This window comes from Streptomyces lancefieldiae, from assembly GCF_031845825.1.
Lineage (GTDB): Bacteria > Actinomycetota > Actinomycetes > Streptomycetales > Streptomycetaceae > Streptomyces > Streptomyces lancefieldiae.
In genome coordinates this window covers 1-56,692 of the sequence record NZ_JAVRFH010000014.1, presented here as the reverse complement: position 1 = coordinate 56,692, position 56,692 = coordinate 1, and the positions used below count along the sequence as shown (strand labels likewise).

Below are 56,692 nucleotides of genomic sequence, written 5' to 3'. Positions count from 1 at the left end.
AGAAGCTGCTGGCGAGCGCCGAGGGCATACTGACCGGCGACCCTCGGTTGCGGGAGACCGCGCTGGGGATGAGCCGGGAGGTGCTGCTGGCACGGCGGCCCGGCTGTGACCCGACGTGCCATCAGCTCGAACACGCGCTGCGGTACATCACGGCGGAACTGCCGTTCTTCCTGGGCTCGGCGGAAATCTTCGGGGTGCCGTCGTCCCTCTGCTTCTACCACCAGCGCATCCCACTGGCGAACGACCTGTTCGCGGGCCGGTCCGGGCTGCGCGCCCCGGAGCGGCAGGGATACGCGGTGATCCGCCCGCGACACCATGCCGAAAACCGGCAGAAGGGGAGCACGACGTGACCGCCAAGGAGATCCGGGCCGCGGGCCTGACCGACCCTCACCTGTCCGTGGTCTATGCGGCGTGCGACGCCTTTCTGCGGAAGCGCAATTCGGCGGCGTATCCGGCGGCCCGGCTGCTGCTGGCTCCGGACAAGCGCCCTTACTGGGACGCGATTCTGGCCTTCTCCACGTACGTGGACGACCTCATCGACGACCCGGAGTGGCCGGTCGCCGAGCGAACGGCACGGGCAGAGGCGTACGAACGGAACGTGTTCTCCCTGATGGCCGGTGACGATCCCTGGGCCGACGGGACGGCGAGCGGACAGAGCCGGACGGGACGGCACCTGGCACACGCCTTCAGCCACTTCGTGCGTACCTGGAACATCCCCGCGGACTCGGTCCGGACCTTCATGACGACCATCCGCACGGACCTCGAGGTCGCGCAGTATCCGTCGTTCACTGATCTGGAGCGGTACATCCACGGCGTGTGCGTGCAGGGCGTCTTGTGGGGCAACGCGCTGCTCATGCCCGGGGGGCGAAGGGAGCCGGAGGCGGAGCGGAAGGCGGCGGCCGCGAGTTTCGGGCTGCAGCTCACCGACTACCTGCGGGATCTGGCCGAGGACCTCGGTGACGGGCGGCTCTACCTGCCGCTGGAGGACCTGACCGCGTTCGGTCTGTCCCGGGACGAGGTGGACTGGGCGGCACAGCGGGCGCGGATGACCCCGAAGTTGCGCGAGCTGGTGCGCTTCGAGGTGGAGCGGGCCGACCGGTACTTCACCGAGGCCGCCGACTGGTGGCGGCTGGTGGACCCTCCCGCCCGGGAGCTGCCCCGGCAGTACGTACGGCTGGGCCGGTTCTCCCTGGAACGCATCATCCGGTCCGACTACGACCTCTTCCGCACCCCGCCCCGGGCACACGTGGTGTGCGGAGCGTCCTCGGGCGCCAGCTTCTCCCTGGGGCTGACCCTGGTGACCGCCCAACGCCTGGCCACCGCACTGCGGCCCCGTGACGCCTGCCGCCCTCTGCCCGACGCCCAGCCCTGACACTCCGCCCGTGATCGGAGACCGCCCATGCGCCTCACCGTCGTCATGCCCGGCAGCGCCGAGCACCTCCCGCTGGTACGCAAGGAATGCGAGCAATGGACCGCCACCGACACCGAAGTGGAGGTCGTGGCGCTCGGCGACGACGTGGGGTCGGTCGCCTCCCGCTACGAGATCGCCCTGGCCGCACCCGCGATCCTGGCCGAGGTGGTCAAGGCCGCGACATCCGGCAGCGACGGAGTGTTCATCGACTGCGCCGGCGACCCGGCCGTGCACGCCGCCCGCGAGGTGGTGGACATCCCGGTCGTCGGCGGCTTCCAGCCCGCCCTGCTCACCGCGCTGGCACTGGGTCACCGCGTGGGGGTCATCAGCGTGCTGCCCGGCGTGGTGCCGATCTTCCGTGAGCTGATCCGGCACGACGCGCTGAGCGAACGCTGCGGCTCCGTGCGGGTCATCAACACTCCCACACTGTCCGTGCATGATCAGGCCACCCTGGTCGACCACCTCCACACCCAGGCGTCGCAGGCCGTGGCCGCCGGCGAGGCCGATGTCATCGTGCTCGGCTGCACCGGTTTCATCGGCGTCGCCTCGGCGCTCCAGGACCTGCTGGCGGCTGACGGGCAGTACGTCCCGGTCGTCGACCCCACCGGCGCCGCACTCACCTGGCTGGAGAGCGCTGTCCGCATGAAGGTACGGCCCAGCCGGACCACCTACACCCCGCCACCGGAGATGACATGGCTGTCCTGAAGGACCACGAGCAGGAAGACGGGCCGACGCGCGACGAGCCGTCCGGGGGCAAGCCGGTTGTCGGGGACTTCTACGACCTGGTCACGGACTTCTGCAGGTCGGCGTCGGGCACGGAGGCCCTGCACAAGGGGTACTTCGACGGCCCGGCGGATCCGGCGCCGCTGGCTCAGGCCGCCGACCGGCTGACCAGACTGATCGGCGAACGGCTCAGGCTGGGGCCCGGGACCGCACTGCTCGACATCGGCTGCGGCAGCGGGCAGCCCGCCCGGCTGCTCGCCGAGGAGACCGGCTGCGCGGTCACCGGTACCGACATCGCCGTCCGGCAACTTGCCACCGCCCAGCGCCGCGCGGCGACAACGCAGCACGATGGCCGCCTCGTCTTCCACCACGCCGAGGCCACCGCGCTCCCCTTCCCCGCAAAGACGTTCGATCGAGCCTTGATGATGGAGGTCCTCACCCACCTGCCGGATACGCCGGGCCCGCGCGGCAAGGGAGCGGCGCTGGCGCAGGCCGCCCGTTGCCTGCGGGCCGACGGCCTGCTGGTGCTGGCCGACCTGATGCACCTCCCCGCACGACTGGGGAGCGGACCGGAACCGGCGGAGGTGCCGTCCATGCATGTCTCCACGCCGGAACGGCTGCTGACTCTGCTCGACGCCGCGGGATTCGACCCGGTCGGTGTGGAGGACCTGAGCGAGCAGGTCCGGCCCACCAGTCCGCGGGCTTGCCGGGCGATCGACGAGCAGCGGCAACCCCTGACGAACACCTACGGGGAAGCGGCCGTCGCATCGATGACCGCGCTCATGGAGGAACTGGCCCGGGCCGAGTACGAACTCGGCTACATGGTGATCACCGCCGCCGTACGGACCACCAGAGGCGGCCGGCCCGCATCCATCGAGCGGGAGCAAGCATCGGCCGGCCCGGTCACGATGTCCTCGTCCTGAGCCCGCCGAACCCGCCGCCCGCCACTTCGGCCCGAAGCGTCCTGGCCGCGTTTTCAGCGCACCAGGAGATCGATGGCGACCTCCAGTCGTTCGAGGTAGAACTCGCGTGATGCGGCCTGATGCTTGAGGCCGATCGATGCGCTGATCATCGTCTGTGCGACAGGGGCCGCCGCCTCTCGTCCCGAATCGACGGCGATCGCGTCCGTGATCAGTTCCTCGAAACGTCGCGGCGCGGTGTCGACGATCTCTCCGAGGAGGTCGGGGTTGCCTTCGATGACCGCCGCGACGTCGCGGGTCAGCGGGCCGATGTAGCGGCCCGCCCACTGGTCGAACGCCTCGACGAGGCGTTCTGGAAGGGGGCGGCCGGTGTCCGCCAGGACGTGTTCGACCGCGGTGATGTCCCGCTCCAATGCCTGGGTGACCGCAGCACGGAAGAGAGCCTCTTTCGAGGAGAAGAGGAAGTAGAGCCCGGGCCGGGAGATGCGCGCCGCCCGCGCCACCTCCTCCATCGAGGTCTTCCGGTAACCGAATCGCGCGAACGTGACCATGGCGGAGTCCAGAACCACGGTTCGACGGTCGGTATCGGCGACTGTCGGCGGTGCGTGGCCTGCATCGGGACTGCTCATGAAGCGAGCATACGAGCGAGAGCCGCACTATACAAATATGGTCCAGTGCGTATAGTCACCGCCGTGAATACTCGCAGACCCATCTCCACGCCCTTCACCGCCTCCAGCACCGCGGAGGAGGTGCTGCGGGGCGCTGACCTCACCGGCGTCCGCGCGATCGTGACGGGAGGTTCCTCGGGAATCGGCAACGAGACGGCTCGCGTGTTGACCGCTGCCGGAGCGGAGGTGACGCTCGCTGTCCGGAACACGGCTGCGGGTGACACCGTCGCCGAGACGATCGCGAAGTCGACCGGAGGGATCCGGCCCCGAGTCGCCCGGCTCGACCTCGCCGACAGGACCTCCGTCACGCGCTTCGTCGACGCGTGGGGCGGCCCGCTTCACCTGCTGATCAACAACGCGGGCGTCGTCACCGGCGGCCTCGAACGCACGCGTGAGGGATGGGAGTTGCAATTCGCGACGAACCATGTCGGCCACTTCGCCCTGGCCACCGGTCTTCACGACGCCCTGGCCCTGGGAGCGTCCGACCGCGACGGAGCACGGATCGTCTCGGTCAGTTCGACGGCGCACATGCGTTCCGGAATCGACTTCGACGACCTCCACTTCGAGCGTCGCAGCTACGACCCGCAGATCGCCTACGCCCAGTCGAAGACGGCGAACTCCCTCTTCGCCGTCGAGGCGACCCGCCTATGGGCGTCCGACGGCATCATCGCCCAGGCGGTGAACCCGGGCGGTGTCGCCACGAGGCTGCAGCGGAACTTCACGCCGGCCCAGAAGGAGTCGCTCGACGCGGCCGAGGCCGCCGGAGTCTTCACGTACAAAACGGTCGAGCAGGGTGCCGCCACCAGCATCGTCGCGGCCGTCGCCCCCGAGTTCGCTCACTCCGGAGGCCACTACCTCGACGATTCACGAGAGGCCTACACCGTGCCGAACGACGCCGACCTCGCGCAGCACCCGCACGGTGTCAAGGAATGGGCGCTCGATCCCGCCACCGCCGAGCGCCTCTGGGCTGTCTCGACCGACCTGCTCCGTGTCTGACCCACGGGTCCGGTGGCACGCGGCCCGCGGAGACGACCACGCCCGCTCAGGCCGGACAGGTCGGCTCGACCTCGGGGGTGCTGGGGTCGGCGGTGGGTGGGGCGCCGGTGTCCGGGGAGGGGCTCGCCGAGCCGGAGGGACAGTCCTGCGGCGTGCCGGGGTGGGAGGTCGGTGTCGAGGGACCGGTGGGGGACGACGTGGGCGAGGGGTCCGCGGTCGGGGTGTCCGACGGGGAGGGGCCGGGGGACTGACCCGGCGATTGGGACGGACCGGGCCCCGTCACGGACGGGGACGGCTCGATCGTGGGCGAGGGCGCGGAGGACGGGGCGGAAGGGCTCGGGTCCGGGCCGATGATGATCCCGCCCTCGCCTCCTGCGCCCTCCTTGCCTCCTGACCCCTCGCCGTCGGCGCCGTCGACCGGCTCCGTCGCCGGGGTGTCGCTTCCGGCCCCCGGCGAATGCGGTACGACCCCCCTGCCGTCGGGCACGGTGTGCACGCCTCGGCGGTAGAAGTCCAGCCAGTGGCGGACCAGGGCGAGGTAGGAACGCGAGTGGTTGTAACTGAGGATCGCCTGGTCCAGGTCCCCGGCGCGGCTCAGGTTCCGCTCCCCGGCGCACAGGTAGTGTCCGGCCGCCAGAGCCGCGTCGAAGATGTTGTTGGGGTCGGACCGGCCGTCGCCGTTGCCGTCCGCGCCCCACCGCGCCCACGTCGACGGCAGGAACTGCATGGGCCCCACCGCCCGGTCGTACACGGTGTCGCCGTCGTGGACACCTCCGTCGGTGTCGCGGATCAGGGCGAAACCGCGGCCGTCGAGCGCCGGGCCCGTGATGCGGCCCAGGGTGGTGCCGAACCGGTCGACCGCGCCGCCGCGTGCCTGCCCGGACTCCACCTTGCCGATCGCCGCGAGCAGCTCCCAGGGCAGGCGACACCCCGGATCCGTCCGGCCCACCGACTTCTCCGCGGCGCGGTAGGCGCGCAGCACGGTGCCGGGGATGCCGGACTCGGCCCGGACCCTGGCAGCCTGCCCGGCACGAGGCGCGATGTCCGTGATGGCCAGGGGCGGGAGTTCCGTGTGGTAGGAGCCGTCGTCCGGCGGGGCCTGCTCGGTGTACGGAACGTCCGGGAACGGAGCACGCCGGTCGTCGGCGACCGGGCGGCCTTCCCCCTTCTGCGGGAGGCCGGGCGCCTGGGAGGCGGTGAGCGCGGCCACCGCGGCGACGGCGATGGCGGTGGCCCGCAGGCCTTGCCGGGTCCGGGCGGGCAGACGTCGGGCGCGGTGTGCGGGCATGGCGGTCACTCCCTGGTCGGTCGAGGGTCGCTGCGGTGGTGGCGGGGGCTGCACGGGGGTGGGCGCCCGGGACGATGCTCAGCGGTCGAAGGTGTCGATGCCCGAGACGAGCCAACGGCCGTCGCGCAGCACGACGTCGACGGCGAACATCGCCCCGGCGTACGTGCCTTGGTCCCGCGCCTGCTCCTCCCCCGCCTGCCCCGCCTTGTGCTCGTCCCCTGGCGTCGCGCCCTTCGTGTCGCCGGCGGTGCTGACGCTGCTCTGGTCGGCGTAGACCAGGACCCGGGCCCGGTCGCCCTGGATGCGCTCGACCGCGCTGTCGGTGACCGTGGTGGTGATCACGGCCTTCTGCTGGTCGGCACGCGTGCGGAGGTCACCGAGCAGGACCCGGTGCTGTTCGACGGCCCTACCCGTCAACCAGCCCTTCACGGCCTTGTCGAAGGCGCTGGGGTCGGCGTGGTCGTACGAGAAGAGCGCGGCGACCGCCTTGGCCGTGTGTCCCTTGACCTCGCTGGTGCGGGCGATGTCGGTCAGGGCGGTGTTGCGTGCCGCGGGGTCGTCACGGAGTCCTTCGGCGCGGGCGTGTGCCCAACCGGCGAAGCCGCCGAGGGCGACGGTCAGCAGGCACAGCAGCACGAGCGCCCACGGACGGGGGCGTCGCGCGGTCCGCGTCGGCCGAGGGGTCGCGTCCGGTCGTTCCTTCTCGTCCGGCCGTTCCGACAGGTCCGACCGTTCCGACAGGTCCGACGGGTCCGACGGGTCCGACGGGTCCGACCGGACCGCTCCGGCCGCGGGGGTAGGTGCGGTGTCGCGCTCGGACAGCACGGCCAGGCCGGTACCGGCCGCGCCCACCGTGCGCCGAGCGTCCGGGGCCTGCGTCCGCTGGGCCTCGCGGGCCTGGCGGCGGCGCCGCCCGTTGATGTGGTGCCGGGTCGTCGGCATCGTGTGTCGTCCTCTCCTCCGGCCGGGTCAGCCGGCCGGCGTGCCGCCGACGGGAGCCTGGCCCAGGGCGCTGAGCTTCCAGTGACCGCCGGTGCGGGTCAGTTCGCCGAGCATGCGGCTGTCCTTGTCGGTGCTCGCGTCACCGGGCGCCTTCACCGTCACCCGCAGGGCGACGAGCACCCGGGCGCGGCCGGCCCGGTCGTCGAGTTCGGTGAGGGCGCCGGACAGCACCCGTGCGGTGGTGACCGTCTTGGCGGCCTTCACCTGGGTGGCGAACTCAGCTCGCCCGGCGGCCAGTTGCTCGTGCAGGTCTCCGGTCGTCGAGGACTCCCACAGGTCGAGGCCCCGATCGAGGCTTCGGTGGTCGAGGGTGTTGAGGTTCTGCACGGCCTGCTCACCGGCCGCGAGGGCCTCGTCGCGCTGCACGGCGTACGCCGCCGTGTCGTCGTGCGCCGCGTCGTACCAGTCCCAGCCCGTCCACACCGCGAAGCCCCCCGCCACAAGGGTGAGGGCGAGGGCGAGGGCCGTGACCGGCAGCGCCCGGAGTCCGGTCGGCGGGACGACCACGCGTCTCATGAGTGCTCTCCTCCCCCGCGCCGGCTTCAGTGGGTCCTGATGTCGACGATCCGCCACTGGTCCTCCTCCCATCGCGCGGTGACCGTGAGCTGGGCCGCCGCGGAGGTGGTGCCGTCCTTGCCGCGGTGGGACGTCTGGTCGAGGAAGACCAGCAGTCGCGCGTGGTCGCCGTCGAGTTCGATCACTCCGGTGCGTACGGCCTGGGTGCTCAGGGTGACGCGCTGCTGTGCGAGGTCCGCCCGTATGCGGCCCATCAGCTCGGTGTACTGACGGGCCGCGCGCCCTCCGAGGACGGAGCGCGCGGACCGCTCGGTGGCCTCGACTCCGTCCGGCGTGTAGGAGAAGACGCGAGCGAGGGCGTTGCCGACGTCACCGGCGACGCGGGTGCTCGCTCCGGCGTCGGTCAACGCCTGGTTCTCGGCCGACGGGGTGTCCCGCAACTGGTGGGCTTCGTGGAAGAATCCGCAGCCGGCCAGGACGAGCGCGGCGGCACACGCCGCCAGGACGGCCTGCCGGAGCCGGCCGCGCGAAGGGCGACGGAGGTCCGGGCTCGGCACCGCGGCGCCGTCGTCCTGCTCGGCCGTCCTGTCGTCCCCGGCCTCGGCACGGCTCCCGGCCTCCGCCTCCGCGCCGGCGTCGTGACCGGCTTCCACGCCGTTGTCGGCCTCCGCGCCGTTCCCGGCCTCGGCGCCGTTGTCGGCCTCCGCGCCGTTCCCGGCTTCCGCCCAGGTGTCGGCCTCCGCACCGGTTTCGGTCCCCTCGCCGTGCTCGGCGGCCGTGCCGGACACCGCCTCCGTACCGGGGCCGGCAGCGATGCCGGACGCGCTCTGCGGGCCGGCCCCGTCCTCCTGCGGCGCCCGGCCGCCTTCGGGACGCGTGTCCTCGTCGCGGTCGGCGCCGGGCGACGGGCCCTCTCCGCCCGGGGCGGCGGAGTCCCGTGATCGCCTGATGTGCAGCAGCCGTGTCATCGGCCGTCGTCCTCCTCAGCCGTCCGCGCGAGCGGTACCGCGCTCACTGCCCTGACCTTCCATTCGCCCTCACCCGTGCGGGCCAGGACCGCTTCCAGACGCTTGCGGTCCGTGGTCGTCCGCTTCGCTCCGGCGGGCGTGACCTCGATGCGCACGGTCGCGATGAGCTTGGCGGTGCCCGCCCGCGTGTCGAGGGCGGTGAGGGCGGCCTCCGTGACCGTGCCCCGCGCCGAGGCCCCCTTCTCGGGCCGGGTACGCCCGAGTTCCTCCCGCAGCGGGCCCGTCGAGGCGGCACGCCAGGCCTGGAGGCTCACCTGTGCGCGCTCCCGTGAGGAGGCGTCGAGGGTGTGGAGCGCGGAGAGGCGGTCGCGCCCGTCGACGAGCGCTTCGTCGCGCTCACGGCCGTAGGCGAGCGAATCGTCACCGCGTGCCTGCGCGTAGGTCCACGCGCCGGTGCCGCAGAAGGCCAGTGCCAGCGCCAGGCCCGCCCCGGCGAGGAGCCGGGCCCGCCTCATCGGCCGTCCTCCGTGTCCGCGCCGAGAAGCCCCGCGAGGCCCTGCGCCCCGGCCCCGCCCACGTTCGGCAGCGCGAGGGCGCCCGGAAGCGGCGTGGCGGACGTACTCGTGGACGTGGGCGGCTTCCCGCTGCCGGAGGGGAGGGAACCGGGCCTGGCCGGATCGGGCACCGCGCCGCCCCGGGGCGCGTTGGCGGAGCCTCTCACGTTGACTCCGCTCGCGGCCGGGGCGGTGCAGGAGGCGCCGGTGTTGAGAGCGGGGGCGGTGCCGAGGTCCAGTCCGTTGCGGTAGCGGGTGCCGCCGTATCCGGTGGTGCAGGGCAGAGGGCTGAAGAAGGTGACGGCCAGGCCCAGCTTCATCGTTCCTCCGTCGACGGCGGTGGCGCCGGCGGAGACGGCCGCCGGGTACTTCACGAGCAGTTCCTCGATGCCGCGCTGCCTGGTGACGGCGACCTCGGACGTGGTCAGCAGGTTGGCGAGGACGACGCCCAGGCTGGGGTCGAGGTCCCTGAGAAGGCCGCTGACCTGGGAGGCGGCCTCTGGCGTGACGGTGAGCAGCCGGCGCAGGTCCGCGTCGGAGCCCTTGAGGGTGCGGGCGAGTTCCTCGGCGCCGTCGGCGAAACCGCGGATGGCCTCCGCCTCCTCGGCCTGGGTGCGCAGCACCGTCTCCCCGTCGGTGAGCAGACGAGTGGTGGACGGCAGGGCCCGGTCGGCGGCCTCGACGAAGGCGCTGCCGTTGTCCAGCAGTGCCTGGAGGTCGTCGCCGTGCCCTTCGAACGCCTTGCCCAACTCGTCGACGACCGTGCGGAGGTCCTCCAGCGGCACCGAGCGGGTGAGGTCGTTCAGGCTGGTGAGGACGTCGGTGACGGGAGCCGGCACCTCCGTGTCGGGCTGTTCGATGCGAGTGCCCTGGGCGAGGTAGGGCCCCGTGTCGCTCTCGGGCCGCAGGTCGATGTACTGCTCGCCGACCGCGGAGAGCCCGGCCACGACGGCTCGTGTGTCGGCGGGGATGCGGGGGGCGGACTTCTTGATGCGCAGGTGCGCGACCACGCCGTCGGCGGTGAGGTCGATCGGGCCGACCCGGCCCACCGACACGCCCCGGTAGGTGACGTCCGAGTGAGTGAACAGGCCACCGGTACGCGGCAGTTCGACGTCGACGGTGTAGTAGTCGGCGACGCCGACGTACCGGCCGAGGTCCGCGTAGCGGATGCCGACGAAGCCGAGGACGAGGACGGCGATGACCAGGAAGGCGAGGTTCTTGAGGCGTACGGCGAGGGTGATCATCCCTGTGCGCCTCCGTTCCCGGACGGCGTCGGCACGGAGGGCAGGGGCAGGGGGGCCGAGGGAGCGGAACCGGTCCCGGCGCCGGACCTCTTCCCGGTCGCGGCACCCCGCCCGCTCTGCGGGGAGGCGGAGGGGGAGGGGGAGGGGGTGCTCCGGGGCACCAGCGGCGGGATGACCTGTGTGCCGGGGGCTGCCGTCATGTTCAGGTACACGTTGAGGTAGTCGCCCTTCACCCCGTTCAGCACCTCGTCCGTGAAGGGGTAGGTGAGCAGCACCTGAAGGGAGTCGGGGAGGTCGGTGCCGGCGTCGGCGAGCGCCTTCAGGGTGGGTGCGATGGCTTTGAGGTCGGCGACCATGTCGTCCTTGCTCGCTTCGACGGTGGAGACGGCGACCCCGGACAGCGTGTCCAGGGAGCGCAGCATGGTGAGCAGGGAGCCGCGCTGTTCGTGCAGGGTCTTCAGCCCGGGTGAGAGGTCGGTCAGGACGGTGCGTACGTCGTCCTTGCGGCCGGCGAGCGTCGAGGCCAGCCGGTTGACGCCGTCGAGGGCGTCGGTGATGTCGCCGCGGTGGTCGTCGAGGTTGGCCACCAGTTCCTCGACGCGCTTGAGCATCGAGCGGACCTCGGGCTCGCGACCGCCGAGGGCCTTGTTGAGCTCCTGGGTGATGGTCTTGAGCTGGTTGACGCCACCGCCGTTGAGCAGCAGGGACAGGGCGCCGAACACTTCCTCGACCTCGGTGTTGCGGCCCGTGCGCGACAGCGGGATGACGGCGCCGTCGCCGAGCCTCCCCGGGGCGGCCGACGTGGCGGGCGCGACCAGCTGGATGTACTTCTCGCCGAGCAGGCTGGACTGTTCGAGGCGGGCGGCGGCGTCGGCGGGCAGCCGTACGTCGCCGTTGATCTCCATGGTGACGCGGGCCGACCAGTCGTCACCGTCGAGGCGGATGGCGGTGACCCGGCCGACGGCGACGTCGTTGACCTTGACCGCGGCCTGGGGCACGAGGCTGAGGACGTCGTCGAGTTCGGCGCTGACGGTGTAGGGGTGGGAGCCGAGGTCGGCGCCACCGGGCAGGGACAGGTCCTCGATGCCGCCGAAGCGCGGGGCGGTGGCGGAGAACGCGCCGAGGGCCAGGGCGAAGCCGAGTCCGAGGGCGAGGAGTCCGCCCAGCCCGGCGCCGACGGCCGTACCGGTGGTGAGCGCTCCCCGCCTCACCGTACCGTGGCCCTCCACCCGGTCGGCCCGCGCGGTCTCCACCCGGTCCTCGCCCGGGGCCTGAACCGGGTCGGTCCCCGTTCCCCGGCGCCGTATGACGCGCTTCACTTCTTCCCACCCCCCGAGGTGGTGGTGGAGCCTCCGGTCGCCGGCAGGGGCAGCAACGGGCCGCCCATGCTGATCTCGTTGAGGTTGGCGCGACCGTCGAGCATGCCGGTGTCGGTGTCGTAGGCGCCGACGATGTTGCCCGCGGCCAGCGGTGCGACGTCCAGGGTTTCGGCCAGCGAGGTGCGCTGCCGGACCAGGGTCTCGGTGATCGGCACCAGCTTGTCGACGTTCTTCTTCAGCTCGCCCCGGTTGTCCTTGATGAAGGTCTTCACCTGGCTCAGGGCGGTGCCCAGTTCCTCCAGGGCGCCGGCCAGGTCGTCCTTGTTGTCGGCGAAGAAACCGACGACCGTGTCCAGGCGTTCCTGGGCGGTGCGTACGTCTGTGTCCTTCTCCTCGAGCATGGTGGTGAAGGTCTGCAGGCGGCTGAGGGTGGTGAACAGGTCGTCACTGGAGCCGTCGAGGGTCTTGGCGGCCTTGCCGAACTCCTCGATGGCGTCACCGATGGCCTCGCCGTTGCCGTCGAGGTTGGCGGCGCCGGTCTTCAGCAGGTCGGACAGGGCACCGGCTGAGTTGGCCCCGTCGGGGCCCAGTGCCTTGCTGAGGTCGGTGATCGACGCGTAGAGCTGGTCGATCTCGACCGGGGTGCGGTTGCGGGAGGCGGGCAGTACGGCGCCGTCGGCGAGCGTCCGTCCGGAGCGGTAGGCCGGGGTGAGCTGCACATAGCGGTCGGCGACGACGCTGGGTGCGACCACCAGGGCGCGGGCCGAGGCGGGGACGCGTACGCCGGCGTCGAGCGCGAGCTCGACCCGCACCCGGGTGCCCTGGGGCCGTACCGACTCCACCTCGCCGACCCGGACGCCGAGGATGCGCAGGTCGGAGCCGGCGTAGATACCGACGGCGCGGTCGAAGTAGGCGGTCAGTCGGGTGCCGGTGGAGTCGAGGGCCCGTACCGTGGCCAGTCCCGCGGCGACCACGGCGAGGGCGATCGCGGCCGAGAGGAGTCTTCTGCGTCTGCTCATCGCTCACCGCTCCCCCGGGCCGCCGCCTGCTGCTTCGGCGGCATGCACCCGGTCGTGGGCTGGGACTGTGCGGGCAGGTAGTCGCGGGGCACGACCCCGCAGAGGTAGCTGTCGAACCAGCGGCCGTTGCCGAGGGTGTTGCCGACGAGGCGGTAGTAGGGGCCGACCAGGGCCAGCGTCCGGTCCAGCTGGGTGCTGTTCTCCTCCAGGACGGTGGTGACACGGCCGAGTGCCTTGAGGGTGGGCCCCAGTTGCTTGTCGTTGTCCTCGACCAGGCCGCCCAGTTCGGTACCGAGGTCGCGACTGCCCTCCAGGAGGGCGCTGATGGCGTCACGGCGGTCCCGCAGTTCACCGAGCAGGGGACCCGCGTCCTCGATGAGCGTCTCGAAGCTGGACTTCTTGTTCTCCAGCGTCTTGGTGAACTCGGCGCTGCCCTTCAGGAGTTCGGACAGCTCGCGATCGCGCTTCGACACGGACTTCGACAGGTCGGACAGGCCGGTGGCGGCTTTGCGGACGTGCGGCGGCGAGTCCTCGAAGGTCTCCGAGATGGTCTCGAAGCTCTTGGCGAGCTGCTGGGTGTCGATGGCGTCGACGGTGCCGCTGAGGTCCTGGAAGGCCTGGGTGACGTCGTACGGGGAGGTGGTGCGGGCCTGCGGGATGCGGGTGCCGGGGTCCTGCCGGCCCGAGCCGAGCGGGTCGAGGGCCAGGTACTTGTCGCCGAGCAGCGTCTTGATGGCGATGGCTGCGGTGGTCCGGTCGCCGATCCAGGCGTCCTCCACCGCGAAGCTGACCTTCACCCGGTCGCCGTCGAGCGTGACGCCGGTGACCTCGCCGACCTTGACGCCGGCGATGCGCACCTCGTCGCCCTCGTCGAGGCCGGCCGCCTCGGTGAAGTCGGCGCTGTAGGTGGTACCGCCGCCGGTCAGGGGCAGCCGATCGGCGTTGTAGGCGAAGACGGTGAGCAGGGCCAGCAGGAGCAGACCGACGACCGCCACGACGACCGGGTCGCGGTCCTTGACCGGCTTCAGGCGCGGCCGGCGCGAGCGGCGTGGCCCGGGGACGGCGGCGGGTTCGCTGCGGCGTTCGCGCCGCGGCAGCAGGCTCATGCGCCGCACCTCGCTTCGGTGACCGCGATGCCGGTCGGCGGGTCGGAGCCGTCGGAGGTGGTCACTCCGCCCACGCGTGCCTCGCAGAGGTAGAGGTTGAACCAGGATCCGTACGAGGACAGGCGGCCCAGGGCGGTCATCTTGGCGGGCGTCCTGGCCAGGAAGTCCTCGATCTGCGGGGTGGCGTCGCCGAGATTGCCGGAGAGGCGGCCCAGTTCGCGGATGTCCCGCTTGAGCGGTTCGCGTCCCTCGTCGAGGAGGTCGGCGGTCACGGTGGTGAGGTCGCCCATGGCCGCGACGGCCTTGCCCAGGGGCTTGCGGTCGTCGTTGAAGCCGGTGACGAGCTTCTGGAGGGTGTCGACGAGGTCGTCGAAGTCGGCCTCGCGGTCGTTGAGGGTGGTCACGACCGTGTTGAGGTTCTTCACCACCTCGCCGATGACCTTGTCCTTCGCGGCGACCGTCGTGCTGAGCGAGCCGATGTGCCGCACGAGGCTGTCGACGGTGCCGCCCTCGCCCTGGAGGACCTGCACGATGGAGCCGGCGAGTTCGTTGACGTCCTTGGGAGAGAGTCCCTCGAACAGGGGCTTGAAGCCGTTGAAGAGCAGGGTCAGGTCGAGCGCGGGGGCGGTGCGGTCGAGCGGGATGGTGTCGCCGCCGTCGAGGGTGCCGGTGAGGTCTCCGCTGCCCCGGTCCAGGGCGACGTAGCGCTGGCCGACCATGTTGAGGTACTTCACGGCGGCGGTCGTCGAGCGGGGCAGGGCCCGGTCGTCACCGACGGTGAAGGTGACCTGCGCGATCCTGCGGTCGACGACGCGGACGTCGGTGACCTCGCCGACCTCGACGCCGGAGATGCGCACGCTGTCGCCGTCGACGAGCCCGGTGGCGTCGGTGAACAGCGCCTTGTAGGAGAGGCTGTCGTCGCCGACGTCGGTGTCCGCGACGCTCAGGCCGAGGACGGTCGTGGCCAGCGCGGTCACCAGCAGGAAGGCCAGGGACTTCAGCAGCGGCCCGGTCAGCGGCCGGCGCCGGGTGTGGGCGGTGCGGCGGGGCGTCATCGCAGGGTCACCTCCGTGCCGCGCAGGACGGGACCCGCGAGCAGGCTGCTCCATTCGGGGAGGTCGGCGGGAGCCTTGCCCGTGGCCGGTGCGAGCAGTTCGTTGACGAGGTCGTTCTCCTGCGGGGAGTTGGCCGGGCCCAGGCCCTGGTCCGCCTCGGCGGGCAGTTGCACGGCCGGCCGCGCGGACACGCCGAGGTAGGGCACCGGGTAGCAGCGAGGGCCTCCCCCGGCTTCGTAGGCGGGGGTGTCGGCGCCGGGGCGGTAGGCGCCGCGGGAGGGCACCGTGGTGACGTCGACGCGCAGGCCGGGCCGGTCGGTGCCCTTGCCGAGGGCCTTGTCCATGGCCGGGACGAAGTCGGCGAGGGTGCGCAGGGTGCAGGGGAACGAGGAGGAGTACTCGGCGAGCAGTTCCAGGGTGGGCCGGGAGGCGGCGCTGAGCCGGATGATGTTGTCCTTGTTCTGCCGCAGGAAGGCGGTCACGTCCTCCGCCGTCCTCGTGGTGGCGCCGAGGGTGCCGGCCAGCTCGCTGTCCTTCTCGGCCAGGGTGCCGCTGGTGGTGGTGAAGTCGGTGAGGGCCGTGATGACGTCGGGTGCGACGTCCGCGTAGATGTGGCTGACCTTCACGAGTTCTTTCAGGTCGCGGTTGAGGGTGGGCAGTTGGGGGTTGAACTTCCGCAGGTGGGAGTCGAGGAGGGTGAGGGTGTCACCGAGCCGGTCGCCGCGTCCCTGGAGTGCCCGGGAGACGGCGGAGAGGGTGGCGGAGAGCTTCTGCGGCTGGACGGCGGTGAGCATCGGCAGCACGTTGTCGAGCACCTGTTGCAGTTCGACGGCGTTGGCGGAGCGGTCCTGCGGGATGACGGCGCCGGCGGCCAGCGGCCGTGCGGTCGACCCCGCGGGCGGGACCAGGGCGACGAACCGTTCGCCGAACAGGGTGGTCGGCAGCATCTGTGCGCGCACGTCGGCCGGTATGCCGGCGAGGGCGCCGGGCCGCAGGGCGAGGGTGAGCCGGGCGCCGTCGTCGGTGGCGTCGATGGCGCGCACCTCGCCGACGACCACACCGCGCAGCTTCACCTCGGCACCCCGGTGCATCTCGTTGCCGACGCTGCCGGTCTCCACGACCACCGGATCGGAGTCGGTGAACTTCTTGTCGTAGACGGCGACGGCCAGCCACGCCAGCAGCACGGGGACCACCAGGAACACCACTCCGGCGAGTCGGCGGCGCAGTGTCGCGCCTCGTGCACCGCTCATCTCAACCCGCCACCTTCACGGTCGTGGTGGCGCCCCACAGGGCCAGCGACAGGAAGAAGTCGGTGACGCTGATCAGCACGATGGCGTTGCGCACCGACCGGCCGACGGCGACGCCGACCCCGGCCGGGCCGCCGGAGGCGCGATAGCCGTAGTAGCAGTGGGCGATGATGACCATGACGCTGAAGAGGAGCACCTTCAGGACGGAGAGCAGCACGTCCGTCGGTGACAGGAACAGGTTGAAGTAGTGGTCGTAGGTGCCTCGTGACTGGCCGTTGAAGAGCACCGTGACGTAGCGGGACGCCAGGTAGGAGGAGAGCAGTCCGATGGCGTAGAGCGGCACGATGGCGACGACGCCGGCGATGATGCGCGTGGTGACCAGGTAGGGCAGGGAGCGGATGCCCATGCCCTCCAGGGCGTCGACCTCCTCGTTGATGCGCATGGCACCGAGTTGCGCGGTGAACCCGGCGCCGACGGTCGCCGACAGGGCGAGTCCGGCGACGAGCGGGGCGATCTCGCGGGTGTTGAAGTACGCGGAGACGAATCCGGTGAACGCGGCGGTGCCGATCTGGTCCAGGGCCGCGTACCCCTGGAGTCCGACGACGGTCCCGGTGAACAGGGTCATCGCGATCATCACGCCGATGGTGCCGCCGATGACCCCGAGGCCGCCGGTGCCGAAGGCGACCTCGGCCAGCAGCCTCTGCACCTCCTTGAGGTAGCGGCGCAGGGTGCGCGGGATCCAGAGCAGGGAGCGGGCGTAGAAGAGGAGTTGGTCGCCGGAGCGGTCGAGCCAGACGAGCGGGGAGGCCACCGGACCTCAGCCTCCCTTCGGCGGGACGAGTTGGAGGTAGACGGCCGTCATCACCATGTTGACGAAGAACAGCAGCAGGAAGGTGATGACGACGGACTGGTTGACGGCGTCACCGACGCCCTTGGGGCCGCCGCGCGGGTTCAGGCCGCGGTAGGCGGCGACGATGCCGGCGATGAACCCGAAGACCAGGGCCTTCAGTTCGCTGATGTAGAGGTCGGGCAGCTGGGCGAGGGCGGAGAAGCTGGACAGGTAGGCGCCGGGGGTGCCGTCCTGGAGGAAGACGTTGAAGACGTAGCCGCCGAGGATGCCGACCGCGGAGACCAGGCCGTTGAGCAGGACCGCCACCCCCATGGTGGCCAGGACCCGGGGCACCACCAGGCGCTGCACGGGCGAGACGCCCATGACCTCCATGGCGTCCAGTTCCTCGCGGATGGTGCGGGAGCCGAGATCGGCGCAGATGGCGGAGCCGGCGGCACCGGCGATCAGCAGGGCGACGATCAGCGGGCCGGCCTGCTGCACGACGGCCAGCACGCTGGCGCCGCCGGTGAAGGACTGGGCGCCCAACTGCTGGGTGAGCGAGCCGACCTGGAGGGCGATCACGGCGCCGAACGGTATCGAGACCAGTGCGGCGGGCAGAATGGTGACGCTGGCGATGAACCAGAACTGTTCGACGAACTCCCGGAACTGGAAGGGCCGTCGGAAGATCGCGCGGGCCACCTCGGCGGCGAGTGCGAAGAGCTGTCCGGTCTGCCGCAGCGCGCCGGTGATCATGCGCCGCTCCCGGTGCTGGGCACGGCCGGCCCCGGCGCGCCGGCGTAGGTGCGCTCGATGGCCTCTCTGGCCGCGGGCGGGAGCCGGTCGAGCATGCCGAGGACCCGCTCGCGGCGCCGGGTGACGGCGCGGCGCGGCGGAAGGCCGGGGGACGGCTCCAGCTGCGGGACGATCTCACGGGGCAGGTCCGCTCCCGCGGGGCGCGGTCCGGCGGCCTCGGCGGCGAGGGTGGCGGCGTCCTTCTCCTCCGACATCCCGATCGGGCCCTCGCGCCGTCCGGCGAGGAACTGGGCCACGACCGGCTCCTCACTGGTGAGAAGGACCTCGCGCGGGCCGAAGGTGACGAGTTCGCGCCGGAAGAGCATGCCCATGTTGTCGGGGACCGTGGCGGCGATGTCGAGGTTGTGGGTGACGATCAGCATCGTCGCGTCTATCTGCGCGTTCAGGTCGATCAGCAGCTGGGAGAGGTAGGCGGTGCGCACGGGGTCGAGTCCGGAGTCCGGTTCGTCGCACAGGATGATCTGCGGGTCGAGCACGAGCGCGCGGGCCAGCCCGGCCCGTTTGCGCATGCCACCGCTGATCTCCCCGGGCAGTTTGCCCTCGGCGCCCAGCAGACCGACGACCTCGATCCGCTCCATGACGATGCGGCGGATCTCCGACTCCTTCTTGCGGGTGTGCTCGCGCAGCGGAAACGCGATGTTGTCGAAGAGGGACATGGAACCGAAAAGGGCGCCGTCCTGGAACATGAGCCCGAACATTTTGCGGGTCTCGTAGATATCCCGCTCGGGACTGTTCACCATGTCCACCCCATTGATGAGGACACGTCCGCGCTCCGGTTTGAGCAGTCCGATGAGCGACTTGAGAAACACGGTCTTTCCGGTACCGGACGGACCGAGCATGACGCTGACCTCTCCGGCGGGCAGGGTGAGGCTCACGTCCTGCCAGATCTCCTGCCTGCCGAAGGACTTGGTGAGCCCCTCGACCACCACTTCGATTCCCATATCACCTCCAAAAAGACCGTGGCCGGTGTGCACCGCGGAGCGCACGTTAAGTCGGCGCACCGTTCACTGACAATAGGTGGAGCGTCGGGTTTCGCAGGCTCCCCCGTTCTTTGTCACCGCGCAGACAACCCACGTCGCGGTCTTTGTCTCCGCGGTGTGGGGCAGGGCCGCGCGGGCCCCGGTGGGGGGTGAGGCTCCGCGCGGCCCTGCCGACGGACGTCCGCCTCGGAAGGAGGGCAAGGCCGGAAATCATCCGTCGCGCCTCTCGGTATGGGGGCACCCACCAGGAGATAGCGCCGCATCCGGCACGCTACGGCCGAGTAACCTTCGCAAGCAAGAGAGGGATCTGACTTTCCCTCATGTTTTGGTTCGGCCACCGGAGGTTTGTCAGTGCGCCGATAAAGAACGAGCTCATATTTGTCACGAGGTGAGCAGTGGAGGGTGAAACGGACACGGGGGAGCGACCCGTCGGGCCCCCTGGGGGCCCGGTGAGCGATCGGCCGGCGCCGGCGTCCTTAGCGGCGGATGACTAACCCGGCTCCTGGACTGCTCACTCCGGGGGCAGATGTCTCCCCCTCCACAAAGAATCATGGTCGACGCCATTGTCCGGCTAAGTTTCCCGCAAGTAACGTCGGTGGCCGCGGTCGAGTTATTCAGCCGCGGGCCGCCCGTTCTTCCATTTCACCGGTTCGGTCGCGGCCCTCCTCTGCCGGTCAATCCACAAGGAGAGTCCCAGAGCCATGAAGAAGCCCATCAGAAGAATCGCCGTCGTGGCGGGAGCGGGCGCCGCCGCCTTCGGCATGGCCGTCGCCCCCGCCTCGGCCGTGCCCTCCACGATCTGGACCGTCACCCCGTCACCGGCCAGTTTCACGGCGACGAACGTCGGGAACATCGTGCTGACCGCCAACATCCCGATGACGTGTACGACGTCGAGCGCGTCGGGCACGATGGCCAGCGCCACCGGCAACCCGGCGGCGGTGGCCTCCATCAACGCCATCAACTTCGGCACCAGCGCCCAGCCGTGCACCAGCGTCCTGGGCAACGTCACGACCACCGCCGTCACTCCGTGGTCGGTCGTCGCGCAGGACTACACCGCGGCGACGGGCGTCACCAAGGGCTACGTCGGCAACGTCAAGGCGAAGGTGAGCGCGGGCGCCTGCGTCTTCACCGTGGAGGGCACGGCCGCCGCCACGTACACCAACTCCACCGGCACCCTCGCGGTCAACAGCGTCTCCGGTCAACTGGTCGTCACGTCGGCCAGCGGTTGCGGCACCGTCGTCACGACCGCCACCAAGCCCACCTTCAAGGGCAACTACGCGGTCAAGGTGACGGGCACCAGCACCATCCCGCAGATCGTCGGGTCCAACCCGTAAGGGAGACGAGTCGCCACCGCCCGGCCGGTGATCCCGGCCGGGCGCACGTGGGCCGTCCGCCCGCGCCCCCGTGCCGTCGCCGGCCGCCCGGCCCGTGGATCGAACCGAGTGGAGTGACACATGAGAGGTCCCCGTACCGCCGTCCGACGGACGGCCCGCAGCCGTGCCCGCAACGCGACGATCGCCGCGTTCGTCGTGCTGGCCGCCACCGTGCCCGCGGCGGCCGTCGCCGCCGGGTCCCAGCAGGTCGACGAGGTGCTGCCCTACGTGTGCGCCCTCCCCTCCGGGGAGCAGACCGTCACGGTCCGGGTCACGGCGGCCTTCCCTGACCGGGCGGCGGCGGGCGAACCGATCGTGCCCTCCGACGTCACCACCACGGTCGAACTGCCCCAGACGGCGGTGGCGGACCTCACCGCACGGGGCGCGGCCGGCGTCCGGGCCGCGACCCGGCTCGACGTCGGCGTCGCGCAGAACGAGGCCACCGCTCGGGCCACGTGGCGTGGCAGCACCCAGCCCGTGGCCCTGCCCGCCTCCGGGCCCCTGACGCTGACCGCGACGGGCGACGTCCCCTCGGTCACCGGGCAGGGCGCGGGCGAACTGACGTTCTCGGCCGGAGACCTGGCCCTCGACCTGACGCCGACCACCGCCGACGGCGGCGCCACCGACCCGGCCGCGCTGACCGTCGACTGCACGCTCGCCGCCGACGCCCCGGACGGTGGCCGGCTGGCCGCCGTACCCGTCGGGCCGGATGCGGTCCCGGGTACGGACGCGCCCGGCGCGTCCCCGTCCGGATCGCCCTCCGGGGCGTCCTCGCCGTCGGCCACGCCGGGGCTGGAGGACGAGGCGCCCGCCCAGCGGCAGGGCGACCTCGCCCCCGAGGTCGCCGAGAACCCGCCAGGCGGCCCCGCCGCAAAACGCGACGCGCCCGAGTGCCGCTACGACGCCGGGTACCCGGCGGGCCCCACGTCGCTGAACGCGTACATCACCGGCTACACGAACGTGAACAAGCTCAAGAGCGCCACGCGGATCCCGGTCTCCTGCACCCTGATCGAACAGGGGGAGCCGCAGTTCGAGTTCTACCCGGACTTCAGCGGCGCCACCATCACGCAGCACTCCTCCGGCGACCTGTACTACCAGGGCCGCAAGCAGACGCCTCCCTTCGAGGCCACCTTCCTGACCTTCGACTTCACTCCGACCAGGGCCACGATGGTCCTGGAGCAGACCGGCCCGCTGACCATCGACTCCGCGGGCGCCACCGACTTCGTGTTCACCAGCACGGACACCTGGATCCGGGTGCCGCTGGTGCTCAGGGTGACCGCGCTGGAGGTCAACGGCACACCCCTGGACGTCGGTCCCGACTGCCGTACGGAGAAGCCCCTCAAGTCACCCGAGCCGGACCCCGCGAAGCACCCGGGCGACCACCTGGTGCTGCACGGCAGGGGAGAACAGACCACCGGTCAGCCGGCCACCGGTTACCTGCTCACGTCCGGCGGCCCCCTCACCGGCGAGGTCACCGTCCCGGCCTTCACCGGCTGCGGCGCCGGAGGCGAGGACCTCGACCGCCTGCTCACGGCCTCCGTCTCCGGCTCCGGCAACTACGTCAAGCAGATACAGGGCCAGACCTGCTTCGTGTCCGCCGAGGTGCTGAACCCGGACGAGTGCACCCCCGACGGGCAGCCCCTGGAGATCCCCCGTCCCGAACGCTGACCGACTCCCCTCCCCCTAGACGGAAGGCCATCCCATGAACCGGTCCTCTCTCGGCACCAGACTCGCCACCACCACCGCCGTGCTCGGCACCGCCCTCGCCGCCTTCGCCACCACGGGCACCGCGACCGCCGCGGCCGCGCAGCCGAACGGCGAATGGGCGCCCTTCACCCGCTGTCCCGTGGACGCACCGGCGATGCTGGACGCGGACGGCCTGGCCCGGACCCCGCAGTGCGTGGTCTCCACTTCGCCGAACGGCTCCATCAAGCTGGGCAAGACCACCGTCGTGACGGGCCGCACCAACCTTCAGATGGGGGTCGTGCAGAACTCGGACGGAACCAGCTCCGTCGTCGCCCCGCCCGCCGGCGCGATCATCGCCGACTCCGCGACGGTCCCCGGCGGACTGCTGGGGCTGATGTGCCCGAGCAACATCCCCGCGATCACGACCATCTGCGAGCAGCTCTCCAACAGCACCCTCAACAAGATCACGGCCACGGTGGAGTCCGTCGGCGCGCCCTACGACTTCGACCAGACCGCCGGCATCCTCACGGATCTGCCGATCGTCGCCATACCGGTCCGCATCCACCTGGAGAACCCGTTCCTGGGCAGCAAGTGCTACATCGGCACCAAGTCCGACCCGATCGTCCTGCGTCCGCGGAACCTGGAGTACCCGGAGTTCGGGATGTCGTTCTTCAAGGGCGACGGCACCGTGACCGAGGACGGGGAGATGAGCCGCATCAACCTCATCGGGGCGACGCAGAACGACAGTACCTTCGCGGTGCCCGGCGCCAGCGGCTGCGGGCTGGGGCTGCTCGGCATCATCGACGCGGCGGTCAACGCCAAGACCGGGCTGCCCTCCGCCGCCGGGAACAACAGCCTGACACTCAACGACACCCGGACTCACCTCGCCGGCCTGACCGCGCCCGGCACCGTGGCACCCGACGCGGGCCGGCTTCTCTCACAGAACTGGCACTCCGCCGTCAAGTAATGGCCGCGCAACGACGATTCTCAGCCGTCCCGGCAGTGGTGCCCCGTATCGGCGCATCGAAATGTGCACAGACTGTGTACGTCCCATCGAACATGATTTAGCTTCAGCAGCCCAGACACACAGCACCTGCAACCCGGTCGTGTGCGTCCCCAGTGGGCGGGGCGCGCACGACCGGCACACACCGGGCGCATCGGCGAGCAAGGGACGGCACTCATGCCTTCAAGCACGCGGCCGCCGGAGGTCGGCGAGCCACTCGAGCCCCTTCCCAAGGAGTTCGCGGCCTTCATGAGACCGGAGTTACCCGGACTCATGAAGGAGATACGCGTCGAGGTCACCCGGGCCTACCCGGTGTACGGGCGCCTGCTCAACGGCCCGAACGCGGACGCCATCCGGCAGGGGGTCGAGCAGGCCCTGTCCGCCTTCGTGGACCGCGTCGCCGACCCGGGCAAGAACGCCGCGCTGCGCGACGAACTGCTGCGCAAGTTCGGCCGCGTGGAGGCCTACGAAGGCCGTGAGCTGGACACCCTCCAGGGGGCCTACCGGCTCGGCGCCCGCATCGCCCTGCGCCGGGCCAATGCCCTGGGCCAGCAGTACCGGCTCTCCCCCACCGTCATCCTCGCCTTCGCCGACGCCCTCTTCGCCTACGTCGAGGAACTGGAGGGCATCTCCCGCGAGGGCTACGTGGAGGTGCAGTCACGGGCCTCCACCGAGGTCTCGGCACAGCGCAGACGGCTGCTCCACCTCATCCTCGCCGCACCGCCCCTGCCCCAGTCGCTCTCCGGACTCTGCGAGGCGGCGGCCTGGCAACTCCCCACCGACGTCACCATGGTCGCCCTGCGGTCGCCGGCTCCCGAGCATCTGGAGGCGGGCCTGGCCGGCGACGTCCTCGCGGACCTGGACGTCCCTCATCCGCACCTGCTGGTACCCGGCGAGCTGACCCCGGAGCGCCGGGCGATGCTCGACGCGGCCCTGGGGAGCACACACGCCGTGGTGGGCCTGACCGTGCCGCTGGCCCAGGCGGCCGACTCCATTCGCTGGGCACGCCGCGTGCTCCAGCTGATCGACGAAGGCGTCCTGCCCGACGAGCCCGTGGTCCGCTGCGAGGACCACCTGGTCGCCCTGTGGCTGCTGTCGGACCCGCCCCTCGTCTCCCACCTCGCGGCCAGGGAGCTGGCCCCGATCGAGGGGCTGCCCTCCAGCCGCCGCGACCGGCTCGTCGAGACCCTGCGGGTGCACGTCTCGACCCGGGCGCCTGCCGAGCAGGTGGGTGAGATGCTGGGCGTCCATGCCCAGACCGTCCGCTACCGCCTGCGCAACCTGGACACCCACCTCGGCGACCGCCTCGCCGATCCCGACCACCGCTTCGCTCTGGAGGCGTCCCTGCGCGCCCTCCACCTGCTCGGCGGGGACCGCTCGCAGTAGGCGGCGCGGACCTCCGGGACGTCACCGCCCGGGGGCCCCGGCGCAGGCGCGCGGGCGGCGGGGCGCAGGGCCCGCCCCGACCTGTCGAGGGTCACCCCGACGACTGACACGTCCTGCGGCTGTCGCCGCTTCTCCGCCTCGGGACGAGGCCCTTCGGAGTGCGACGGCCGTCCCGGCCCGTGTCTTCGGTCTCGATCGAGACCTCGGCACCCTTCAAGGAAGGATCGCCGGTCTCACCGTCATCCACGGGGACCCCTTCGCCGGTCGGCTCAACCACCCAGCAGACCCCGGGGCCGGTCAACGAAGCGGTGTCCCGCCTGTCTTCTGGAAGACGTTGTTCTGAACCTTGTTGCCGCTGCTGCCGTCGCTTGCGCGGACCGGATCACCGGAGATGACCGTGTGACAGGAACGCTGCCCGGTTCACGCCGACACCGACAGCACTTCCCGCTGTCCGGGACTGTCCTGGGCAGCCTGCCCACCCGTGTTGCCGAGTCCCGCCACCCCTCTCGGCCGCGGACGACGACACGGCCCTCGCCTCGCCCCGACCACCGACCACCGACCACCGACCACCGATCACCGATCACCGATCACCGGAACGACTCGCCCGGTCCTCGACCGCCTCCACGGCCTCCGCCACGACCGACCGCTCAGCGGGCGGGCGAGGTTACCTGTGCGTTCCGCACGCCGGAGAGATGACAGCGGTGACTGTCCCGGGCGCCGCGGCGCGTGACAGCGTCTTCCTCGGCATCGACCGATGAGTGGAGAAGGCGTGAACAAGGGCTACGCCGTGTACTGCGACGCAGATCCGCACTTCTACGACGCGCCACACCGCGCAGCCCCCGGCACCCGTGCGGCGGGCTCCCGCTACGCGGCGGCGTCCCTGCCCGCACCGGCCGGATGGCAGCGAGGTGAGAGCGGTGACTGGCTCGCCCTGCGCCCGTCGGCCGTGGAACTGCCGCCGCAGGGCTGGAAGATCCACGTATCCGCCTGCCTGGACAATGCCGAGTCCGTCCTGGAGCGCGTGCGGGCCTACTGCCTCGAGCGCGGCGTCGCGTTCAAGTTCGTCCCGAGCCGCTATCTGCTGCACCAGCGCAACGCCAAGTACGCGGACCGTGCGGGCAGCGGCAAGTTCATCACCGTGTATCCGGCGGACGAGGAACAGTTCGAGCGCCTCGCGGGCGAGTTGGCCGCGCTGCTGGCCGGTGAGCCCGGACCGCACATCCTGAGTGACCTGAGACTTGGCGACAGCCCGGTCCACGTGCGGTACGGCAGCTTCACCCGTCGCAACTGCTACGACGAGGACGGGGAGTTGCGGCCGGCCGTCGCGAACCCCGAGGGGATACTCGTTCCCGACCTCCGCGGCCCCGTGTTCCGGGTCCCCGACTGGGTGAGTGTGCCGGGCTTCCTGCGAGCCCACGTCGACGCGCGGGCGACGGTGACCCTGGCCGACATCCCGTACACCGTCGAGTCGGCGCTGCACTTCTCCAACGGCGGTGGTGTCTACCGGGCGCGCGACCTGCGCACAGGTGAGCTCGTGGTCCTCAAGGAGGCCCGTCCTCACGCCGGGCTGGCGGCCGACGGCGCCGACGCGGTGGCCCGGTTGCACCGCGAACGCCGGGCCCTGGAGCGACTGTCGGGTCTGCCCTGCACGCCCGAGGTGCGTGACGGCTTCACCGTCGGTGACCACCACTTCCTCGTCCTGGAACACCTCGACGGCAAGCCGCTCAACACCTTCTTCGCCCGGCGTCATCCGCTCATCGAGGCCCGACCCGACCAGCGGCGGCTGGCCGAGTACACCGAGTGGGCACTCGACATCCACACCCAGGTCGAGCAGGCCGTCGCGGACGTGCACGCCCGCGGTGTCGTCTTCAACGACCTGCACCTCTTCAACATCATGGTCCGCGACGACGGACGTGTGGCCCTGCTGGACTTCGAGGCCGCCCATCACGTCGAGGAGCCGGGCCGGCAGACGGTCGCCCATCCAGGGTTCGTGGCACCCCCCGGCCGGCAGGGCCCCGCTGTGGACCGTTACGCGCTGGCCTGCCTGCGGCTCGCCCTGTTCCTGCCGTTGACCAGTCTCCTGGCGCTGGACCGGCGCAAGGCGGAGCATCTCGCCGATGTGGTGTCACAGCAGTTCCCGGTTCCGCGTGCCTTCCTCGACGCGGCGGTCGACGAGATCACCGGCGCTGCGACTCGGCCACCGGCGGCGCGACGGAACAGGGAGCACTTCGTCCCGGTGGAGCCCGGTGACTGGCCCGACAGCCGGGACTCGATGACGGCGGCCGTCCGCGCGTCGGCGACCCCGTCCCGCGAGGACCGCCTCTTTCCCGGCGACGTGGCCCAGTTCGCCACCGCGGGCGGCGGGCTCTCGTTCGGCTACGGAGCGGCCGGAGTGCTGTACGCGCTCGCGGAGAGTGGTGCCGAACGCGACGAGGACGAGGAGCAGTGGCTGCTCGAGCGGACGAAGGAGCCACCATCAGGAATGCCGCTGGGCTTCCACGACGGAATCGCGGGGATCGCGTGGACCTTGGAGTACCTCGGCCACCGCGACCGGGCGCTCGACCTCACCCGGCTGATCCTCGAGCACCCCTTGGAGGACCTCGCCGGGGACCTGCACAGCGGCACGGCCGGAGTGGGCCTGCTGCTGGACTCGCTGGCTGCCTCCACCAGCGACACCGCCCTGCACGCCGCGGCCCTGCGGTGCGCCGAGCTGAGTGCCCGCGGCCTGCCGGACGGGCGGTCCGACCGGCGCCGCCGAGCCGGTCTGCTGTACGGCGCGACGGGCAGCGCCCTGCTGTTCCTGCGTCTGTACGAACGCACAGGTGACACCAACCTGCTCGACCTCGCCCGCGACGCACTGCGCAAGGACCTCTCGTGCTGCGTCCGGGGCGCGGGCGGCGCCCTCCAGGTGGACGAGGGCTGGCGCACGATGCCGTACCTGGGAGCCGGCAGTGTGGGCATCGGCATGGTGCTCGACGACTACCTGGCGCACCGCCGCGACGAGCAGTTCGAGCAGGCGCGGACCGAGATCGTGCGCGCCGCGCAAGCCATGTTCTACGCCCAGCCGGGTCTCTACCGCGGGGTGGCCGGAATGGTGCTGTACCTCGGCCGGACGGCGGCCACCGGTCCGGGCACGGGGCCCGAGGCAGTCCGTCGCCAGATCGACGCGCTGGCCTGGCACGCCATGTCCTACCGCGGCCGGCTCGCCTTCCCCGGCGAGCAGATGATGCGCCTGTCGATGGACCTCTCCACCGGGACTGCCGGGTGCCTGCTGGCCATCGCGTCCCTACGCGGTGACCGGCCCGCCGGCCTGCCGTTCCTCCCCCCACCGCGGCGTGAGCCGCGGCCCAAGAGCCGGTCCCTCCAGGGACCGTGAAGAGAACACCCGTTGCCGTACGAAGGGAAGAACACATGAACCTGTTCGATCTGCAGTCGATGGAAACCCCCAAGGAAGAGGCCATGGGGGACGTCGAGACCGGCAGCCGCGCCAGCCTGCTGCTCTGCGGCGACAGCAGCCTCAGCATCACGACGTGTAACTGACGTCCGAAGCGGCCCGCCGTGGCAACCGCGGCGGGCCGCGCGTTCGGTACAGGCGCCGGGACCTCACCGTCCCGGCGCCGGTACACCGCGCCTCATGGCCGCGGACGGCGAAGAGGCGCGAGGAGGGGCAGCCTGGTGGGAAACAACCCGGTCCGGCGGCGGCAGACGCCTTCGGCGCCCGACTCGTACGACACGGAACCGGGCCCTGTCCCCGCACTGCTGGTCCTGGTGTGCTCGGTGGCCGCGGCAGCGGTCGCGGTCGCCCAGCCCTTCGTCCTCGGCCGCACCCTGGATCTGCTGCTGCACGACAGAACCGCCGGGGCCTGGCTCGCGGCGAGCGCCGCACTGCTCGTCGGTGAGATCCTGCTCGACAGCCTGACCGCGCTGCTCACCGGCCGGTGCACCGCCGACTGGACCGCCTCGATCCGCTCCCGCGCCCTCTCCGGGATGCTGCACGCCGTCCCGGACCTGGTCACCCGGTACGCACCCGGGGACGTCGCGACACGACTGACTCTCAACGCCTTCGACGCGGGCGGCGCTCCGGCTGCCAGGGCCGCACTGGCGGCCTCGCTCATCACCCCCGCCGGCGCGCTCGTCGCGCTGGCGGTCGTCGACATGTGGGTCGCCGCGTGTGTCCTGACCGGCCTACCGGCCCTGGCGCTGGTGCTGCGGACCTTCGCACGTGACACGGGAACGTCGGTGCGGTCCTACCAACGCGTGCAGTCGGACATCGCGGACCGGCTGGTGGAAACCCTGGACGGCGCGGAAACCATCGCCGCCGCCGGCACCGCGGTCCGGGAACGCGAACGCGTACTGCGTCCGTTGACCGAGCTCGCCGAGTTGGGCAGACGCATGTGGGTGCTGCACGGGCGGGCGCTGGCGACCGGCGGGGTCCTCGTCCCGCTGCTGACGCTGGCCGCCACCGCTGTCGGTGGCCTGCGGCTGGGAGCTGGAGCCCTGAGCGTCGGAGAACTGCTCGCGGTGTGCCGGTACGCACAGCTGACCGCGGGATTCGGCAGTGCGGCCACGCTGCTCGGCGGGGTGGTCCGGGGCCGGTCCGCGAGGGAACGCACCACGGCACTGGAGCAACTGCCCGCCCTGCCTTACGGGTCCCGGGTCCTGCCCCCGGACGGCCCGGGTGCCCTCCAGTTGCGCGGCGTACGGGTGCTGCGGGAGGGAACGGAGGTCCTGCGGGTGGACGAGGTGGTGGTGCCGGGCGGCCTGACCGCCGCGGTCGTGGGCCGCAGCGGTGCCGGCAAGTCCGTCCTGGCCGCCGTGGCCGGACGGCTGATCGATCCCGACCAAGGAGAGGTGCTGTTGGACGGAACGCCTCTCGACCAGTTGACCCGCCCGTGCCTGCGCGCCGAGGTCGGCTTCGCCTTCCCGCGTCCGGTACTGGGCGACGGCACCGTGGCAGAGGCGGTCGCGGCCGGACCACGCACGGTGTCACCGCACCAGGTACGAAAGGCCCTCCGCGTCGCGGGCGCCGACACCTTCGTACGCCGCCTTCCCGACACGTACGACACCCGGCTCGCCGACGCCCCCCTGTCCGGCGGCGAATACCAGCGGCTGGGCCTGGCTCGCGCGTTCGCCCACGCGGGCCGACTACTCGTCATGGACGACGCGACCTCCAGTCTCGACACCGCCACGGAGCACGCGGTGGACCTGGCACTGCGCCGCACTCTCGGTGCCGCCACGCGGCTGGTCGTGGCACACCGCCCGTCGGTCGCGGCCCGAGCGGATCTGGTGATCTGGCTGGAGAACGGACGGGTCCGGGCGGTGGGCCCCCATCGGCAACTCTGGGGGGAGGCCGCCTATCGCGCGGTGTTCACCACCGAGGAGCACGGTGGGGAGCCTCTCGGCACCCGAGTCGGCGGTGACGGGTCCCCGCGGGGACGGATCGCCTCCCTGCGCGACGACGTGCGGCCGTGACGTCCGTCGAGGGCAGCCGTGCCCCGGAGGCCCGCAGCGGGTCGCCGTCGCTGCGCCGGCTCCTGCCGCCCGCCCGTCGCTTCCTGGCCGGACGCAAGGGCGTTCTCGTACGACTCGGAGCGTGGTCGGTGGTCGAGTCGGCGCAGACCTTCGTGGCCGGTTACGGCGTCGCCCGAGCCGTCGATGGGGGATTCCTCGTCGGTGACACGCTCACGGGACTGGGCTGGCTCGCGGTCGCCGGCGTCACCGTGGTCCTCGGAGCACCTGTCGTCACGGGTGTGTTCGCGCAGCTGGCCGGGCTGACGGAGCCGCTGCGCGACCATCTCGTGCGGCGGGCGGTCGTCCAGTCGATGGCCCGGGCCCTGGCCGGCCCCGGCGGCGGGGACCGTGCCGCTGTGTCACGGCTCACGAACCAGGTCGAGATCGTGCGGGACAGCTTCGCCGGCCTCGTCCTCACCCTGCGTTCGTTCGTCTTCACCGCCGCCGGAGCGCTGGTGGGACTGTTCTTCCTGGACCCCGCTCTCCTGGTGGTCGTCGTGCCGCCACTCGTCGGCGGCCTGACGTTGTTCCTGGTCACGTTGCGTCCCATGGCGGCCTCGCAACGGCGCGCCCTCGCCGCCGACGAGGCACTGGGCGATCACGCGGCGCGCACCCGTGGGGCGCTGCGCGACATCACCGCCTGCGGAACGGAGGCGGAGGCGGCACGGTACGGAGCGCGGCTCATCGCCGAAGCCGCCGCCACATCGCGTGTCCTCGCCCGCTGGGCCGCGGTGCGCGCGACGGCCCTCGGTGTCGCCGGCCAGGCGCCGGTCCTGCTCCTGCTGGTGGCCGTGCCGTGGCTGCGTGGAAGAGGAGTCACCACCGGCGCCCTGCTGGGTGCGTTCACCTACCTCGCCCAGGCCCTGCTGCCCGCCCTGCACACCCTCATGACGGCGATCGGCGCTGCGGGAACCCGACTGCTCGTGGTCCTGGACCGGTTCGCCGGGACGGCGTCGCCGCCGTTTCCCACCGACATGACACCACATGCGCCGCACACGCCCGTCACCGCGAGCGCCGACGGACCCGAGCAGGCTCGCCGCCCGCTCCGGGATGCGCCTCGGACGCAGTGCGCGACCCACGCGCCCGCGGTGGAACTACGTGCGGTGACGGTGGCCTACGGGGCACGGGCGCAACCGGTCCTCGACGCGCTCGATCTCCGCGTCGAGGACGGCGAGCACCTGGCGGTCGTCGGGCCCAGCGGCATCGGCAAGTCGACCCTCGCCCGCCTCATCGCAGGGACACTCGCGCCCAGCAGCGGCGAAGTCGAAGTGGCCGGCCGTACGATCGCCGGCCGGAGCACCGCCGAACTCTCCGCGCTGAGGGTCCTGGTGCCCCAGCAGGCTTACGTTTTCACCGGAACCGTCCGGGACAACCTCGGCTACCTGCGGCCAAACGCCCGCCGGGCCGACATCGAGGCAGCGGTGCGGGAGCTCGGCGCCGCCCCTCTCGTCGAGCGCCTGGGCGGCCTCGACGCGCCGGTACGGCCCCATGACCTCTCACAGGGCGAGCGCCAACTGATGGTCCTGACGCGCGTACACCTGTCCATGGCTCGTCTGCTCCTCCTCGACGAGGCCACCTGTCATCTCGACGCGGCGTCCGAGGCGCGAGCCGAGGTGGCCCTCGCGCGACGTCCGGGAGCGCTCGTCGTCGTGGCACATCGCATCTCGTCCGCGATGCGGGCCGACCGGATCCTGGTGCTCGACGGTGTCGGTGCGACGTGCGGCACCCACCGGGATCTGCTGGACCGTTCACCTCTCTACCGTGATCTGGTGGGGCACTGGGGCGGAAGCCGGAAGTGACCCACGCCTGCCACACCGCGTCCACGGCATGCGCGTGCGTGCCCGCCGTTCCTCACATCCATCCGGCGCTCTGAACGATGCGTATGGCGTCCACGCGGTTGCGTGCCCCGACCTTCCGTATCGCGCTGGCCATGTAGTTGCGGACGGTTCCCCGGGACAAGTGCAGCGAGAGGGCGATCTCCGCGATGGGGGCGCCCTTCGCCGCCAGGGAGATCACACTCAGCTCACGCGCCGTCAACGGCATCTGCGACGCTGCCAGCAACGCGAGGGTGAGTCTCTCGTCGAGGAACCGTTCACCCTTGGCGACGGTGTGCAGAGCAGCGATCAGCCGCTGCGCGGAGGCGTTCTTGTCGACGAAACCGAGCGCTCCCGCGTCCCATGCCCTGCGCAGCACACCAGGTCGCTCCGAAACCCCGAGAACGACGAGTCGGGGGCAACGGTCCCAGAACGACGCACGGTCGACCTCCCCCGGGCCCTCCAGACAGTCCCCGTCCACCATGCACACGTCCGGGGGGAGGTCGTTCCCGTCGGACCCCTCACCGCGGGACGACATCGACGAGACCTCGAATCCGTCGGCGGACCGGAGCAGTTGCACCAGGGCCGTCCGTAGCAGCGTCGCATCGTGCACCACGAGAACACGGACCATGTGCGGCCAACTCCCTAGGTTCCCCGGCTGCTCTCACAGGCCTCCGGGCTCGTCCCCCGTTTATCCCACCCGTCTGCCCCAGGCCACTGCCCAGGAAGCAGGGCTGTCGATCACACGTGGGTCCCAGCGACGTCAACACGCCGTTTTCAGCGACGCCCGGAGGCGGACAGCAAGGGGTGCCCGGGCTGGAACTCGTCACTGACGGAATGCGTACATCGGTCAGAGGGACCTCGTGGCGCAAGGGGTACGACGCCACGGTCCGAAAACAGACGAAGGGAATGTGACCAGAACATTGCGGCTCCCCTTGTACTGCGCCGTGCCTTCAGCATTCCTACCGGTACGCCGATGGTCCCCGCGTGGGCCGGCTGGCATGCTGACACCTCCGAAAAGCTTCACCGAAGGGTTCACCGGCGGTCAGTAGGGAGCGAACGGCCGGCTCGCACGAAAGGCCCGCCGATGAGCCTGTCCGTCGCCCTGGCCCGGTCCGGGCCGCGCCCTTCCCTTGTCCAGCGGCTCTGCGGCGCCCTTGGATTCGTCGCCGCCGTCCTCATGATTCGGCTTCCCCTGCGCTGCACGACTGCCGCTCTGCGCCTCCTGCACCGGATGCCCCTCCGGGATCCGGATCTGCCCACGGCCGAGCGGATCGCCCACGCCACCAGATCCGTGGGGGCCTGGTGGCCTGGACGGGCTGCCTGCCTGGAGAACTCCCTCGCGGGACCCTGGCGGCCTTCCTGCAGGGGTACCGGTTGTCCTGGTGCTTGGGCGTGCGCTTCCTCCCGCCGCCGCGCGTCTACCACGCATGGGTCGAGACCTCCGCAGGCCCGGTCGGTGAGTCCACGCACCCGGACGTGTGGCCCTACGCGACAGCCCTCCGCATCTGATGCCGCCGGCGTGAGAACCCGTTCCTCGGGAGGTGGCAGCCCGCGCGGCGGAGCATCTGGGGTGTGACCTGCCCCAATGTCACCGACACGGCGAGTCCGAGTGCCACCGCGGGACCACGCGTGTTCGGTGCTGTCCATGCCCGCCCATGAGCCCGTTAGGGTGGCCCGGTGACCGACGCGAGCATGGACAGAATGAACCGCTTCCGGGCCGAGGCGGCATCCCGGGATCTGCCGTCGGAGGAGGTGGAGGAATGGATACGTGTCGCCCGCCCGGCGGTGTACTTGGCGGAGGGCGGTAACGGTCCCCTCGTGGCCCGGGTCGGCGGCGACCCCCTGCTGCCGCACGGCGTGCCGAGGCCGTCCGTTCCCTTCGTGGCCTCCGTCGATCTTGCGGCGCTCCCGCCGGGCGCCACCGGCCTCCCGCTCCCCGCCGACGGCCACCTGCTCCTCTTCTCCGACACCGATGTGCACGGCGGTGGGCAGGTGTCCGACGCGGTGCTGTACGTCCCGGCCGGGACCCCGACAACCCTGAGCCCGCTCGAACACGGCTGGCGCGAGCCGTACCAGCCTCGTGAACTCCGCACGGTCTGGCACCAGCTAGGCGCGCAGATGCCGGAGAGTTTCGCCCTCGACAGGTGGGGCGACTTCCCCGAGGACGAACAGTCCGAACTCGCCGACGAACTCGCCGACGCCTGGGCGGACGTGGGCGGCCACCGCCCTCCCTGGGCCTTGCAGATCGGCGGCCATCCGGTCTCCCCCCAGAACGACCCCGTCCACTACGCCCGTGATCCCGAGGAGGCAGGCCCCTCCGAGCAGGACGGCGCGGCCCACGGAGAGGGCGCCGACGACTGGTATCTCCTGGCCACCTGGAGGTGCGGCGACGACGTCACGGAACTGGACTCCGGCGTGGCCCACTGGGTGGTCCGCCGCCGGGACCTGGCGGCCCGGCGCTTCGACCGGGTCCACCGCTACGTCGAAATGGCCTGACCGCGCGGGGCGGGGGCGGTCGGCACCCTGGCGCTCATCAGCTGCCCCACCCGCCACGCCCACCCGGTCCGTGTCGTCACCGTGACGATCGGTCTGCCCGGAACCATCGCCGTCATGACCGACACCGTCCGCGGACCCGCTCAGGGGTGGAGACGGAGTCACGTCACGCGACGGCGGTGCCCTCGAGCTCGACCATCTGACCGGGGATCGCCAGCCGCGTCACACCGAGCATGGTGGTGGTCGGCCGGACACCGGCGGCTCCCAGACGGCCAGCCAGCAGACCGTAGTGCGGGAAGAGCAGATCGACGTCGGTCGTGTAGACGTTCAGCCGGACGAGATTCGAGAGGCTCATGCCCGCCTCGGCGAGCACCGCTTCGACGTTGTCGATGGCCAGCGCCAGCTGCGCCGCCATGTCACCGTCGTGCTCGGGCTCGCCTTCCTTGCTCATCGCCGTCTGGCCCGAGATGTACAGGGTGCGGGAGTGCCCGGAGACGACCTCGCCCTGGTTGAAGCCCATCCCGACCGACCACGACACCGGGTTGACCGCGTTGCGTTCCATTGCCGCACCTGCTCCATTCGGTTCACTGACACGGGGCACGCCCCTCGCTTCGGCACTGCCGCGCTCTGACGTCCTGCGATGAACCCTGCCAAGAAAACATGACATCTTTGGTCATGTATTTCGCTAGGCTTTCCCCATGCGCGCCGACCGGCTGGTTTCCCTGGTGCTGTTGCTGCGTCAGCGAGGCCGGATGACCGCGGAGACACTCGCCCGTGAACTGGAGGTGTCGACCCGGACCGTGCTGCGCGACATAGAGGCACTCTCCGCGGCGGGGGTCCCGGTCTACGCGGAGCGCGGGCGGCACGGAGGGTTTGCGCTGCTGCCGGATTTCCAGATGGCGCTCACCGGTCTGAACCACGACGAGGCGCTCGCCCTCGTGGTCGCCGGATCACGGCGCGGCGCGCACCTGTTCGGTCTGGGATCGGCGCTCGCCTCGGCCGTGCTGAAAGTGGTCGACGCGCTGCCCGAGGGGCTGCGGGACACCGCCGCCGGAGCAGCGCAGCGACTGCTCATCGACCCGGAGACCGATCTCCTTTCGCGCCGCGTGGCGCCCGAGGAGGTATCCGACTCCATTGCCGCCGAGGTCCGGCGCGCGGTGTTCGCCGGGACCAGATTGCGCATCTACTACGAGGCCGTGGGCCAGCCCCCGAAGTGGCGCACGGTGGACCCGATCGGCCTGGTCACCGTCAGGGACCAGGGTTACCTGCTGGCCAAGCGGGGCACCGAGGACCGCACCTACCGGTTGAGCCGGGTCCTGACGGCCGAGGGGCTCGACGAACCCGCGCAGCGTTCGGACACGGTCGACCTGGACCGAGCCTGGCGCGAACGCAACGTGCGGTTCCGGACCGGCGGCGACAACACCTCCGTGGTGGTCCGCGTGGACCCCGTGCGCCGGGAGCAGCTGGTCGCCACCGCCCTGGCGGTCCGCTCCGAGGAGACCGGCGAGGACGGCCGGCTCCGGCTGCACGTCGTCTTCCAGGACGCACGGCACGCGGAATGGGCGCTGTGGCAGCACGCCATGTACGCGGAGGTGGAGGCCCCGCAGTGGCTGCGCGCCTCCCTGCACGACCGCGCGACGGTGATCGCGGCCCGGTACGGGCCGGCGACCTGAAAGCTCCGTCCACCCCTGCGCGGCCGAACCAACGGCCGACGCCGGGCCGTTGACCGGGAGTGGGACGATGGCCGGCGACAAGGTGACCTGCCGGACATCCCGGATCTCCACGTCTGCACACCACCACGCCGCCGCACGGCTTTCCGGCATCCCTTCCGTCCGACCCGGAGGGCTGGTATCACGAGCGGACGAACCGGCCGGCCGGGGCGCAGCCGGGGCGGCGTGCATTCCGGGGAGCGTGCGGTCGTGTGACAGCAACTTCGGCCGCTCGTTGAGGCCGTGCGGGGCGAGCAGCGCCGCCGCGGGCGGTGGCGTCGGGTGAGGCCGCCCGTACGGTCCCGGACAGCCTGCTCGGGAAGTCGCCGGTCATCCGGTAGGCGGACTTCGACCGGCCCGACTACCCGGCGACGCGCTGGTGGCCGGTCAGCCGCCGGCGCCGATCGAGGAAGGCCCGTCAGCCGGCGGTGTGCGGGCACGCGTGCGCGCCGGTCCGGCTGCCCGGCCGGTGGACGGGGAAACCGCCGTACGCGGGCCAACACTCCACCCGCCGCTGGCCCATCCTCTGTTTCCCCTGTCACCGCGCCGCCCAAGGTGTACCACCAGCAGACGAAGGGGCTGCCGGCATGTCACTGCTGCCGATCGTGGCAATGCCGCCGCTTCACAGATGCTCCTGACGCCTGCACCTGCCGCCATGCCCTCTCACACCGCGTGCGGGCGAGGCCCGGAACGCGGAGACACCGGCAACGGACCTCGATCGAACACATCCTGAACCGTGACCGGGGCGCGCCCATGACGTTCTCGCGCGTGACCTTCACTGCCGCAAGGCCGATACTGCCGACAGCAGTACACCGACCAAGACCTGCCCGACCGTCCGACCGACCTGACGCACCATCACCGAAGTCAGCACCGAGTCAGCATCAGTACCGCCGGAACCCGCTTCGGACCGCCGTGGACCGCCAAGACCACAAAGCGCCCCCCCAACCCACTCTGACCAGCAATGACACAGGTCAACGACTGGCCTGCTACCCTTCCCAGGAGATACTAGTGAGGATGCTCATCAACGTCCCGGAGACCGTGGTCGCGGACGCCCTGCGCGGTATGGCGGCCGCCCATCCCGAGTTGACCGTGGATGTCGAGAACCGGGTGATCGTGCGGCGGGACGCCCCCGTGGCCGGGAAGGTCGCCCTGGTGTCGGGGGGCGGTTCGGGGCACGAGCCGTTGCACGGCGGGTTCGTGGGGCCCGGGATGCTGTCGGCGGCCTGTCCGGGGGAGGTGTTCACCTCACCGGTGCCCGACCAGATGGTGCGGGCGGCGGCCGCCGTGGACAGCGGGGCCGGGGTGCTGTTCGTCGTCAAGAACTACACCGGTGACGTGCTCAACTTCGACATGGCCGCCGAGCTGGCCGAGGACGAGGGCGTCCGGGTCGCGAAGGTGCTGGTCAACGACGACGTCGCGGTGACGGACAGCCTCTACACCGCCGGACGGCGCGGCACGGGGGCGACGCTGTTCGTGGAGAAGATCGCCGGGGCCGCGGCGGACGAGGGCCGACCGCTGGAGCAGGTGGAGGCGATCGCCCGCCGGGTGAACGACAGCTCCCGCAGCTTCGGTGTCGCGCTCAGCGCCTGCACGACGCCTGCCAAGGGCAGCCCCACCTTCGACCTGCCGGCCGGTGAACTGGAACTCGGCATCGGCATTCACGGGGAACCGGGCCGGGAGCGGCGCCCGATGATGACCTCGGGTGAGATCGCCGAGGCCGCCCTCGACGCGGTGCTGACGGACCTCAACCCGCGCAACCCCGTACTGGTCCTGGTCAACGGGATGGGTGCGACTCCGCTGCTGGAGCTGTACGGCTTCAACGCCGAGGTGCAGCGCGTACTCGGTGAGCGCGGTGTCGCCGTCGCCCGCACCCTCGTCGGCAACTACGTCACCTCGCTGGACATGGCGGGGGCCTCGGTCACCCTGTGCGAGATCGACGAGGAACTGCTCGGGCTGTGGGACGCGCCGGTGAACACGCCGGGTCTGAGGTGGGGCATGTGACGGTGGACGGGGAAGGGATCACAACGTACCTACCAGGCAAGGAGATCCAGTGCTCGACGCCGACTTCTTCCGCCGTTGGATGACGGCGACCGCGACGTTGGTCGACCGTGAGGCGGAACGGCTCACCGCCCTCGACTCGCCCATCGGCGACGCCGACCACGGCAGCAATCTCCAGCGCGGTTTCACGGCCGTGACGGCCACGCTGGAGAAGGAGGCACCCGACACGCCCGGGGCGGTTCTCGTCCTCGCCGGGCGTCAGCTCATCTCCACGGTCGGCGGTGCCTCGGGTCCGCTGTACGGGACGCTGCTGCGCCGTACCGGCAAGGCGCTCGGAGATGCCGCAGAGGTGAGCGCGGAGCAGTTGGCCGCGGCGTTGCGGACGGGGGTGGACGCCGTCCGCACGCTGGGGGGTGCCGCGCCGGGCGACGCGACCATGATCGACGCCCTGGTGCCGGCCGTGGACGCCCTCGGTGACTCGTTCGCCGCGGCCCGCGCCGCGGCCGAGGAGGGGGCCGACGCGACCACGCCGATGCAGGCCCGCAAGGGCAGGGCGAGCTATCTCGGCGAGCGCAGCATCGGGCACCAGGACCCCGGGGCCACCTCGGCGGCGCTGCTCGTGGCGGCACTGGAGGAGGCGGCCGGTGAGTGACGTGAACCTGGTCGGGATCGTGCTGGTGTCGCACAGCGCCGAGGTGGCCGCCTCCGTGGCCGAGCTGGCGAAGGCCCTGTCGGGCGGTGGCGTGGCGGTGCCCGTCGCACCGGCGGGCGGGACCGCGTCCGGCGGGTTCGGTACGAGCGCCGAGCTGGTCTCGGCCGCCGCCGCGTCCGTGGACCGGGGAGCGGGGGTCGCCGTCCTCACCGATCTCGGCAGCGCGGTCCTCACCGTCAAGGCGCTGCTCGCCGAGGGCGACGAGCTTCCGGAGAACACCGTTCTGGTGGACGCTCCCTTCGTCGAGGGCGCGGTGGCCGCGGTCGTCACGGCCGCGACTGGCGCGGACATCGCGGCCGTGGAGGCGGCGGCCGCGGAGGCGTACTCCTACCGGAAGGCCTAGCGCGCCGGGGTGGCGGCGGGGGTGACGGTCCCGCCGTCGCCGACGCCCGGCCCCGCTCGTGTGCGGGGCGCCGCGCCCCTGCGAGGACGGCGTGCAGCGGCGCGGCCGGCCGGCCCGTGTCGTCACGTCGTCGCGTCGTCACGTCGTCGCGTCGTCACGTCGTCACGTCGTCACGTCGTCGCAGTATCGGTGTCGGTCTCGGCGTTGGCGCGGGCGTCAAGCGCGTGTCGCGCAGCAGGGTGGACGACCGTCGCGCGCGACGCCGCGTGGGACACGGCCGCGCGGATCGCCGGCGTCGCAGACGTGTTCGTCGAGGGGGACGGCGGCTGGTCCGCGTCCGGAGCGCGTGGCGGCGTCGGTGGTTCAGTCGCCGCCCAGGAACTCCCGCGCCAGCCGCTCTCCCGCCTTCTCGGCGGCCGCTTCGTCCTCGATGGGCTCGACCTCGCTGCCCTTGAAGACGATGTACGTCACGCCGGAGGCGGCACCGCCCCCGTGCGGGTCGGCCGGGATGCCGAGCGACCGCGCGACGGCGTAGGAGGCCTCGCCGATGATGGCGCGGGGGCCGATGTCACCGACGACCGCGTACCGCACCCGGTCCCCGTGGACGACGGCCGCCACCGATCCGCCGTGGACGTCGTGCCTGCGGTGATCCCAGATGTCGCTCGGCTGGGGCACGACGACGTAGGGCAGGCTTTCGGCGTCCAGTGGGCGGCCGTCCGACTGGGGGTAGGCGGTGGTGGGGTTGAAGTACGGATCGGTGCGGCTGTTGCAGTGGTCGCCGGGCCGGCCGTCGCAGTCGATGTCCAGGTCGGCCTTCCAGTACACGGCGCCCCTCGTTCCGCAGACCGGGATGTCCGCCGGCGCTCCGGCGTCGCTGCGGTAGCGCCCGCGGGAGACGGGGTGGCAGTCCCGCGTCTTCGCCAGCAGGTCGGCGGCGCGAACGGGACCCTCGCGCCGGTTCTCCTTCGGCCCGGCGCCGGTCTCGGCCCCGGGCCGGATCCGGGACGGCGCAACGGTCCCGGCCTGGGGTTCGGGCACCGGTCCGATCCGGGGACCGGACCTGTCCGCGCGGGCCGGTCCGGTCTGGGGCTGGTGGCCGGACCGGAGCTGGACCTGGGGGCGGGACAGGGACGGGGCCGGAGCGCCGGGGGACGTCGTGGGGGCGAGCAGGGCGGCGCTGGCCGCGACGAGTGTCAGCGACTGGACACGCACGATGTGGCCTCTCCTGGGGGACATGGACGGTCACTCGGCCACATCTGTCCCCGAATCGCTCACGCTGCCACCTCCCATGAGGCCAGACGGTGCAAGCCGGGGCGCCCCCGCGCGGTGCGGGGCGTTGTGCGTCGGGCATGCGACTGGGGGCGGGCAGACCGGGCCTCCACCGGGTCCGGCCGGCCCGGCCGCCCACGCCGGCGCGGCATCAGCGACGACAGCGGTCCGCGCCACCGGCACGAACTCCCCGTCATGTCAGGGGACTTCGGCCGCGATGAGGTTCAGCATACGTAATCCTCCCGGGTGGCCGTCACCGACGCCCCTCTTGATGTGATCGCGTCACGGGCGTCATATTGGTCCGGACCATTGCCGTCGATGCGCCGCCGTCCCGGGAGGCAGAGCCGTGCGAGACGTTCCCGTTCCCACCCCCGGTGTCGTCCTGCGCCGCTGCGCCCTGCTCTGCGGCACACTCGTCCTGGTCACGTCCTGCGGCTGGGGCGTGGGGGACGACGGCGGCGGCGGACTGCCCGGGGCACCGACGGGCGTCACCGCCGAGGCGGGCAGTGCGACGACCGTGCACGTGATGTGGAACACGGTCGAAGGGGCCGAGACGTACGCGGTGTATCGCGGCGGCGCGGTGGTGAAGGAGGTGCCGGCATCCGACCGCATGGTGGACCTCACCCGGTTGCGCCCCTCGACGGCCTACGCCTTCACGGTGCGCGCCCGCGACGCCGACGGCCGGCTCGGGCCGCAGAGCCAGGAGGTCCGGGCGACCACCCCGGACGCCGTCGCCGACGACTCCGCCCCGACGCGCCCACAGAACGTCCGGGGCCGGGCTGCGGGCGCCCGGGCGGCCCAGCTCACCTGGTCCGCCGCGAGCGACGACCGCGGGGTGGTGTCGTACGACATCCACCAGGGCGGCACGAAGGTGCACAGCGTCGGTGGCGGTCAGACGGCGGCCGTCGTCACGGGGCTGCGCGCGGGCACCCGCTACGCCTTCACGGTCCGGGCGCGGGACGCCGCCGACAACCTCTCCCCCGCCAGTGCCGTCGTCCGGCTCACCACCCCGGGCTCCGACGACGGCCGGGCCACCGCGCCCACCGCCCTGCACGCGACGTCCCACCGCGCCGACGGGGCGTACTACATCGACCTCACCTGGGTCCCGCCGCGCACGGACGGTGCGGTCACCGAGTACCAGGTGCACCTGGACGGCCACCCGGCGACGTCACTCGTCTACGGCGGCGACGCGCCGCGCGACCGGGCCGAGTACAGCTTCTACGCGGGGCAGGAGGCCGGCGTGACCCACCGGGTGCGGATCAGAGCCAGGCTGGCCGACGGCACCTGGGGCGGCTTCTCGGCGGAGCGGGAGGTGACCACGGGCGCGGGCGGATGACGTCCGTCCGGTGGAGTACCGGGGCGGGGAACGCCTCGCCCGGGCGGTCCCGATCTCGGCGGCGCGAGGGATGCACCGGGGCCGAGCGGCACCCCGGGGCGCCACGACGCCGTCAGGGCGACCCGTCACCGGGCAACTCGGCGAACTCCGCGAGCGCGTGCCTGAGCCACCGGGTCCAGAAGGTCTCCAGGTCGATGCCGGCGCGCAGCACCAGGTGCCGCAGCCGGTCCTCGGTACTGTCGCTCCCGGGCGGGAAGTCCCGCTTCTCGATCTCCTCGTACTCGGCCAACTGACGCTCGTGCAGCTCCAGATGGCGCCGGAGGTCCGCCTCGATGCCGGTGGCGCCGACGACCGCCGCGGCCCGCAGCCGCAGCAGCATCGTGTCCCGCAGCGGCTTGGGATCCTGCGCGGCGGCGGTCCAGCGGGCCAGTTCGTCGCGGCCCGCGGGCAGGACCTCGTAGGACTTCTTCTGCCCGCGGGCCGGCTGCGGCGCCGGCAGCGCGCGGATCAGGCCGTCCGCCTCCAGCTTTCCCAGCTCGCGATAGATCTGCTGGTGCGTCGCCGACCAGAAGTAGCCGATCGACTTGTCGAACCGGCGGGTCAGCTCCAGCCCCGACGACGGCTTTTCGACCAGGGCGGTGAGGATCGCGTGCGGGAGTGACATGCGCTCATCCTAGGGACGGCCGGCCCTCCCGCTACAGCGCCGCCGCCAGCTCGGTGCCCTGCTTGATGGCACGCTTGGCGTCCAGCTCGGCGGCCACGTCGGCGCCGCCGATGAGGTGCGCGCTGCGCCCGGCGGCGACCAGGTCGTCGTACAGGCCCCGGCTCGGCTCCTGGCCCGTGCACAGGACGATGGTGTCGACCTCCAGCACCGTGGACTCGTCGCCGATCGTGACGTGCAGCCCGGCGTCGTCGATCCGGTCGTAGTGCACGCCCGGGACCATGGTGACGCCGCGGTGCTTCAGCTCGGTGCGGTGGATCCAGCCGGTGGTCTTCCCCAGGCCGGCGCCGACCTTGGAGGTCTTGCGCTGGAGCAGGTGCACCGTGCGCGGCGGCGCCGGGCGCTCGGGGGCGGCGAGGCCGCCGGGCGCGCGGTAGTCCATGTCGACGCCCCAGCGGCGGAAGTACGTCTCGGGGTCCTCGTGGGCCTTGTCGCCGCCGTCGGTGAGGTATTCGGCGACGTCGAAGCCGATGCCGCCGGCGCCGAGGATCGCGACCCGGTCGCCGACGGGGGCGCCGTCACGCAGGACGTCGAGGTAGCCGAGGACGCTCGGGTGGTCGACGCCCGGGATCTCGGGGGTGCGCGGGGTGACCCCGGTGGCGACGACGACCTCGTCGTAGTCGGCGAGGTCGTCGGCTCCGACCCTGGTGTTCAGGCGTACGTCGACGCCGTGTGCCTTCAGTTGTGTACGGAAGTAGCGCAGCGTCTCGTCGAACTCCTGCTTGCCGGGGACCTTGCGGGCGACGCCCAGCTGGCCGCCGATCTCGCTTGCGGCGTCGAACAGCGTGACCTCGTGGCCGCGTTCGGCTGCGCTCACCGCACAGGCCAGCCCGGCCGGTCCGGCGCCGACGACCGCGACGCGCCTGCGCAGCCGGGTCGGGGCGAGGACCAACTCGGTCTCGTGGCAGGCGCGCGGGTTCACCAGGCAGGAGGTGAGCTTGCCGCCGAAGGTGTGGTCCAGGCAGGCCTGGTTGCAGCCGATGCAGGTGTTGATGGCCTCGGGGCGGCCCGCCGCGGCCTTGGCCACGAAGTCGGGGTCGGCGAGCATCGGGCGGGCCATCGACACCATGTCGGCCGTTCCGTCGGCGAGCAACTGCTCGGCGAGTTCCGGGGTGTTGATGCGGTTGGTGGTGACGAGCGGGACCTTCACCTCGCCCATCAGCCGCCGGGTCACCCAGGTGTAGGCGCCGCGCGGCACGGAGGTGGCGATGGTGGGGATGCGGGCCTCGTGCCAGCCGATGCCGGTGTTGATGAGGGTGGCTCCGGCGGCCTCCACGGCCTTGGCGAGGGTGGTCACCTCGTCGAGGGTGGAGCCGCCGGGCACCAGGTCGAGCATGGACAGGCGGTAGATCAGGATGAAGTCCTCGCCGACCGCCTCGCGCACCCGGCGGACGATCTCGACGGGGAAGCGCATCCGGTTCTCGTACGAGCCGCCCCAGCGGTCGGTGCGGTGGTTGGTCCGCGCGGCGATGAACTCGTTGATCAGGTAGCCCTCGGAGCCCATGATCTCGACACCGTCGTACCCGGCCTCGCGGGCGAGGCGGGCGGTGCGCGCGTAGTCGTCGATGGTGCGCTCGACCTCGGCGTCCGTCAGTTCGCGGGGCACGTGGGGGCTGATCGGCGCCTGGAGCGGGCTCGGGGCGACCAGGTCCTGGTGGTAGGCGTAGCGGCCGAAGTGCAGGATCTGCAGGGCGATCCGGCCGCCCTCGCGGTGCACGGCGTCGGTGACGACCCGGTGCTGCTCGGCCTCCGCCTCGGTGGTGAGCCGGGCGCCGCCCGGGTAGGGGCGGCCCTCGTCGTTGGGGGCGATGCCGCCGGTGACGATCAGACCCACTCCGCCGCGTGCCCGGGCGGCGTAGAAGGCGGCCATGCGCTCGAAGCCGCGCTCGGCCTCTTCCAGGCCGACGTGCATGGAGCCCATCAGGACCCGGTTGGGCAGGGTGGTGAAGCCCAGGTCGAGCGGGCTCAGCAGGTGGGGGTAACGGCTCATCGGGCCCTCCGTGCGCGGTGTCGTGCCTCTGTTGTAGAGGACGGCCGCCCTTTTATGCAACTAGTTGCATAAGGTGGCGTCGCACACAGCGGGCCCACGACGGGTTCCGGTCAGTGGCTCGGTCAGTGGCCCTCAGCGCCTCTCAGTGGCTCTCAGTGCCTCTCAGTGGCTCTCCAGTCGCACGTGCAGTTCTCGCTCCTGATCCCCGGAGGCCGTGCTCAGGTCGTGCACGGTGAACAGGGAGTCCAGGGTGGTGCGGAAGCGCTCGATCGCCCAGTAGCCGCCCTGCACGTCGGCCTCCACGGACGCCGCGAGCCGGGCGGGGTCGCACGCGCCCTGGGACTCGGCCACGTCGAAGGTGCCGAGCCACACGGTGGGACGCACGTCGTCGTAGAGCCGAGGCACCTCGTCCCTGCGCCGGTCGGACGAGAAGCACGTGCACAGGGCCTCGAACACGGTCCGCGCGTCCTCCTTGCTGCACCCGCTCAGCTCCACCGACACGGACTCCGGATGCAGTCGCTCACGGTCCATCGCAATCGCTCCTCTCGTGGCCGCGGTGCGGCACCACGGGCGCTGCGACGCCCCTGGAGACCGCACCCATAACCCCAGAAAAGCACCACCTCCGGCGAAGCACTACCGGCGCGGGCCGCGCGTGGCCGCCTCAGCCGAGGATGAAGCGATAGGTCTTGCTGTCCGTCAGCACGCAGAAGCCCGGCGACACGACGATGACGCGCAGGGTGCCGGTACGGCGGTCGTAGTCGATGCCCTCCGCCTCGAAGCCGCCGGAGCAGGCGCTGCGCAGGGGAAGCTGACGCAGGGCGGTGACGTGGCCGGTGACGTCCGCGGTGCCGTTCGGCGCGGCGGACAGGTCGATCCTCAGCAGCGGCTTGGTGATGCCGAAGAGGGTGCCCGCCGGGTCGTCGGAGGAGCACAGCAGCGTGGTCGCGTCGAGGAAGTCGCAGCCCTGGACGTCCCGCACGGCGCGGTCCAGGTGGACGGTGGCGGCCTGCGGGAGGTTCGCCCCGGGCGAGGTGGACGGGTTGACGCCGGGGGTGGGGAAGACGAGCAACCGGTTCATGGTGCCCCACTCGCCGGTGAGCATCCACTGGCCGTCCGGGGACACGGCGGACCAGGAGTTGTTCAACGCCTCCCCCGCGCTCAGCGTGTGCACGTACTCCGACCAGCGGCCGTCCGGTGCCTGCACGCGGAACATCTTCGTGTTCCCGTCGTCCCGCTGGTACGGCTCGACGTAGTGGCCGTCGTAGGAGGTGTCGGGGTCGCCGACGTGGTTCCAGCCGCGACTGCTCAGGCCCAGCGGGATGGTGCCGATGCCGGTGTAGCGGTTGGGGCTGCCGGCCGGGACCTCGACCGAGGCCAGGCCCTGGCTCTCGGTCAGCGGGTCGGCCCGGTCGGAGCCCACCTCGGTCCAGGTGCCGGCGGCGGGGGCCGCCGCCGCGGCCGGGCCCGCCAGGCAGAGGGCGAGGGCGGCGAGTCCGGTCAGGACGGCGGCGTGACAACGTTGCCGGGCACGCAGGGGCATGAGGGCTCCTCGGTGGGGGTGAGCGGGGCGGTGGGCTCTCGGCGCACAGTCTGGCGGGACCGGGAAGGCATGTACAGACCAAATTCCGCACCACCGGGAGCCGCGCTCCGTGGAGCGGTCACCGCCGTACCGGGGGATGCTGGAGGGAGACGGCCGAGGCCTCGGGGGAAGCGGCCCTGTACGCGGTGAACGCGTGGGAACAAAGGAGTCGGCAGCAAAAGGGCGTGCCGCGCGGAACGGCGAAGGCGGGGCGTGGGATGAGTGCAGCCGGGTCTGCCGGGTTCGAGGGCGACGCGTCGTCGCGGCGCGGACCGCTGCGGCCCAGCGGGCTGCTCGACGTGCTGAACGTGGCCTCGGTGGTGCTGGACGCCGAGGGGCGGATCGTGCTGTGGAGCCCTCAGGCCGAGGAGTTGTTCGGGTACTCCGCACAGGAGGCGCTGGGGCAGTACGCCGCCCGCATCATGGTCCACGAGCAGCATCTCGACCTGGTCGTGAAGCTGTTCGCCGAGGTCATGAAGACCGGCCGGAGCTGGGCCGGGGCGTTCCCCATCCGCCGCAAGGACGGCGACACCCGGCTCGTGGAGTTCCGCAACATGCGCCTGCTGGACGACCGGGGGGACGTCTACGCGCTGGGGCTGGCGGCCGACCAGTCGACCGTACGCCGGCTGGAGTGGGACGTGGCGCTGTCCACGCGGGTGATCCAGCAGTCCCCGATCGGGCTGGCCGTCCTGGACACGAGTCTGCGGTACGTCTCGGTCAACCCGTCCCTGGAGCGGATCAACGGCATCCCTGCCGAGGACCTCGTGGGCCGCACACTCCGGGAGGTGCTGCCGCGGGTGGACCTCGACGCCGTGGAGGCGGCGGCGTGCCGGGTGCTGGAGACGGGACGGCCCGTCCTCGACCAGTCCGCGACCGGACGGACCCCCGCCGCCCCGGACGAGGACCGCACCTGGTCCGTCTCGCTGTACCGGCTGGAGGACGCCGTCGGCACCGTACTGGGCGTGGCCACCTCGGTCATGGACGTCACCGAGCAGTACCGGGCGGGCGTGGAGGCCGAGGCCGCCCGGCGCCGGCTCGCCGCCGTGGCGGACGCGTCCGCGCGGATCGGCACCACGCTGGAGCTGGACCGTACGGCGCACGAACTGGCCGACGTGGCCGTGCCGGACCTCGCCGACATCGCGGCCGTGGATCTGCTGGAGTCCGTGGTGCAGGGCCGGCGCAGTGCCCTGGGTCCGGCCGAGCCCGCGGTGATCCGTGCGCTGGCCGTACAGGCGGGCGACGACGCCCCTCAGGCCCTGCTCGCTGTCGATCCGCCCGGGCAGGTCGCCCGGTACGGCCCGGACCGCCTGGTCACCGAGTGCGTGCGCACCGGGCGGCCGGTGATGGTGGCGCGGGTGACGGAGGGGGACGTGCCCCGCATCGCCCGCTCGCCGGAGGCGGCCGAGCTGCTGCGCCGGGCGGGGGTGCGGTCCTACCTGGCCGTGCCGCTGATCGCGCGGGGTGAGGTGCTCGGCGCCCTGGACCTCAAACGGATCGGCAATCCCCTCCCGTTCGACGAGAACGACCTGCTGCTGGCCAGGGAGCTGGCCGCCCGTGCGGCGCTGCAGATCGACAACGCCCGCTGGTACCAGAGCGCCCGCAACTCCGCCCTCACCCTCCAGCGCAGTCTGCTGCCCAGCCATCCGCCGGTGACGGGCGGGCTGGAGGTCGCCTCCCGCTACCAGCCCGCCGAGGCCACCAGCGAGATCGGCGGCGACTGGTTCGACGTGATCCCGCTCGAGGGCTGCAAGACCGCGCTCGTGGTGGGCGACGTGATGGGCAGCGGCATCGTGGCGGCGGCCTCCATGGGCCGGCTGCGGACCGCGACGAACACCCTGGCCGCCCTCGAACTCGACCCCGCGCTCCTGCTGGAGCACCTCGACCGGACCACGGCCGGTCTGGACCAGGCCATCGCCACCTGCGTCTACGCCGTCCACGACCCGCACCGACGGCAGTGCCGGATCGGCAACGCCGGGCACCTGCCCCCGGTCCGCCTACGCGCCGGCCGTCCGCCGGAGCTGCTGAACCTGCCCACCGGGGTGCCGCTGGGGGTGGGCGGCGTCGCCTTCTCCACCACCACCGTCGACCTGGACCCGGGCGACCGGCTGGTGTTCTACACGGACGGTCTCGTGGAGACGCGCCGGCATCCGCTCGACGAGCGGCTGGACGCCCTCCTGGCCGTGCTGGAGGGACCCGACCGCCCCCTGGAGGAGGTCTGCGACCTGCTCCTGCGCACCCTGCACGAGCCGGAGAACTCCGACGACGTGGCCCTGCTCATCGCCCGGGCCACGCCGCCGTCGTGACGCACCGGGGTGCGGTCAGTCCCTGACGCCGATCACCACGTGCGCGTACAGCTCCTCGCAGACGGCGAGGCGGGTCGTCAGGCCGCCGCGGTCGAAGGCGTCGACGGCCGCCGGCGCCTGGCGTTCGCTCGTCTCGACCAGCAGGCAGCCGCCGGGCGCGAGCCAGCGGGACGCCTCGGCGGCGACCCTGCGCAGCACGTCGAGGCCGTCGGTGCCGCCGTCGAGGGCGACCAGCGGCTCGTGGTCACGGGCCTCGGCGGGCAGCAGGGCGACTTCGCCGGTCGGGACGTACGGCACGTTGGCCGCGAGGATGTCCACCCGGCCGCGCAGCGCGTCGGGCAGTGCGTCGAACAGGTCCCCGGCGTACACCCGCCCGCCGGCGTCCGCGAGGTTGCCGCGGGCGCAGCGCACGGCTGCCGGGTCGACGTCCACGGCGTGCACCTCGGGCCGGTCGAGCGCGGCGGCCAGGGCCGCGCCGACGGCGCCGGAGCCGCAGCACAGGTCCACGACGACGGCCGCGTCCGGCGCGTGGGCGAGGGCCTCGGCCACCAGGAACTCGGTGCGACGGCGGGGGACGAAGACACCGGGGGCCACGGCGATGCGCAGGCCGTGGAACTCGGCCCAGCCCAGGACGAGTTCGAGGGGCAGACCGCTGACGCGCCGGTCCACCAGGGCGGTCAGCTCCTCGGCGGTGCGGGCGGCGGCGAGGAGAAGTGCCGCCTCGTCCTCGGCGAAGACACAGCCCGCGGCGCGGAGCGCGGCCACGACGGAGTCAGGAGACGGAGAAGACGGAGAAGAGGACCGCGAGGACAGACGGGAGGGCGAGGGGGACTCGTGGAACGGTACGGGCATGGAAGCCGAGAGCCTTTCGGGAACCGAAGGGCGCTCTCATGGTCACCCGTTGCCGGGGACCGCACTGCCGTGAGGTGAGAGCACCCGGGCCGACACAGCGGTAATGGGTCTCACCTCCCAGGCGTCCGTCGGCCGGGACTGTCCGCGGCCGACGGTCACACTACCCCAACGATCAGACGCCGACGCTCTCCTCGGCCTCCTCCTCCGCTTCCGGCTCGGCCCCGGACACGGCCTTCCGCTCGTCCGGCCTCGCGTGCCCGGGGGCGGTGACCGGGGCGGGCTCCGCGGCACGCTCGCGGAGGGCGGCGGCCGCCGTCGCGACGAGGCCGAGCAGCAGCCAGGCGACCAGCGTCCAGACGCCGCGGCCGAGTCCGTCGCCCTCGAAGTACAGCAGGCTGCAAGCGCCCTCGACGAAGCCGGCGCCGTTCCCAAATGGCTGGCATATACAACCCTTGCTTCAAGTTGCGCTACACAACCACCGGTGGAGGAGGACCCGTGACGACAGCCGAGATGCCCGATGAGAGGACCGTCACCTCCGGCGGCTCGTCGCCGGAGGCGGCCGTGGAGACCATCCAGCGCGAGATGACGGCCTTCGCCCGCCGCGCCCGCGCCTCGGCGGGACGCACGCACCCGGAGCTGTCCCTGGTGTCGTACACGCTGCTCGGACACCTGGCGGAGCGGGGCGGCTGCCGGGCCACCGACCTGGCCGCCCACTACGCCCTGGACAAGTCCACCGTCAGCCGCCAGGTGGCCGCCCTGGAGCGGGCCGAGCTCGTCGAGCGGCGCGTCGACCCCGAGAACCACCGCGTCCAGGTCCTGCACCTGACGGAGGCCGGGCGACGCGTCCTGGCCCAGGTCACCGGGAGCCGCCGGACGGCGTTCCGGGAGCGGCTCGCGGACTGGCCCGAGGAGGACCTGATCCGCTTCGCCGCGTATCTGGAGCGGTACATCGCGTGGTCGGGAGCGGAACCCGGCGAGGCCTGAGCCGGTCGGGGGTCCGCGGCCGGCGCGCGGGGCACGTACGGTTGACCGCGTACGCACTGATCACGCCGCCCGCGGGCATCCTCTCCGCGGCGGCCCGAAAGGCCCCATCGCATGAACACCACACGAGGCTTCACCGGGCGCCCCCGCGCCGCCCGGCCGGGGCTGCCGCCCGGCCAGTACGACGCCGGCGAGGACTGGCCCGTGCTGTCCGCCGAGGTCACGCCCGACCTGTCGCCCGCCGACTGGACCTTCCGCGTGGGCGGGCTGGTGGCCGAGCCCCGCACCTGGGACTGGGCCGAGGCCCACCGGCTCCCGGCATCGGCGTACGCGGGCGACATCCACTGCGTGACCGGCTGGTCGAAGTTCGGGGTGCGGTTCGGGGGCGTGTCCCTGGACGCCTTCCTGGACGCGGTGGGTCCGCTGCCGTCCGCCACGCACGCCGTCGCGTACGCGCACACCGGCTACACCGCGGGCCTGCCGCTCGCGGACCTGACCGGCGGGCGCGCCTGGATCGTGCGGGAGTACGACGGGCAGCCCCTCGCCCCCGAACACGGCGGTCCGGCGCGGCTGGTGGTGCCGCACCTGTACTTCTGGAAGAGCGTCAAGTGGATCGCGGGCCTGGAGCTCCTCGACCACGACGAGCCGGGCTTCTGGGAACGCAACGGCTACCACGCGCGCGGCAACCCCTGGCAGGAGCAGCGGTACTCCGGTGACTGAGACAGCGACGCACACGGCAGCGGCCTTCACTCCCCCGACGCGGTTCGCCGTGCCCGGGCGCATCGAGGTGGACGGGCAGGTGGCCGGAGCGTGGCAGACCGCCACGCTCACCGAGATCCGCCGGGAGACGCCCCGCGCCTCCACCTTCCGGTTCGCGGTGCCCGACTGGGCGGGCCACCTGCCCGGCCAGCACCTGATGCTGCGGCTGACCGCCGAGGACGGGTACGTGGCCCAGCGCCACTACTCGCTGGCCTCCGCGCCGGACGACTCCGGGCACATCGAGCTGACCCTCGACCATGTCGCGGACGGCGAGGTGTCCGGCTGGTTCCACACGGTCGCCCGGCCCGGCGACCGGATCGAGGTGCGCGGCCCGCTGAGCGGCTTCTTCGCCTGGCCGGGCGACCGGCCCGCCCTGCTGCTGGGCGCGGGTTCCGGCGTCGTTCCGCTGATGTCGATGGTGCGGCACCACCGGGCGCTGGGGCTGTCGGTGCCGCTGCGGCTGCTGGTGTCCGCGCGCAGTCCCGAGGAGTTGATCTACGCGCGCGAGTTCGGCGCGGAGACGACGCCGGTGTTCACCCGGAGCGCGCCGGACGGGACGCCCGTGGGCCGGATGACGGCCGCGCACCTGGCACCGTTCCTGTCCGCGCCGCCCGCCGGGGGCTGGGAGGCCTATGTGTGCGGCTCCAACTCCTTCGCGGAACATGCCTCTCGGCTGCTCGTGGCGGCCGGTCAGCCGGTGCACCGCATCCGGATCGAACGCTTCGGCTGACCACCCCGGCGGGCGGCGCCGCCGAACCGCTCCGCGAACGCACGGCCGGGCCCCCGCGAGCCCCCGCCGTCGCCGGCCGGCCTCTCGACCGGGCCGGTGCAGAGCTCCCGCGTCACGGACCCGGGCGACCACGCACGACGCCCCTGCCCCCGCCGCCCCACCGCCGTCGCCCCCGGCCGTCCGCCATCTCGTCCGCCGGAGGCGACAGCGGCCCCGCCTCTCCGCACCCGCGGCTGTTCGACGCCCTGGCGGCCCGGGCCCCGCCGGTGCCCGGGCCGGGTTTCCCCGGCGCCCGCCGGGCACCTGTCCCGCGGCGCGAGGTGGTCGTCTCCGGTGTTTCGGGGTGGACGACCATTTCGGGACGGACGACACGGTGGCGAGGCCCGCCGGGCGGGGTACCAGACCTGTGCGAGCACTCGCACGCGTGGCGCGACGCGGAGACACGGCGGCCCCCGACCCCGTACGGCCGTCCGTCCGACCCTCCGGTCGCGGTGATCGCGAGGAGGTCGACATGCGAACCCGGGTACGCGGCTGGCGCTGGCGGCGCAATCCGCTGCGACGCCGGTCGGACGTCGTGGAGGCGTGGACGGTACTGGCGGTCGCCCTCCTGCTCTTCCTGGGAGCACCGCTGCTGGGCGCCGCCACGGCCTGGTGGAGCCACGGCCAGGCACAGGCGGTCGTGGCGGAACAGCGTGCCGAGCGCCACCACGTCCGCGCCGAGGTGGTCGGCGGAGCCCCCGGAACAATGCCGTCGGTCCAGGGCAATCCGCAGCACTCGTACCGCGCGACCGTCCACTGGAGCACGCCGGACGGCGCCGAGTGGAGCACCACCGCCCGGGTCCCGGCCGGCACCCGGCACGGTGACAGGGTCGACGTGTGGCTGGATCCCCATGGCCGGAGCGTGCCGCCGCCCGCGGGCGACTCCATGGTGTGGCAGCACAGCGTCACCATCGGCGCCTTCACCACGTTCGGGGCGGCGCTGCCCGTCCTCCTCGCACACTGCGCCGTACGCAGGATGGCCCTGTGGCGCCGGATGGCCGAGTGGGACCGCGACTGGGCCCTCACCGAGCCGCACTGGACGCACCGCCGGGCGTGACAGCGGTGCCGGTGACCCGACCACCTGGCCCTGGCCCATGACGGGCCATTGCCTCCCGCGTCCGCGTACGAGGAGCGGACCCACCATCCTGACCTGCGGTTCGACGGATCGAACGCCGCCGAGAACCACGCCCGAACCCCCAGCCGCACCCGGTGGGGATCTGGCGAGTCCTCCGACCATTCACGTACGGTGTGATCACCCGTACGGTCCGGCACTGTCCCCTCCGCAAAGGCGGTTCTCGATGGCCCTGTTCGACCTTCCGCTCGACGAACTCCGCGCGTACCGCAGTGCGTCGGCCGAGCCCGAGGACTTCGACGCGTTCTGGAACAAGACGCTCGAGGAGGCCCGCGCGCACGATCTGGACGCCCGCTTCGAACCGGTCGACACCGGGCTGTCCACGGTGCGTGTGTACGACGTGACGTTCGCCGGGTTCGGCGGTCACCCGGTGAAGGGCTGGCTGAGGCTGCCCGCCGCGGCCGAGGAGCCGTTGCCGCTGCTCGTGGAGTTCGTCGGCTACGGCGGCGGGCGCGGACTGCCGCACGAGCACCTGCTGTGGGCGTCCACGGGCCGGGCGCACTTCGTGATGGACACCCGCGGCCAGGGCAGCGCCTGGGGCGGCGGTGGCGGGACCGCGGACCCGGTCGGCGGTACGCCCGCGTACCCGGGCTTCATGACCCGCGGCCTGGACGCCCCCGAGCACTACTACTACCGCCGTGTCTTCACCGACGCCGTGCGCGCCGTGGAGGCGGCCCGCTCGCACCCGCTGACCGACCCCACGCGCACGGTCGCCCTCGGCGGGAGCCAGGGCGGTGGCATCACGATCGCCGTCGGCGGCCTGGTCCCGGACCTGACGGCCGTCGCACCGGACGTACCGTTCCTCTGCGACTTCCCGCGCGCGACCAAGCTCACCGACCGGCACCCCTACCGGGAGATCGGCCTGTACCTGAAGACGCACCGCGGCCGCACCGAGGACGCGCTGCGCACGCTGTCCTACTTCGACGGCGTGCACTTCGCGGCGCGCGGCCGGGCGCCCGCCCTGTTCTCGGCGGCCCTGGAGGACCAGACCTGCCCGCCGTCGACCGTCTTCGCGGCGTTCAACGCCTGGGCGCACGACGACAAGGCGATCGAGGTGTACGACTTCAACGACCACGAGGGCGGCGGGCCCTTCCAGGAGGCGGCCAAGCTGCGCTGGCTGCGCTCGTACCTCTGAGTGCGGCGGGCCGACCGTCCCGCCGGCCCCCTCGGTCACCCCGACGGGCTTCCCTCCGGTCCGACCAGTCGGTATGTTCGGACAGCCGGGCCGCACCGTCGCGGCCCGGCTGCCGGCGTACGACGGAGGGCCCATGGCGAAGCACGAGGCACAGGTTCACGGCCACTGCGACACCCGCTTCGCCGCGGTGCGTACGGCGTTCGAGGAGAACTTCCGAAACCGCGGAGAACTGGGCGCCGCGGTGACCGTCACCGTCGACGGCACGACGGTGGTGGACCTGTGGGGCGGATGGGCGGACGCGGCACGCGTCCGGCCGTGGGAGCGGGACACGCTGGTCAACGTGTGGTCGACTTCCAAGGGCCCGACGGCCCTGTGCGCCCATGTCCTCGCCGACCGCGGACTGCTCGACCTCGACGCACCGGTTGCCGTGTACTGGCCCGAGTTCGCCGCGGCGGACAAGGAGAAGGTGCTCGTACGGCATCTGCTCTCGCACCGGGCCGGCCTCTGCGGCCTGCGGGAGCCGCACTCGGCGGCGCAACTGTACGACTGGCGGCTGACGACCGAACGGCTCGCGGCGATGGAGCCCTGGTGGGAGCCGGGTACCAGGTCCGGCTATCACGCGATCACCTACGGCTTCCTGGTCGGGGAGATCGTGCGGCGGGTGTCGGGGCTGCTGCCCGGCGCCTTTCTGGAGCGGGAGGTGACCGGGCCGCTAGGAATCGACTTCACCGTCGGCCTGCCCGAAGAGGAGTCGGGCCGGGCGGCCGAGCTGGTGCATCCGCGCGTCGGCTCCGACGGCGAACGGGCCGCGGGTCTCGACCGGTTGCCGCCCGCGGCGCTGGCCGCCCTCGCCAATCCCCCGGTGGGCGCCACGGAGGCCAACAGTGCCGCCTGGCGGGCCGCCGAGATCCCGGCGGCGAACGGGCACGGCACCGCGCGGGCCGTCGCCGCGCTGTACGGGATCCTCGCGGGCCGGGGGTCGTACGGCGGCCGGCGCGTGCTCTCCCCCGAGGCCGCCGAGCGGGTGCGCGAGGGGCAGGGGCCCTGCCGCGACCTCGTCCTCGGCGCCGGGTTCGCGCACGAGACCGAGGCCGGTCTCGGGCTGTGGCTCAGCGGCCCCAACGGCTCCTACGGCCCCAACCCGCGCGCTTTCGGACACGACGGCTTCGGCGGCTCCTGCGGGCTGGCGGATCCGGAGGCCGGGGTGTCGCTCGGCTACGTGATGAACCGGATGGGGCCGCACATCGCCGACGACCCGCGGAAGACGGCGCTGGTGGACGCCCTGTACAGCGTGTTGTGAGCGCCTGGTGAGCGTCTTGCGGACGGCGCCGGACCGGTGGACGGCTACGGAGGCGCAGGGGTGTTTCGGCCGAACCGGCGGGCCACTCTTCCCTCGTGGTTTAGACCAATGATAATCCTGGTGGCGCACCGAGCCCGCGCGGCTACCGTACGTCACCAACAGGAGGGCGCGGCATGGCCCGCACCACCACCCCGCACGACCACCCCCACGCCGACGGACAGCCCCTGTACTGGCGGGTGGCGGCACAACTGCTCGGCGAGCTGCGCGACGGAACCGTCCCGCCCGGCGAACGACTGCCGGGCGAGCGCCGGCTGGCCCAGCACTTCGGGGCGAGCCGCGAGACCGTTCGGCAGGCCCTGGAGGTGCTGCGCCGGGACGGCCTCCTCGCCACCGACCGGCGGGGCAGCCACGCCACCCTTCCCGGGGCACCGGCCCAGAGCCCGGCCTCCCTGACCTTCCCGGTCGGTGCCCGCCCGGCGGAGCCCCGCACCGGCGACCGGGCGACCGTCGCCTGGGAGGCGCCGCCGCCGGAGCACGCCGCGGCGCTGGGGCTGGCGCCGGGCCGGCCGACCCTGGTGCACCGTTACGCGTCCGCGACCGCCGACGGAAGCGGCCGGCGGACGGCCGTGACCTCGTTCTCCGCGGTGGCGCTCGCCGAGGTCGAGGAGCTCGCCCGGTACCGCGGGCGCGCCGACGGCGCCGCCTCGGCGCAGCTCCGGCGGGCCTACGACTGGATGCGCAGGGCGGGCCTGACGCTGCATCACCGCGACACGATCACCCGGCTCGCGGACACACCGTCGGTCCGGGTCGTCCGGCGGGTGCACGACCAGTACACGCGGCCGCTGGAGATCACGGACCTCCTCGTGGACGCCCGACAGGACGCGCTGGTCTACGAGTTCACGCAGCCCGCGGCGCACTGAACGGGGGTACGCGCGGGGCTCTGCCGAGGGTGGCCCGGCTCCGAGCGCGCGCCGGGCGTCGCTCGGCAGACGGGAAGGCGACCACAGCGCCTACGGCAGGCGCCCCGCCACCACCAGCCGGACGCGCGGGCTGCCGTCGGGACGGCGCCCGAACTCCGGCAGGGCGTACAGGTCCGTACGGAAACCGGCGCGCGCCAGCCCACGCCCCACGTCACCCAGCCGGAACGTCCGGTAGTACATGACGAACGGCGGCCGCCACAGCGCGTTGCGCACCCGCATCGCGGCGTCGAAGCCCAGCAGCGTCCAGTACCCCGGGGAGCCGGGTCGGGGCGGCGCGACGACGGGGAAGGCGAAGCGGCCGCCCGGCCGCAGCACGGAGCGCACCTGGTCGAACAGGCCCGGCAGCTCGCGGGGCAGGAAGTGCCCGAACGCCCCGAAGCTCACCACCAGGTCGAACACCGGACCGAACGGCAGGGCGCGGGCGTCCGCGCGTACCCAGGAGACCGCCGGGCCCTGGGGCTCGACGCGTTCGCGCGCGACGGCCAGCATGCCCGCGCTGAAGTCGACACCCGTCACGCTCTCCCGGCAGACCCGGGACAGCACGTCCACGCCCGCGCCGGTGCCGCAGCACAGGTCGAGCCCGGCGTCGAACGGCCCCATCGACGCCAGTGCCGAGGCCACGGCGTCGAGCACCCGGTCCGACGTCCGGTACGGGGTGTGGTCGAACTTCGGGGCGAGCAGGTCGTAGCCGCGCTCGACCGACGACAGCGCCTGGACGGCGAGTTCGCGCAGGGTGGGGCCTTCTGGGCTGAGCATTCGGTCAGCCTAGGTGTATTGACCCGCAGCGTTGTTCACACGGCTGATGGGTGGCTTGCCGCCGAGTGCGGTGTGGCAGCGGTGGTGGTTGTAGGTGTGCAGGAAGTCTGTCAGGGCTGCGGTGCGTTCGGTGTTGCTGGT

51 protein-coding genes and 1 pseudogene (1 of these 52 cut by a window edge) are annotated in these 56,692 nt (G+C 72.3%); 27 read left to right on the top strand and 25 right to left on the bottom strand.

From position 1 onward, the window contains the following. The 4 genes in view from RM812_RS16545 to RM812_RS16530 are tightly spaced (at most 27 nt apart) and all read left to right on the top strand, a layout consistent with a single transcriptional unit that may run on beyond the window. Nucleotides 1-350: the final stretch of a tRNA-dependent cyclodipeptide synthase gene (locus RM812_RS16545; RefSeq protein WP_311573318.1), read on the top strand. 367 nt of this gene lie to the left of the window's left edge; the window shows 350 of its 717 coding nt (coding positions 368-717); its start codon lies beyond the left edge, outside the window; it ends in the stop codon at nt 348-350. Further along, entirely contained in the window at nt 347-1,372 is a 1,026-nt protein-coding gene (locus tag RM812_RS16540) for a squalene/phytoene synthase family protein (RefSeq protein WP_311573317.1), read from the top strand. Before RM812_RS16545 ends, RM812_RS16540 begins: the two co-directional genes overlap by 4 nt. Nucleotides 1,373-1,399: 27 nt before the next feature. Next, entirely contained in the window at nt 1,400-2,116 is a 717-nt protein-coding gene (locus RM812_RS16535; protein WP_311573316.1) for an aspartate/glutamate racemase family protein, read from the top strand. Next, nucleotides 2,104-3,057, top strand: a complete 954-nt coding sequence (locus RM812_RS16530; protein WP_311573315.1) for an SAM-dependent methyltransferase — start codon at nt 2,104-2,106, stop codon at nt 3,055-3,057. Before RM812_RS16535 ends, RM812_RS16530 begins: the two co-directional genes overlap by 13 nt. A 53-nt stretch (nt 3,058-3,110) precedes the next feature. Here RM812_RS16530 and RM812_RS16525 read toward each other — a convergent pair whose 3' ends face one another. Next, nucleotides 3,111-3,683: a TetR/AcrR family transcriptional regulator gene (locus RM812_RS16525; RefSeq protein WP_311573314.1), complete on the bottom strand. Its 573-nt coding sequence runs from the start codon at nt 3,681-3,683 to the stop codon at nt 3,111-3,113. A 63-nt stretch (nt 3,684-3,746) separates the two neighbouring features. Between RM812_RS16525 and RM812_RS16520 the strand changes: the two genes are divergently transcribed. After that, nucleotides 3,747-4,718, top strand: a complete 972-nt coding sequence (locus RM812_RS16520; protein ID WP_311573313.1) for an SDR family NAD(P)-dependent oxidoreductase — start codon at nt 3,747-3,749, stop codon at nt 4,716-4,718. 46 nt (nt 4,719-4,764) lie between these two features. Here the strand turns inward: RM812_RS16520 and RM812_RS16515 are convergent, their stop codons facing one another. The 14 genes from RM812_RS16515 to RM812_RS16450 all read right to left on the bottom strand — a co-directional run bounded on the left by RM812_RS16515 (nt 4,765) and on the right by RM812_RS16450 (nt 18,619). Further along, nucleotides 4,765-6,006, bottom strand: a complete 1,242-nt coding sequence (locus RM812_RS16515) for a lytic transglycosylase domain-containing protein (RefSeq protein WP_311573312.1) — start codon at nt 6,004-6,006, stop codon at nt 4,765-4,767. A 78-nt stretch (nt 6,007-6,084) separates the two neighbouring features. Continuing rightward, a complete protein-coding gene (locus RM812_RS16510) occupies nt 6,085-6,948 on the bottom strand; it encodes a hypothetical protein (protein WP_311573311.1) in 864 nt (287 codons plus the stop codon). A gap of 27 nt (nt 6,949-6,975) precedes the next feature. After that, nucleotides 6,976-7,524 (bottom strand): hypothetical protein, encoded by a 549-nt coding sequence (locus tag RM812_RS16505; RefSeq protein ID WP_311573310.1) that lies wholly within the window; start codon nt 7,522-7,524, stop codon nt 6,976-6,978. Nucleotides 7,525-7,550: 26 nt separating this feature from the next. Further along, complete coding sequence (locus tag RM812_RS16500; RefSeq protein WP_394816461.1) at nt 7,551-8,492, bottom strand: hypothetical protein; 942 nt, start codon at nt 8,490-8,492, stop codon at nt 7,551-7,553. Further along, on the bottom strand, nt 8,489-9,007 hold the full coding sequence (locus tag RM812_RS16495) for a hypothetical protein (protein ID WP_311573309.1): 519 nt from the start codon (nt 9,005-9,007) through the stop codon (nt 8,489-8,491). The genes RM812_RS16500 and RM812_RS16495 overlap by 4 nt, the downstream gene beginning before the upstream one ends. After that, the gene (locus tag RM812_RS16490) at nt 9,004-10,290 is read right to left on the bottom strand and encodes an MlaD family protein (RefSeq protein WP_311573308.1); all 1,287 of its coding nucleotides are present in this window, start codon (nt 10,288-10,290) and stop codon (nt 9,004-9,006) included. Before RM812_RS16490 ends, RM812_RS16495 begins: the two co-directional genes overlap by 4 nt. Beyond that, the gene (locus RM812_RS16485; RefSeq protein ID WP_311573428.1) at nt 10,287-11,501 is read right to left on the bottom strand and encodes an MCE family protein; all 1,215 of its coding nucleotides are present in this window, start codon (nt 11,499-11,501) and stop codon (nt 10,287-10,289) included. Before RM812_RS16485 ends, RM812_RS16490 begins: the two co-directional genes overlap by 4 nt. A 104-nt stretch (nt 11,502-11,605) precedes the next feature. Beyond that, the gene (locus tag RM812_RS16480; protein WP_311573307.1) at nt 11,606-12,628 is read right to left on the bottom strand and encodes an MCE family protein; all 1,023 of its coding nucleotides are present in this window, start codon (nt 12,626-12,628) and stop codon (nt 11,606-11,608) included. Then, nucleotides 12,625-13,734: an MCE family protein gene (locus tag RM812_RS16475; RefSeq protein WP_311573306.1), complete on the bottom strand. Its 1,110-nt coding sequence runs from the start codon at nt 13,732-13,734 to the stop codon at nt 12,625-12,627. The genes RM812_RS16480 and RM812_RS16475 overlap by 4 nt, the downstream gene beginning before the upstream one ends. Beyond that, nucleotides 13,731-14,789, bottom strand: a complete 1,059-nt coding sequence (locus RM812_RS16470) for an MlaD family protein (RefSeq protein ID WP_311573305.1) — start codon at nt 14,787-14,789, stop codon at nt 13,731-13,733. The genes RM812_RS16475 and RM812_RS16470 overlap by 4 nt, the downstream gene beginning before the upstream one ends. Next, nucleotides 14,786-16,039 (bottom strand): MCE family protein, encoded by a 1,254-nt coding sequence (locus tag RM812_RS16465; RefSeq protein WP_311573304.1) that lies wholly within the window; start codon nt 16,037-16,039, stop codon nt 14,786-14,788. The genes RM812_RS16470 and RM812_RS16465 overlap by 4 nt, the downstream gene beginning before the upstream one ends. Before the next feature lies 1 nt (nt 16,040). Beyond that, entirely contained in the window at nt 16,041-16,847 is an 807-nt protein-coding gene (locus RM812_RS16460; RefSeq protein WP_311573303.1) for an MlaE family ABC transporter permease, read from the bottom strand. Nucleotides 16,848-16,853: 6 nt separating this feature from the next. Further along, the gene (locus tag RM812_RS16455) at nt 16,854-17,618 is read right to left on the bottom strand and encodes an MlaE family ABC transporter permease (protein ID WP_311573302.1); all 765 of its coding nucleotides are present in this window, start codon (nt 17,616-17,618) and stop codon (nt 16,854-16,856) included. After that, entirely contained in the window at nt 17,615-18,619 is a 1,005-nt protein-coding gene (locus tag RM812_RS16450; RefSeq protein WP_311573301.1) for an ABC transporter ATP-binding protein, read from the bottom strand. The genes RM812_RS16455 and RM812_RS16450 overlap by 4 nt, the downstream gene beginning before the upstream one ends. Before the next feature lie 740 nt (nt 18,620-19,359). Here RM812_RS16450 and RM812_RS16445 point away from each other — a divergent pair. The 8 genes from RM812_RS16445 (at nt 19,360) to RM812_RS16410 (ending at nt 31,416) form a co-directional block, all read left to right on the top strand. Continuing rightward, nucleotides 19,360-19,992: a hypothetical protein gene (locus tag RM812_RS16445; RefSeq protein ID WP_311573300.1), complete on the top strand. Its 633-nt coding sequence runs from the start codon at nt 19,360-19,362 to the stop codon at nt 19,990-19,992. A gap of 120 nt (nt 19,993-20,112) precedes the next feature. Beyond that, nucleotides 20,113-21,699, top strand: a complete 1,587-nt coding sequence (locus RM812_RS16440; protein WP_311573299.1) for a DUF6801 domain-containing protein — start codon at nt 20,113-20,115, stop codon at nt 21,697-21,699. A 34-nt stretch (nt 21,700-21,733) separates the two neighbouring features. Beyond that, nucleotides 21,734-22,684, top strand: a complete 951-nt coding sequence (locus tag RM812_RS16435; RefSeq protein ID WP_311573298.1) for a hypothetical protein — start codon at nt 21,734-21,736, stop codon at nt 22,682-22,684. Nucleotides 22,685-22,897: 213 nt separating this feature from the next. Next, on the top strand, nt 22,898-24,106 hold the full coding sequence (locus tag RM812_RS16430; RefSeq protein ID WP_311573297.1) for a helix-turn-helix domain-containing protein: 1,209 nt from the start codon (nt 22,898-22,900) through the stop codon (nt 24,104-24,106). A gap of 769 nt (nt 24,107-24,875) precedes the next feature. Continuing rightward, on the top strand, nt 24,876-27,482 hold the full coding sequence (gene lanKC, locus RM812_RS16425; RefSeq protein ID WP_311573427.1) for a class III lanthionine synthetase LanKC: 2,607 nt from the start codon (nt 24,876-24,878) through the stop codon (nt 27,480-27,482). A 35-nt stretch (nt 27,483-27,517) separates the two neighbouring features. Further along, nucleotides 27,518-27,646, top strand: a complete 129-nt coding sequence (gene ramS / locus RM812_RS16420; protein WP_003972313.1) for a mycelium formation morphogenetic lantipeptide SapB — start codon at nt 27,518-27,520, stop codon at nt 27,644-27,646. Between the two features lie 135 nt (nt 27,647-27,781). Next, a complete protein-coding gene (locus tag RM812_RS16415; protein WP_394816460.1) occupies nt 27,782-29,578 on the top strand; it encodes an ABC transporter ATP-binding protein in 1,797 nt (598 codons plus the stop codon). Next, nucleotides 29,575-31,416, top strand: coding sequence for an ABC transporter ATP-binding protein (locus RM812_RS16410; protein WP_311573296.1), 1,842 nt, complete (start codon nt 29,575-29,577; stop codon nt 31,414-31,416). Before RM812_RS16415 ends, RM812_RS16410 begins: the two co-directional genes overlap by 4 nt. A 52-nt stretch (nt 31,417-31,468) precedes the next feature. Here RM812_RS16410 and RM812_RS16405 read toward each other — a convergent pair whose 3' ends face one another. Next, nucleotides 31,469-32,062 (bottom strand): response regulator transcription factor, encoded by a 594-nt coding sequence (locus RM812_RS16405; protein ID WP_311573295.1) that lies wholly within the window; start codon nt 32,060-32,062, stop codon nt 31,469-31,471. A 1,049-nt stretch (nt 32,063-33,111) separates the two neighbouring features. Here RM812_RS16405 and RM812_RS16400 point away from each other — a divergent pair. Next, nucleotides 33,112-33,930: a DUF1963 domain-containing protein gene (locus tag RM812_RS16400; RefSeq protein ID WP_311573294.1), complete on the top strand. Its 819-nt coding sequence runs from the start codon at nt 33,112-33,114 to the stop codon at nt 33,928-33,930. A gap of 163 nt (nt 33,931-34,093) precedes the next feature. On the opposite strand, the gene RM812_RS16395 is transcribed toward RM812_RS16400, so the two are convergent. Further along, a complete protein-coding gene (locus tag RM812_RS16395) occupies nt 34,094-34,489 on the bottom strand; it encodes a RidA family protein (protein WP_311573293.1) in 396 nt (131 codons plus the stop codon). Between the two features lie 136 nt (nt 34,490-34,625). On the opposite strand from RM812_RS16395, the gene RM812_RS16390 reads away from it, so the two are divergent. The 4 genes from RM812_RS16390 to RM812_RS16375 all read left to right on the top strand — a co-directional run bounded on the left by RM812_RS16390 (nt 34,626) and on the right by RM812_RS16375 (nt 38,689). After that, complete coding sequence (locus tag RM812_RS16390) at nt 34,626-35,600, top strand: helix-turn-helix transcriptional regulator (RefSeq protein ID WP_311573292.1); 975 nt, start codon at nt 34,626-34,628, stop codon at nt 35,598-35,600. Between the two features lie 1,044 nt (nt 35,601-36,644). Beyond that, complete coding sequence (dhaK, locus tag RM812_RS16385) at nt 36,645-37,637, top strand: dihydroxyacetone kinase subunit DhaK (RefSeq protein WP_311573291.1); 993 nt, start codon at nt 36,645-36,647, stop codon at nt 37,635-37,637. A gap of 49 nt (nt 37,638-37,686) precedes the next feature. Further along, nucleotides 37,687-38,286 carry a dihydroxyacetone kinase subunit DhaL gene (dhaL, locus tag RM812_RS16380; protein WP_311573290.1) on the top strand — a complete coding sequence of 200 codons (600 nt, stop codon included), beginning with the start codon at nt 37,687-37,689 and terminating at the stop codon, nt 38,284-38,286. Then, entirely contained in the window at nt 38,279-38,689 is a 411-nt protein-coding gene (locus tag RM812_RS16375) for a PTS-dependent dihydroxyacetone kinase phosphotransferase subunit DhaM (RefSeq protein ID WP_311573289.1), read from the top strand. Before dhaL ends, RM812_RS16375 begins: the two co-directional genes overlap by 8 nt. A gap of 363 nt (nt 38,690-39,052) precedes the next feature. Here RM812_RS16375 and RM812_RS16370 read toward each other — a convergent pair whose 3' ends face one another. Next, entirely contained in the window at nt 39,053-39,901 is an 849-nt protein-coding gene (locus tag RM812_RS16370; protein WP_311573288.1) for a glycoside hydrolase family 75 protein, read from the bottom strand. A 403-nt stretch (nt 39,902-40,304) separates the two neighbouring features. Here RM812_RS16370 and RM812_RS16365 point away from each other — a divergent pair, with 403 nt between their 5' ends. Next, the gene (locus RM812_RS16365) at nt 40,305-41,294 is read left to right on the top strand and encodes a fibronectin type III domain-containing protein (protein ID WP_311573287.1); all 990 of its coding nucleotides are present in this window, start codon (nt 40,305-40,307) and stop codon (nt 41,292-41,294) included. Between the two features lie 112 nt (nt 41,295-41,406). On the opposite strand, the gene RM812_RS16360 is transcribed toward RM812_RS16365, so the two are convergent. The 4 genes from RM812_RS16360 to RM812_RS16345 all read right to left on the bottom strand — a co-directional run bounded on the left by RM812_RS16360 (nt 41,407) and on the right by RM812_RS16345 (nt 45,545). Continuing rightward, a complete protein-coding gene (locus RM812_RS16360) occupies nt 41,407-41,958 on the bottom strand; it encodes a PadR family transcriptional regulator (RefSeq protein ID WP_311573286.1) in 552 nt (183 codons plus the stop codon). 31 nt (nt 41,959-41,989) lie between these two features. Next, nucleotides 41,990-44,005, bottom strand: a complete 2,016-nt coding sequence (locus RM812_RS16355; RefSeq protein ID WP_311573285.1) for an NADPH-dependent 2,4-dienoyl-CoA reductase — start codon at nt 44,003-44,005, stop codon at nt 41,990-41,992. Nucleotides 44,006-44,167: 162 nt separating this feature from the next. Continuing rightward, a complete protein-coding gene (locus RM812_RS16350) occupies nt 44,168-44,536 on the bottom strand; it encodes a hypothetical protein (protein WP_311573284.1) in 369 nt (122 codons plus the stop codon). Between the two features lie 130 nt (nt 44,537-44,666). Then, nucleotides 44,667-45,545, bottom strand: coding sequence for a hypothetical protein (locus RM812_RS16345; protein ID WP_311573283.1), 879 nt, complete (start codon nt 45,543-45,545; stop codon nt 44,667-44,669). Between the two features lie 257 nt (nt 45,546-45,802). Here RM812_RS16345 and RM812_RS16340 point away from each other — a divergent pair, with 257 nt between their 5' ends. Further along, the gene (locus RM812_RS16340; RefSeq protein ID WP_311573282.1) at nt 45,803-47,887 is read left to right on the top strand and encodes a SpoIIE family protein phosphatase; all 2,085 of its coding nucleotides are present in this window, start codon (nt 45,803-45,805) and stop codon (nt 47,885-47,887) included. A 15-nt stretch (nt 47,888-47,902) separates the two neighbouring features. Here the strand turns inward: RM812_RS16340 and RM812_RS16335 are convergent, their stop codons facing one another. Beyond that, nucleotides 47,903-48,739 (bottom strand): putative protein N(5)-glutamine methyltransferase, encoded by an 837-nt coding sequence (locus tag RM812_RS16335; protein ID WP_311573281.1) that lies wholly within the window; start codon nt 48,737-48,739, stop codon nt 47,903-47,905. Between the two features lie 510 nt (nt 48,740-49,249). On the opposite strand from RM812_RS16335, the gene RM812_RS16325 reads away from it, so the two are divergent. The 7 genes from RM812_RS16325 to RM812_RS16295 all read left to right on the top strand — a co-directional run bounded on the left by RM812_RS16325 (nt 49,250) and on the right by RM812_RS16295 (nt 55,735). Then, nucleotides 49,250-49,723 carry a MarR family winged helix-turn-helix transcriptional regulator gene (locus RM812_RS16325; RefSeq protein WP_311573425.1) on the top strand — a complete coding sequence of 158 codons (474 nt, stop codon included), beginning with the start codon at nt 49,250-49,252 and terminating at the stop codon, nt 49,721-49,723. Nucleotides 49,724-49,834: 111 nt separating this feature from the next. Beyond that, a complete protein-coding gene (locus tag RM812_RS16320; protein WP_311573280.1) occupies nt 49,835-50,440 on the top strand; it encodes a sulfite oxidase-like oxidoreductase in 606 nt (201 codons plus the stop codon). Nucleotides 50,441-50,489: 49 nt separating this feature from the next. Then, the gene (locus RM812_RS16315) at nt 50,490-51,209 is read left to right on the top strand and encodes a ferredoxin reductase (RefSeq protein ID WP_311573424.1); all 720 of its coding nucleotides are present in this window, start codon (nt 50,490-50,492) and stop codon (nt 51,207-51,209) included. Between the two features lie 511 nt (nt 51,210-51,720). Continuing rightward, nucleotides 51,721-52,305, top strand: coding sequence for an Rv1733c family protein (locus RM812_RS16310; protein ID WP_311573279.1), 585 nt, complete (start codon nt 51,721-51,723; stop codon nt 52,303-52,305). A 241-nt stretch (nt 52,306-52,546) separates the two neighbouring features. Continuing rightward, nucleotides 52,547-53,515, top strand: a complete 969-nt coding sequence (locus tag RM812_RS16305; RefSeq protein ID WP_311573278.1) for an acetylxylan esterase — start codon at nt 52,547-52,549, stop codon at nt 53,513-53,515. A 133-nt stretch (nt 53,516-53,648) separates the two neighbouring features. Continuing rightward, complete coding sequence (locus tag RM812_RS16300) at nt 53,649-54,815, top strand: serine hydrolase domain-containing protein (protein ID WP_311573277.1); 1,167 nt, start codon at nt 53,649-53,651, stop codon at nt 54,813-54,815. A 173-nt stretch (nt 54,816-54,988) separates the two neighbouring features. Further along, nucleotides 54,989-55,735: a GntR family transcriptional regulator gene (locus RM812_RS16295; RefSeq protein WP_311573276.1), complete on the top strand. Its 747-nt coding sequence runs from the start codon at nt 54,989-54,991 to the stop codon at nt 55,733-55,735. A 90-nt stretch (nt 55,736-55,825) separates the two neighbouring features. Here RM812_RS16295 and RM812_RS16290 read toward each other — a convergent pair whose 3' ends face one another. Together RM812_RS16290 and RM812_RS16285 are read right to left on the bottom strand one after the other, a co-directional pair. Further along, nucleotides 55,826-56,551 carry a class I SAM-dependent methyltransferase gene (locus RM812_RS16290; RefSeq protein ID WP_311573275.1) on the bottom strand — a complete coding sequence of 242 codons (726 nt, stop codon included), beginning with the start codon at nt 56,549-56,551 and terminating at the stop codon, nt 55,826-55,828. 9 nt (nt 56,552-56,560) lie between these two features. Further along, nucleotides 56,561-56,692 (bottom strand): annotated as a pseudogene (locus tag RM812_RS16285) (IS481 family transposase); the annotation flags it as partial.

Bases quoted from the DNA above. Each gene is read 5' to 3' on its own strand.
- RM812_RS16440 (WP_311573299.1), top strand. From the start codon at position 20,113: ATGAGAGGTCCCCGTACCGCCGTCCGACGGACGGCCCGCAGCCGTGCC.
- RM812_RS16390 (WP_311573292.1), top strand. From the start codon at position 34,626: ATGCGCGCCGACCGGCTGGTTTCCCTGGTGCTGTTGCTGCGTCAGCGA.
- RM812_RS16470 (WP_311573305.1), bottom strand. From the start codon at position 14,789: ATGACGCCCCGCCGCACCGCCCACACCCGGCGCCGGCCGCTGACCGGG.
- RM812_RS16465 (WP_311573304.1), bottom strand. From the start codon at position 16,039: ATGAGCGGTGCACGAGGCGCGACACTGCGCCGCCGACTCGCCGGAGTG.
- RM812_RS16395 (WP_311573293.1), bottom strand. From the start codon at position 34,489: ATGGAACGCAACGCGGTCAACCCGGTGTCGTGGTCGGTCGGGATGGGC.
- RM812_RS16495 (WP_311573309.1), bottom strand. From the start codon at position 9,007: ATGAGGCGGGCCCGGCTCCTCGCCGGGGCGGGCCTGGCGCTGGCACTG.
- RM812_RS16345 (WP_311573283.1), bottom strand. From the start codon at position 45,545: ATGCCCCTGCGTGCCCGGCAACGTTGTCACGCCGCCGTCCTGACCGGA.
- RM812_RS16525 (WP_311573314.1), bottom strand. From the start codon at position 3,683: ATGAGCAGTCCCGATGCAGGCCACGCACCGCCGACAGTCGCCGATACC.
- RM812_RS16455 (WP_311573302.1), bottom strand. From the start codon at position 17,618: ATGATCACCGGCGCGCTGCGGCAGACCGGACAGCTCTTCGCACTCGCC.
- RM812_RS16480 (WP_311573307.1), bottom strand. From the start codon at position 12,628: ATGAGCAGACGCAGAAGACTCCTCTCGGCCGCGATCGCCCTCGCCGTG.
- RM812_RS16505 (WP_311573310.1), bottom strand. From the start codon at position 7,524: ATGAGACGCGTGGTCGTCCCGCCGACCGGACTCCGGGCGCTGCCGGTC.
- RM812_RS16350 (WP_311573284.1), bottom strand. From the start codon at position 44,536: ATGGACCGTGAGCGACTGCATCCGGAGTCCGTGTCGGTGGAGCTGAGC.
- RM812_RS16295 (WP_311573276.1), top strand. From the start codon at position 54,989: ATGGCCCGCACCACCACCCCGCACGACCACCCCCACGCCGACGGACAG.
- ramS (WP_003972313.1), top strand. From the start codon at position 27,518: ATGAACCTGTTCGATCTGCAGTCGATGGAAACCCCCAAGGAAGAGGCC.
- RM812_RS16435 (WP_311573298.1), top strand. From the start codon at position 21,734: ATGAACCGGTCCTCTCTCGGCACCAGACTCGCCACCACCACCGCCGTG.
- RM812_RS16530 (WP_311573315.1), top strand. From the start codon at position 2,104: ATGGCTGTCCTGAAGGACCACGAGCAGGAAGACGGGCCGACGCGCGAC.
- RM812_RS16360 (WP_311573286.1), bottom strand. From the start codon at position 41,958: ATGTCACTCCCGCACGCGATCCTCACCGCCCTGGTCGAAAAGCCGTCG.
- RM812_RS16500 (WP_394816461.1), bottom strand. From the start codon at position 8,492: ATGACACGGCTGCTGCACATCAGGCGATCACGGGACTCCGCCGCCCCG.
- RM812_RS16405 (WP_311573295.1), bottom strand. From the start codon at position 32,062: ATGGTCCGTGTTCTCGTGGTGCACGATGCGACGCTGCTACGGACGGCC.
- RM812_RS16320 (WP_311573280.1), top strand. From the start codon at position 49,835: ATGAACACCACACGAGGCTTCACCGGGCGCCCCCGCGCCGCCCGGCCG.
- RM812_RS16475 (WP_311573306.1), bottom strand. From the start codon at position 13,734: ATGAGCCTGCTGCCGCGGCGCGAACGCCGCAGCGAACCCGCCGCCGTC.
- RM812_RS16325 (WP_311573425.1), top strand. From the start codon at position 49,250: ATGCCCGATGAGAGGACCGTCACCTCCGGCGGCTCGTCGCCGGAGGCG.
- RM812_RS16310 (WP_311573279.1), top strand. From the start codon at position 51,721: ATGCGAACCCGGGTACGCGGCTGGCGCTGGCGGCGCAATCCGCTGCGA.
- RM812_RS16355 (WP_311573285.1), bottom strand. From the start codon at position 44,005: ATGAGCCGTTACCCCCACCTGCTGAGCCCGCTCGACCTGGGCTTCACC.
- RM812_RS16450 (WP_311573301.1), bottom strand. From the start codon at position 18,619: ATGGGAATCGAAGTGGTGGTCGAGGGGCTCACCAAGTCCTTCGGCAGG.
- RM812_RS16490 (WP_311573308.1), bottom strand. From the start codon at position 10,290: ATGATCACCCTCGCCGTACGCCTCAAGAACCTCGCCTTCCTGGTCATC.
- RM812_RS16335 (WP_311573281.1), bottom strand. From the start codon at position 48,739: ATGCCCGTACCGTTCCACGAGTCCCCCTCGCCCTCCCGTCTGTCCTCG.
- RM812_RS16305 (WP_311573278.1), top strand. From the start codon at position 52,547: ATGGCCCTGTTCGACCTTCCGCTCGACGAACTCCGCGCGTACCGCAGT.
- RM812_RS16290 (WP_311573275.1), bottom strand. From the start codon at position 56,551: ATGCTCAGCCCAGAAGGCCCCACCCTGCGCGAACTCGCCGTCCAGGCG.
- RM812_RS16340 (WP_311573282.1), top strand. From the start codon at position 45,803: ATGAGTGCAGCCGGGTCTGCCGGGTTCGAGGGCGACGCGTCGTCGCGG.
- RM812_RS16510 (WP_311573311.1), bottom strand. From the start codon at position 6,948: ATGCCGACGACCCGGCACCACATCAACGGGCGGCGCCGCCGCCAGGCC.
- RM812_RS16515 (WP_311573312.1), bottom strand. From the start codon at position 6,006: ATGCCCGCACACCGCGCCCGACGTCTGCCCGCCCGGACCCGGCAAGGC.
- RM812_RS16430 (WP_311573297.1), top strand. From the start codon at position 22,898: ATGCCTTCAAGCACGCGGCCGCCGGAGGTCGGCGAGCCACTCGAGCCC.
- RM812_RS16535 (WP_311573316.1), top strand. From the start codon at position 1,400: ATGCGCCTCACCGTCGTCATGCCCGGCAGCGCCGAGCACCTCCCGCTG.
- RM812_RS16445 (WP_311573300.1), top strand. From the start codon at position 19,360: ATGAAGAAGCCCATCAGAAGAATCGCCGTCGTGGCGGGAGCGGGCGCC.
- RM812_RS16300 (WP_311573277.1), top strand. From the start codon at position 53,649: ATGGCGAAGCACGAGGCACAGGTTCACGGCCACTGCGACACCCGCTTC.